We start from the raw sequence: 56,849 nt of genomic DNA on the forward strand, positions 1-56,849 counted from the left end.
CCAATAAAAACCAGATATCATTGATACCTGGCTCTTATTTACCTGACAATTAACATTCACCAACCTATCAGCTCCCAATAAAAAACCGGATATCATCGATACCCGGCTTTCATTTATATGCCTTTAAACTTACTTCACATTCACCAGTACCCTAATCTTCCCCTCATTAGCCCTGAACTCTTCCAATGCTTTCCCAATTGCCTGACCGGGCTTCAATTTATTTAAATCCGCTCTCATCGCATAACCCGGCTTACTCGCCGTAACCAGGATATCCCCACGTTTAATCTCTCCACCTTCATTGCATACTTTAGTCGGAATTACCCCTACAACCCCTAATGGTACCTGATGTGAGATGTCATCATCTATATCCGTTTCTGCCAGCAAAACTCCCGGTTTAGTAGCATATACTCCGGCAACTAATGATGAATAGGCCTCTTGTGATCTTTCAACAGTCCGATTGGCCGTAGTGGAAATAATCAAAACATCTCCAGCCTCATACTCACTTATATGGCCGGTTACATCAAATGCTTCGGCCAAATCTGCCCCTCCGGTTTGTGTGCCTCCGTTGAAAAAACCTTTACCAGCCGCATTTATTCTCGCAACATTTACAGTACCTGGATTACCGGATTTAAATATTGCTAAATTTCCATTACTATGTTGCTCCACTAATAGTACCTCCCGGGTATTTGTATTATTGTAGTTTACAAATCTGGCTGGCCGCCCACCTCCAAAATTCGGCACCCATCCGAATATCGCATTGCCTGTACCATCTACGGTCGACTCAACTCCATCTCCTCCGTTCGTAGCATTGGCTGTAATTCCATTACCATTACCATCTGCAATTGCTACCACGGCCGGACCATTCCCCGTTGGATTAGATGCATGGAATAACCCTGCAAAACCTCCGGTACCACTCGAAACGCCATAAATACCAGCTGTTCCAAAATTGGAGAATATTGAATTTACTTCTCCACGTACCGCCGGCGAGGTGCCCGTATGACGGTCAACGATGAAATTACCGGCAATACCATCACCTACTGTCTTTACCGTAATAGCATCACTTGTATTGTCGTCATTAAAATTCTCGAACCGGCCTGCTCTTCCCATTGCAAAACTTGGCACCCAACCATAAAAAGCATTACCTGCACCGTCAATATTGGCTTCTACTGCATTACCGTCTTTGCCGGCATTGGCTGATATTGCATTCCCGTTACCATCAGTAATAGCAACTAATGCAGGGCCGTTACCACTTACGTTAGATGCATGAAATAAACCACCAAATCCTCCGGTGCCGGAAGAAATACCAAACACTCCCGCTGCTCCAAAATTTCCAAATATAGTTGTTACTTCCGCCCGTACGCCAGCTGACACGCTGTTGTTATTAGTCACTAAAAACGAACCTGCATTGCCTTGTGTATTATCCGGAATATTTCCTAAGCTATTCGTTTCAACTTCAAAGGTATTCCCCTGAATATTCTTGGTATTATAATTCTGAAATCTGCCTGCTCTACCGGTACTAAGACTATACCCTACTTCTCCAAGTACACCTATTGCCGTTCCTGTTGCGTTGGTAGAAATAAATCCTCTAACTCCGGATCCTCCTCCGTCATTTCTTCCTACTACTGATCCGGATATATCACAACTGCTACGTCCAACAACAGCTTCTCCTTTTCCATTGTTATCACCTATTAGGCCCGCAGACGATATAGAACCTGTAATGCCGTGTACACCTGTTCCTACTGCAGCTGTACTCAATACTCCACCTCCATTTCCAGATGTCGATACATTTATTACATCTCCATTACCAACACTTGAAGCATTAAGTGCAACGTTACTATTAGAGTTATTATATATGGCAATTGTGGCAGCAATTCCATTAGTACTTGTAGCAGTAAGTCCGGTACCAGTACTACTGTTTGCATATACACCGAAACCTGCTCCAGAAGAATTACCATATACTCCGATACCTGTTGGCGTAACTCCATAAACTCCCCATCCACTACCGGCCTGAGAGCCCCAGACTCCAATTCCAAGTCCTCCTGTTCCATTATTAATCCCCCTTACGGCTGTGGCAAAACCGCCGGGAGAAGTAGTCGTTACAATTCCCTGAACAGCTGAAATAGAGTTAGAGGTCGTGGTATTCACTCCTTCAATAGAAGTTCCATTTCCATTATTGGTGATTGAAAATTGTGTTGCCGCATCATTTTCGGTGGCTGCATATGGTAAAGTAAAACCACCACCACCAAGCGTTACAGGTACCCACTCGCTTCCGTTATACCGTAATACCTGGTTGGCTGTTGGGGCTGTATTGCTCACAGATTTTCCCTGAATACCTACGACTGTTGGGCCGGGGTAGTTACCCGAAAGATCCCCCGAGGCTGCACCTGTACTCGGTCCAACCGGTCCTTGTGGCCCGATATCCCCTTTATCTCCTTTCGGCCCTGCGGCGCCAGTAGGTCCAATCGGCCCAACCGGTCCTGTAAGTCCGATATCTCCTTTGTCTCCTTTTGGCCCGGCATTACCTGTAGGTCCAATTGGCCCGGCAGGTCCAGTAGACCCGATATCTCCTTTGTCTCCTTTTAGCCCTGCGTTACCATTAGGTCCAATTGGCCCAACCGGTCCTGTAAGTCCGATATCTCCTTTGTCTCCTTTTGGCCCGGCATTACCTGTAGGTCCAATTGGCCCGGCAGGTCCAGTAGACCCGATATCTCCTTTGTCTCCTTTTAGCCCTGCGTTACCATTAGGTCCAATTGGCCCAACCGGTCCTGTAAGTCCGATATCTCCTTTGTCTCCTTTTGGCCCGGCATTACCTGTAGGTCCAATTGGCCCGGCAGGTCCAGTAGACCCGATATCTCCTTTGTCTCCTTTTAGCCCTGCGTTACCATTAGGTCCAATTGGCCCAACCGGTCCTGTAAGTCCGATATCTCCTTTGTCTCCTTTTGGCCCGGCATTACCTGTAGGCCCAATTGGCCCGGCAGGTCCTGTAGACCCGATATCCCCTTTGTCTCCTTTCAGTCCTGCGGCACCTGCAGGTCCAGTAATACCGATATCTCCTTTGTCTCCTTTCAGTCCTGCAGCACCTGCAGGTCCAGTAAGTCCGATATCCCCTTTATCTCCTTTCAGTCCTGCGGCACCTGCAGGTCCAGTAAGTCCAATATCCCCTTTATCTCCTTTTGGCCCGGCAACCCCAGCTGATCCAATCGGTCCTGTAACCCCTATGTCTCCTTTCTCTCCTTTAGGTCCAGATATTCCTGTAGGCCCCATCGGTCCGGTTGATCCTGTAATCCCGACATCGCCTTTCTCTCCCTTTTCCCCTTTCTCTCCTTTAGCTCCAACAAGGCCTGTTTCCCCCTTATCTCCTTTCAGACCTTGTGGCCCAGCCGGCCCAGGGCTGCTGTTGGCCGCATATAAAGCAAATGGAACACTGACTAGTTGACTAGCCCCCAATAATGAATAATTTCCCCCACCAACCGCTGCTTCTACCTGTACAAACTGATTTGCATCGGCCCAGGGAATAGCGGTAAAAGTGCCGGTAACCGGAGCTCCACCTCCAATAAATAAAGTGAATAAACCTAATTGATTAGTTGTTACATCATGGGTTTCCTGGTATTGTACCGGTCCATTTGCCCCACCTAAAATTGTAATCCTAATTTTAATAGCACTATTTGAAAGTATTGTACCATTTGTATTTCTGGCGATTGCCTGATAATTAATTTTTTGGAGACTGTTCTGCGCCGAAACTACCTGGACTGTCAACAAACCAAGTAGGATAACTAAGTTTCTAAATAGCATGACAATTGTTTTTAAGATTAGTTTTTCGTGGATGTACCCTGATCTGGAATGAAGATTTTGGTTGTAACACTATCCTTTCTTTTTTCTGTCGGTTTATCAGATGGAATAGTATTGGTTTTAGAAACCGGACGTATTGGGGTACCAGGTTTACCCGGTTGGTAGTTTTCAAAAATAATCTCACGTGATGGCTTCTTTGGAGGAATTTTCCTGTTATTGCCCGAAGCATTGGATTTTTGTTCTAATACCTGAATTTCCTTAAATCTGTTTACGAATGATTTTGTTTGCCTGATACTGGTGCCTTCCGGAACTGTTTGTGCATAAGCTGCACAGGCAAGCAGACAGAATAGCATTAATAAAATATTTGCTTTCATTTGGGGAAGTTGATTGATTAGTGATCTTGAATTATAATAAATATGACAGAACTACGTTGAAAACAGTACAATATTTCTTGAGCCGTAATGATGGAAAACTTGAATGGAGAATTGGTGATAAGTAATACAGAATGGTTAGGTAAATAACGTAGAGCTAAATCAATACAGAACAACTTAAAATAATCAGGAGCCGATCCATAAAATTGGTCGACTCCTGATGTAACACAATTATTTTACATTAACCATTACTTTGATTTTACCAGTTTCACCTGTAAATTCCTGTAATGCCTTTCCAATAATCTGTCCTGGTTTAATTTTCTCAGGATCTGCTTTCATGGCATAACCCGGACGACTAGCGGAAACCAATAAATCACCTCTGCGAATGTTTCCGTTTTCATTGCATACTTTGGTTGGTATCACCCCAACAACTCCTAATGGTATTTTATTGTCAAGATCATTAAGATCTTCTGCCATTAATGTTCCTGGTTTGGTTGCATAAACACCAATAACAGTTGTACTGTATGGAGTGGATGATTTTTTAACTGTTCTGTCAGTATTCTCATCAATTACCATTACATCACCCGGCTCATATTCGCTTGTAGATCCAGCAACATCAAATGCTTCGGCCATATCAGCGCCACCGGTTTGGGTACCACCATTGAAGTACCCTTTACCATTATTGCCAATCCTCGCTACATTAAATCCATTTTGTTGAAAAATTGCCAGATCACCGGTAGAGTTGCTATTGGCAAGAAATACAGTTCCAAGGTCATTTGTTGAAGCATAAAGGGTAATACCAAATCCTGTATTTTCTGTATGTTCAAAGTATCCTGCATATCCTCCGGTTCCGGAAGAAACGCCATAAATACCAGCAGCTCCACCGTTTCCAAATATGGTATTTACTTCTCCTCTGACAGCAGCTCCAACACTGGTAGTATTATTAAGAACAAAGTTCCCTACATTTCCCAGTGAATGATCTGAAATCACTCCCGGGCCTATTCCTCCAACTTCCATAACATTAGCAGTTGTGGTGGAAGTACTATTGGATATTCTTGCAGCACTGCCGGTAGAACCGGTAGAATTCTGATCAACAACCAATCCATCTCCCTGGCCCTGATTTATTACAAATAAAGCATTACCAAAGCCTGTTGTGTTGGAATGTTCAAAATAACCTCCATAACCTCCGGTTCCGGATGAAGTTCCATAAACCCCGGCAGCTCCATTATTCCCAAAAATGGTATTTACTTCTCCTCTCATTGCTGCCCCAACACTATTTGTATTATTTAAAAAGGAATTAATGTTATTGCCCTGTGTATGATCCGGAATGTCTCCAAGTCCTCCACCGTCAACCTCTAAAATATTGGCAGTAGACGTAGTATTAAGGTTAGTGATGAAGGCGGCATTACCTGTACTGGAATTTTGTTGTACTACCATACCATTACCCTGTCCTACATTTGTTACAAATAAAGCATTACCAAAACCTGTTGTATTGGAATGTTCAAAATAACCACCGTATCCCCCGGTTCCGGAGGCTGTTCCATATACTCCCGCTGTTCCATTGTTACCAAAAATGCTATTTACTTCCCCTCTTACTCCTGCACCAACTCCATTGGTGTTATTCATAAAGAAATTGCCGGCATTACCTTGGGAATGATCAGCAATAACACCAGGTCCGATAGATGTAACCTGTAAGGTATTTACCGTATTACTGGCATTAATGTTCTCAAAAAATCCTGCATACCCAGTGCTTGAACCAGCTCCTATTCTTCCCTGTACTCCAACTGCATTACCCGAATTATCTCCATTTATAAAACCATATACTCCATAACCCGGCCCATCATTTCTTCCTACCACTGCTCCGGTAGCGAGACCTGCACTGGTAGTTAAACCGGTAACAGCTTCTCCTCCCGCGGTATGATGCGCAAGTACGCCTCCTCCTGAGAGTACACTTGCAAATGCTTCTACTCCATTACTACCGGAACTCATGGCTGTAACTCCATTGCCACTACTGCCACTAGCCATTATTGCCGCTCCGCTTCCGGATGTAGTACTCGTAAGATTTACACTGGTATTTGCATTATTGGTATTTGTAAAATAACCTGCACCACCTGTGGAGGATGTTGAATACAACCCGATACCTGAATTACTTTGTGAATAAACACCATATCCACTACCGGTACTTTGCCCCATAACCCCAGATCCTGATGGTGTAACTCCAAAAACTCCCCAACCGCTACCGGCTTGTGATCCATAAACACCAATTCCTAATCCTCCGGTTCCATTATTGATACCTCGTAATCCACTCGAATAAGATCCTGGTGAGGTAGAAGATACTGTTCCGTCTACTGCAGATATATTAGCTGTAGTGCTATTTGATACACCATTTAATACAACTCCGTCTCCCTGGTTGGTAATTGAAAATACAGTTGTCGGTAAATTAACCGTATTGGCATATGGAAGTGTAAAGCCTGCGCCGGGGGTAGTTGGAGTCCAGTTAGTTCCATCATATATCAATGCCTGACCCAACAATGGAGCAGTTCCACTTAAAGGCACTCCTTTTATTTTCGCAACTCCTGGATTAGGGTAAGTTCCACTTAAATCACCTCCTGCTGGTCCACTAGGAGGTAAGGTCGTAGGAATAACTCCTGGAGCAATTTTAATCGCTGTTACTTTACCATTTCCAATAGTTGGATTAGGATAAGTTCCTGTTAAATCACCCCCTGCCGGACCTGTAAGAATTCCAGGAATACCCTGTGGACCCTGAGGCCCAGCCGGTCCTACTGGCCCAATCGGTCCAGCTACTCCGGTAGGCCCAGCCGGTCCTACTGGTCCAATCGGTCCGGTTGCTCCGGTAGGCCCAGCCGGTCCTACTGGCCCAATCGGTCCAGCTACTCCGGTAGGCCCAGCCGGTCCTACTGGCCCAATCGGTCCGGTTGCTCCGGTAGGCCCAGCCGGTCCTACTGGTCCAATCGGCCCAGCTGCTCCGGTAGGCCCTACAGGTCCTATCGGTCCGGTGGTTCCAGCAGGTCCAACAGGCCCGATAGCTCCCGTTGCACCAGGATCCCCTTTAGGCCCTTGTGGTCCAACTGCTCCTGTAGCTCCGGCAGGTCCAATTGGCCCAATAGCTCCCGTTGCACCAGGATCGCCTTTAGGTCCTTGTGGCCCGGCCGGTCCTGTAGCTCCAATCGGTCCTATTGGTCCCGTTGCACCAGGGTCGCCTTTAGGCCCTTGTGGTCCGGCTACTCCTGTAGCTCCGGTAGGTCCAATCGGCCCCGTTGCACCAGGGTCACCTTTCGGTCCTTGTGGCCCGGCCGGTCCTGTAGCTCCAATCGGTCCTATTGGTCCGGTGGCGCCAGGATCGCCTTTAGGTCCTTGTGGTCCTGTAGCTCCTGCCGGGCCAACTGGGCCAGGATCTCCTTTGGGCCCTGGAACGCCATTGGCTGAATAAAGCGCAAAAGGAACACTCATTAATTGGGCTGTTCCCAATTCTGAAAAATTGCTCCCGTTTATTGAAACTTCAACTTTTAAATATTGATTCGCTGCCGACCAGGGTACTCCGGCAAATGTACCAACAGTAGCATCTCCCTTTCCGATTTGTGCAGTGAAAAGCCCTAATGGGTTGGTAGTAAGATACTGTGTTTCCTGATACTGAACATTGCCAGAAGCACTGCCACCTAAAACTGAAAACCTGATTTTTAGTGCCTGGTTTGAAAGAATAGTTCCATTTGTATTTCTGGCTACTGCCTGATAGTTAATGCCAGTAAAGCTACTTTGAGCATGCAAATGGATTAGGGCTACAAAAAAGCCTAGAATTGTAAAGAGTATTTTTCTTTTCATAAATTGAATGAGTTTAATTTTTCTTTACTTGGCCGGATGCCTGACGATTAGTTGTTGGTTCAGATCCTTGTGTTGAAGGAGGCGTAACCTGAGGAAGTTGTGGGAGGGTAGCCGTTTGTGTTGTTTGAGAAGGTAATTTTTCATTTTGATATGAAATGGGTTTGGGGGTAGATGTTTGACCGCCAGACTTTATAGGCATTTTTGTGCTCTGAATTTGATGTGTAGCAGTTTGATCTCCTGTTTTTATTGGAGGAGTTTTAACCCGTACATAATCATGAGTTACAGGATCGGTTGTTCTGATGGGTACCTTGGTTTGGGCCTTTATGGTTATAACCAATAGTAAAAGAATTGTGGAGGATATAATTGCTTTCATTGGATATATTGTTGATTTGTGTATTAATAATTATTACTGTTGGATGTTCATATCTCTCTTTGCTCCCATATTATAGACGAGCGAAAATTGTAAGGAGCGTTTCTGAACCAGGGTAGGACCAGTAGGCAACAGATAGGTGATATCAAGAGCCAGATTGGCGACTCTTACTCCAATCCCTGCTGCAAAGTGTTGTCTGATTCCTTTATTCGGATGTTCATAGAAATATCCAGTTCGTACGAAGAATACCTGTCGGTATGCATATTCCAGTCCGGAGCCTATAGTAAACTCTCTTAATTCTTCCTGGAATCCTCCCGGAGCATCACCGAATGAACCAAATAAGGCACTGACAACTCCTCTATCAGGATCTTTACCCTTGATAATCTGATTGGTTTCAATTCCGTTTGAGTCTAATGCATACCTTGGTGGAGTAGGTACGAGCAGTTTATTGATATCTACACCCACTGTAAATTCGTGGTCAAGAGTATGTACGAATGTATAGCCTCCCCCGATCCGTAGATTCATTGGCAGGAAGGTCTTTCTGGTGTTGTCGTCTGTATATTGAAGTTTTGTTCCCAGATTTGTAATACTAACTCCTACACAATACCTGTTTCCGAAATCGAGGATGTCTTTAGAGTTCTGATAGTAAAAACTTATATCACCAGCTACGGCATTAGCAGGTTTCTGTTGAAGTCCGTTGAAATTCCCTTCTCCTAACTGGCTGCGTATATATCTGACAGATAGGGCCAGTGAGATTTTCTTACCTAACTTTCTGGCGTAAGCTGCATCTACTGCGAATTCTTTGGGGTTATAGTCTTGCAGCACAGTGCCATTATCATCTCTGAAGGTTACAGACCCGTAGTTGAAGTATTTTAAGGAAACACCTACACCTTCAACATCATTGAAATTTTTGTATCCTGCCACATATGCCATATTCGATTTACTATTATTCAGTTCCCACATCCAGGGCGAATAATTAGCGCTTACGCCCCAGTTTCCTGCAAAGGCAATTTTAGCAGCGTTGGAGAATAAAGCATTGGCATCCGGCGTCATTGCTGTAGTTGCATCTCCGGCAGCTGCGCTTCTTGCATCCGGGTTTATCAGTAGGAAACTGGCCCCAATGTTAGCCGGCTTCTGATAATATTTCTGAGCTTTTGCCTGAAATGAGGAATAGATTAACCCGGAAATTAAAACAAGTGTGAAACCATGTTTCATAAACAGTGTTGGTTAATAGTGAAGGGGTGAGAAGAGGTTTGGTTCAGGACTACTGAACGATAAGCTTTTCGAAGGTTATATACCCATTTACGTTAAACATAAGGGTATATATACCTGCTGCAAGATGATTTACAGGAATAACAATTGTATTTCTTCCCAGCGCCAGCTCAGATTGTTGCCTGTAAATAGTTTGCCCGGCAGTATTAATAAGCTCAATACCAACCGAGGCATTCGCTAACAGATCGAATTGGATTTTGGTAACAGAAACTGCTGGATTGGGGAAGAGTACATAACTTTTGACGGGATTTACTCCAGGCGGTAGCCTGGGAGAAATCTCCGGCTGCTGGAAACCTTGTGTAAGTAGCAACTTGCCGTCAGTAATTGGGGTAATTACTGGTTCTCCTATGGTATACTGAATTTGAATATTCTGAATGGTACCACTACCTCCACTACTGGCTACCACCTGCCGGTTTAGGACTACCTGCGCCTGAGATGCAGTGCAGAATGCCAGAAATAATGGAATGGAATAAGTGATTTTGGGTAGAAGTTTTCTCATAATGGATATTTAACAAAGATTAGTTTTGGTTTCCTATAGACGCACGGATACAAGCACAATGAGAGAGGCCCGCAAAATTTAGATCATAAATACTTTCGCTCAACTATAGATTATGGATGCTCTGAGGTTAAATGGCTGAGTCGCTCATTTCGCAGTTAGTAACAGCAGAGTTCATATTATTGTTTGAATCCTGATCGCATTGCTAGTTACTATTATTGCTACTTGTTTTTGAAATACAGTCCTAAACAGTCTGTTACGAAATTGTATGAAATCCGGTAAGCTGGAAAAGGATAATTAACGGGTGGTGGAATTTCTCTCAAAAATGGAAGAAAGTAGCGTAAAATTGGCTTAGATAAAAATAATTATATATGCTTATTATAATGTATTTAAGGCCAGTATTTAGTTAAAAAAGAAATAACAATTTGGAAAACACCACCATTTTATTTATTGTCAAAAATAAATTACCTTTGCCCCCCAAATTGCATTATTTAGTCATTTTAATATTATGGCAGACTTAAAATTTCAAAGGAACTTTGGTATTGCGGCGCACATCGATGCGGGTAAAACCACTACCACAGAACGTATCCTGTATTATACAGGTAAATCCCACAAAATTGGAGAAGTGCACGAGGGTGCTGCTACAATGGACTGGATGGCACAGGAGCAGGAGAGAGGTATTACCATTACATCCGCTGCTACCACTTGTTTTTGGAATTTTCCAACCTTACAAGGTAAGCCAGTAACAGATACCAAACAATATAAATTTAACATCATCGATACTCCAGGCCACGTGGACTTTACCGTAGAGGTAGAGCGTTCTTTGCGTGTATTGGATGGACTGGTAGCTTTGTTCTGCGCAGTATCTGGTGTTGAGCCTCAATCTGAAACCGTTTGGCGCCAGGCTAACCGTTACCGTGTACCACGTATCGGTTTCGTAAACAAAATGGACCGTTCAGGTGCCGACTTCTTAAACGTAGTTAAGCAAGTTAAAGAAATGCTGGGTGCTAACCCTGTTCCTTTGACCCTGCCTATCGGTGCTGAAGATACTTTCAAAGGAGTAGTTGACCTGATCACTATGAAAGGTATCATCTGGGACGAAGAAGGTAAAGGTGCTACTTACCAGGAAATCGAAATTCCTGCTGATATGAAAGAAGAAGCAGAAGAATGGAGAGCTAAACTGGTAGAAGCTGTTGCTGAATACGACGATACTCTGATGGAAAAATTCTTCGAAGATCCTAACTCTATCTCCGAAGCTGAAATTCACGAAGCTATCCGTAAAGCTACTATCGATATCGCTATCATCCCTATGATGTGCGGTTCTTCTTTCAAAAACAAAGGTGTTCAGAAAATGCTGGATGCGGTTTGCCGCTACCTGCCTTCACCAATGGATATCGAAGCAGTAAAAGGTACTAACCCTGATACTGGCGATGAAATTGAACGTAAACCAGATGCTAAAGAACCTTTCGCTGCACTGGCGTTCAAAATCATGACCGATCCTTTCGTTGGTCGTCTGGCGTTCTTCCGCGCTTACTCTGGTCACCTGGATGCAGGTTCTTACGTTCTCAATACCCGTACCGGTAAAAACGAGCGTATCTCCCGTATCATGCAAATGCACGCTAACAAACAAAACCCTATCGATTTCATCGAAGCTGGTGATATCGGTGCGGCTGTTGGTTTTAAAGATATCAAAACCGGAGACACCCTGTGTGATGAAGACAATCCAATTGTCCTCGAATCTATGACCTTCCCTGAACCGGTTATCAGTATCGCAATTGAGCCTAAAACTCAGGCAGATGTTGATAAAATGGGTATGGCCCTCGCTAAACTGGTAGAAGAAGATCCTACCCTGAAAGCGAAAACCGACGAAGAAACTGGTCAAACAGTTCTTTCCGGGATGGGTGAACTTCACCTCGAAATCATCGTTGACCGTATGCGTCGCGAATTTAAAGTAGAAGTTAACCAAGGTGCTCCTCAAGTTGCTTACAAAGAAGCATTGACTACAAAAATTGAACACCGCGAAACATTTAAGAAACAAACCGGTGGTAAAGGTAAGTTCGCTGATATTCAGGTTGAAATCGGACCTGCTGATGCCGAATGGATGAAAGAAAATGACGGTAAATACTTCCAGTTCATTAATGACATCTTCGGAGGTTCCATCCCTAAAGAATTCATCCCTGCTGTTCAGAAAGGTTTCGAAGCCTCTATGAGCCAAGGTGTGTTGGCTAACTTCCCACTTGTAAACCTGAAAGTTCGTCTGTTCGATGGTTCTTACCACAACGTTGACTCTGACGCTATGTCTTTCGAACTTTGTGCTAAGCAAGCCTTCCGTGAAGCTGCCCGTAAAGCAAAACCAGTATTACTGGAGCCAATCATGAAAGTAGAAGTTCAGACCCCAGACCAATACATGGGTGATGTTACAGGTGACCTTAACCGTCGTCGTGGTATGCTTGAAGGTATGGATTCCAGAAATGGTGTTCAGGTTATCAAAGCTAAAGTTCCATTGAGCGAAATGTTCGGTTATGTAACTCAACTGCGTTCCCTGTCTTCAGGTCGTGCAACTTCTATCATGGAGTTCTCTCACTACTCTCCTGCTCCAAATAACGTAGCAGAAGAAGTAATCGCTAAAGTAAAAGGCAAAGTAAACGCTTAATTACTAGCTTCTTAATATGGAAAGAGGATGTCTCAAAAAGACATCCTCTTTTTGCATTTTAGGAAAGCCACCTAAGATATCTGCCCAGGTTCTTACATGAAGGTGCTATTGCCATAACAGGAATATTCAATAACTTATCCTTGATAACCTACAACTGAAATTTTACTTTTTGCTAACTGCCGTAAGGTCTCTACCCAGTAGAGACCTTTTTTTATTTTCTTGATAGAGGGAGGAGCTGCTTTTGACGTCATTCAATAGGAATATGTCATCCGTCTCATCTGTAGCTTTAGAATTATGTCAATTGAGTTATTACAGGCACCTCCTACAACTGTGGTATATACTTCGGGAGAAATAGGTCAACTAACTTCCGGCCTTGATTTGATTCTACCCTGCTGGAACCCTTCAGGTTCCTGGGTAGAATCACTCATAGGACATTATTATGAGATCATTCATCTAATGAAGGATACACCAGTACAGTTGATATTAGTTAATGATGGGTCAACAAGAGGGTTTGAACAGGCAAAAATCGAATATTTGAAGTCTGCAATTCCTGATATCCAGATAGTTAGCTATAAACAGAATAGAGGTAAGGGTTACGCAGTAAGAGAAGGTGTAAAAAATTCAAAGTATGCTTTCCAGGTTTGTACAGATCTGGATTTCCCTTTTGGAGTACACGCTGTTAAGGGAGTTTATGAGAGATTGTTGATGGGTGTTGATATTGTAGCCGGAGAAAGAGGCGAAGCTTATCTCAACAAACTTCCTCCTAAAAGGAAGCGAATCACTCAAATAAGCAGATTCCTTAATAAAATGGTGTTGCAGCTAAAAGTAGAAGATGCACAGGCTGGTCTAAAAGGTTTTAATGTCTATGGCAGAAATGTAATGTTGGAAACCAACATTAATGGATTCCTGTATGACAGCGAATTTATGTATAACGCAGGCAAACGCTCTCATTTAAAGATAGGAGCTGTGTCTGTGGCTTGCAGATCAGATATCCAGTTTTCTACCTTTAGAACCAAATTACTATTGAAAGAAATGATGAATTATTGCAAACTGGTTTGGGGAGCATATGTAGCTTAGTAATTTATGAAAGAAAAGAGGATATTAATAAGTGTCGATGTTGAAGAATTTGATATTCCGGAAGAATTCGGACAACAAGTTTCGTTGCAAGACAAACTGGAAGTATCAAAGAAAGGATTGCAGGCAACGCTTGCACTGTTTGAAAAATATGAAGTTAGAGCCACATTTTTTATCACTGCATATTGGGCTCAGCATTACCCCGAATTAATTAAACAAATAGCTGCACAGCATGAGATCGCTTCTCATGCATATTATCATAGCTCATTTACTGATGCCGATTTGGAAGGTTCCCGTTTAGCATTACAGGAAATCAGTGGACAGATGGTTCATGGCTTCAGAATGCCTCGTCTAAAGGCTGTTAACAAAGAAGTCCTAAAAGGTGCAGGATATGAATACGACGCTTCGATAAACCCAACCTGGCTACCAGGTCGTTATAATAATTGGCATTTACCCCGTACACTATACAAAGAGGAAGATGTCTGGATTATTCCTTCCTCCGTTTCCCCACTGTTAAGATATCCGATTTTTTGGCTGAGTGTTAAAAATATGCCTCTTTGGGTAACCAAACATTTCACTAGTCTGATTCTGAAAAAAGACGACTATTTATCCTTTTACTTCCATCCCTGGGAACTTGCAGATATTAGTCAGTACACCTTACCTACCTATATTAAGAAAGTATCAGGAATAAATATGCAGAAGAAAATGGAAGCATATTTAAAATTTCTGAAAGAAAAAGGAACCTTCACTACCCATATAGAATGGTTGAATGCTAGGTAATTAGCTGAAAATTTTATTGGAGACAACTTATTTAAGTGGCAGAAAATCAGTGTTTGTTGAAACAACATTCGATTTTTGCTGTTATTGCTTTAGTACTAAGATTAAATGAATATGTTTTTATTATGCGATAAATTTTTTTTTGCATATTGAACACATATTACATTCATATTCAGTAGTTTTGCGGAAAGAATAATTGACGTTATGTGAAGCCTGTTTGTTGTGTGAAGGAAACCTCCGCCCCATTATCCCCCTGCCTTTTTAATTTTCAAGACCATTTAATTTAACGTATAAATAATTGATTTATACTCATGTACTTATTCATTCAACATGTTAATTGTTAATACTAAAAATTAGACTATGAAAAGAATGCGACATTTAGCCCTTACATTATCAATCGTCTTATGCGGAATGATAGCAAATGCCCAAATTCAAAAAGGTAATATTATGGTAGGAGGGGATTTGGCAAACTTTGGGATAAACTTTCAGAAACACAGTACCCAGTTTAGTATGGATATTGATCCTAAAGCAGCTTGGTTTATCGACGACGGCTTTGCACTGGGAGGATATGTTAATTTTGGATTATCGACAGACAATCCTGGCACCGATATACACTACGGAGTAGGTGCGCTGGCTCGTTATTTTGTGGAAGATAAACACATCAGAAAATTGGAATTCTCAAAACGGGCACGCTTCTTCGCTGAAGGAACTGTAGGTGTTGCGGGTTTCAATCCTAGCAATGGCGCTTCTACAAATGGCTTGAACATTGGCATCGGCCCGGGAGTGGCTTATTTTATTACGCCAAATGTTGGCCTGGAAGGATTATTGAAATATGATCTTACAGTAGGTTTTGGTAATTCAACTACCTCCAACCGGATTAATCTTGGACTTGGATTTCAAATCTATTTACCATCAGCAAAAGCTAAGCAGATATATAAGAGCGAAACAGGGAAGTAGTTAATTTTAAATGTTAGTATCCCTTATTATAAATGAATATAATGAATGGAGCTAAATTAAAATGAATTAACTGAATGAAGGGTTTTAAGTGATAACCATTTACTTTAGCAAAATGCCTGTGTATGCTGGCGTTGGGGATTGCTGAAAACCCTGAACAGAGTAAGCGTAACAACGTATTAATTCGTTCCTGTTTTATGTTAAATACCATTTTTCAGGCTATAGTTAAGTTTTTAAACACTGTAACTGGTGCTCTGTAGGAGCAAGCTGCTACCAAAGAATATTTTAGCTAATGGGATTGCCGAAAACCATGCAAAAGAGTAGGCAGAATTGAAATTAAATCAGCTTATGATCCTCGATGCATTAAACACATTTCTGAAAGGATTGCTGGCGATATTGACACAGGCATTAAGTGGTCTATAGTCAATAATGTAAATTATTGAGATCCATAAGTAGGATGCTCTCCGATTTTATCAACTTGTTCCTGGCCTCTACTGATTAGTAGAGGCCTTTTTTGTGAATATACCAGAGGGTTGAACAAAATTTAGGAAGGATAGCGAACTGAATAAAATGAACGATTGTATTTAAAAATATTGATAATAATTTCGGCAAGCCTTTAAAGGAATAGGCATTGGGATTGCCGAAAACCAATTAAAAGAGTAGGTATCACCCGTAGTAAATACTATCTTATGGCTTTACTTAGTCAACTGCTGGCAACTATCGTTGCATTACTGCAATCTTTACTGGGAGGTCTGTAAGGATTTCCACACAGTAAGGGAATAGTGCTGTATGCAAAGTAATATTTTCCCTTACAAAAAATTTCTTAGAGGTTTTCTATATATAGAAAACCTCTTTTCGTTTATGCATTATAGTTATATTATATAATCAATAGAAAATAGACTGAACAAGATGATGACGATTGGTGATAATGAATAAAATGAACGATTGTTGAATGAGTGATAGCTTTTATTTTTAGGCCCGTTAATGAATAACAAACTGGGAATGCCGAAAACCAGGTAATAGAGTAGGCAGTATCTTATTTAAAACCTCTCCAATGGATTTACTTAATCAACTTCTGTCATTGATCTTAGGCTTAGTGAAATCATTATTAGGCGGATTAGGTGGTAATTTACCTCTTTAATCGCTTTGGGCTATGCCCCGGTACTCATCAGCTTTTTTAAAGGGTTGTTCCGATGGAGCAACCCTTTTTATTTTAGAGATTTCGTGTAATACTAATTGGCAACTAATACAAAATGATAATGTAAAGCTGATTTCAATAGGTTAGGTGAACTTGCTATAAGGAGATTGGTCGGGTTACACCCTGTGCTGTTATAATCAATAATTAAAATGTGGGAACAGGAGGCAGTTTATACAGAAGAGCCTGATAATTTTCAGGGATAAAGAGAGGTATTTAGTCTTATGAATTTCAATTTTTTAAGAAATCCTACTTTTTTTGGTTTTGAAATTTGTTTTCCTATATTTGTCAAAACTACATGTGAAATTACCTTAAGGCTTAACACACACACAATGAACTAATTCCGAAGCCTTATTGCCAATTTTCCTTCCTATAAATCTTCATTCAGATATGCCATAGCTCGGCTACTGGCAAGTTTCTTTTATTTTTTTCCTGAGAATTATTTGTCAAATAGAAAAAACGGGTTACCTTTGCCCTCCCAAATTGTATTGGGAAAAAACAAGAAGAAGTTCATTGCATTATGTCTCAGAGAATAAGAATCAAGCTGAAGTCCTACGATCATAATTTGGTAGACAAGTCTGCTGAGAAGATCGTTAAAACCGTGAGAAACACGGGTGCCGTGGTAACTGGTCCAATTCCATTACCTACCGAGAAGAAAATATTTACAGTATTGCGTTCTCCGCACGTAAACAAGAAAGCGCGCGAGCAGTTCCAACTGTGTACTCACAAACGTTTACTGGATATTTACACCTCTTCTTCCAGAACTGTAGATGCGCTTAGTAAGCTGGATTTACCATCTGGGGTAGAAGTTGAAATTAAAGCATAAGGACAACAGCAAGGCAGGCAAAAGGCCGGCCTTTATTGATTTTATGTTTATCCGTTGATTATCAACGGATAACTGATTTTAACAAGTAACATCGGTCGCGCCTTCTGGGCGGCCAACCAATAAATGTATTTAACCGCCCATCCTGGGGATAGCCAGATCACCCCCAGGCGCTGGGTATAATCATATAAACATGAAAGGTATTATTGGCAAAAAGATTGGTATGACCAGTATCTTCGAAGCTAATGGTAAGCAAACTGCTTGCACCATTATCGAGGCTGGTCCCAACGTTGTAACACAGGTAAAAAGCCTGGAATCAGATGGTTACAACGCTATTCAGGTTTCTTTCGGCGATAAGAAAGAAAAACACACCACTAAAGCAGAAAGTAATCACTTCGCGAAAGCAAGCACTTCTCCAAAACGTTACGTTAAAGAATTCCGTAACCCAGACGTTCAAAAAGCCCTCGGTGAATCCATCACTTGCGAAATCTTCGCAGAAGGCGAATCTATTGACGTTGTAGGCACTTCCAAAGGTAAAGGTTTCCAAGGTGTTGTAAAACGCCACGGTTTTAGCGGGGTGGGTGAAGCTACCCACGGTCAGCACGATAGAAGCAGAGCTCCTGGTTCTGTTGGTGGATCATCTTATCCTTCTCGCGTTTTCAAGGGTATGCGTATGGCTGGTCAGACAGGTAATGAAAGAGTGAAAGTGAAAGGTCTGAAGATCCTGAAAATATTCCCTGAAAAGAATTATATCCTGGTAAGTGGTTCCGTTCCCGGCCACAATGGTTCAATCGTTTTAATCCAGAAGTAACATGCAAGTAGATATTTTAAATATAGAAGGTAAGAAAACCGGAAGATCCATCGAACTCCCTGAGGAGATTTTCGGTGTGGAACCTAACAACCACGTAGTTTACCTGGCTGTTAAACAATACCTCGCTGCTCAACGTCAAGGTACTCACAAAGTGAAAACCAGAGCAGAAGTAAAAGGTGCTTCCCGTAAATTACACAAGCAAAAAGGTACTGGTGGTGCCCGTAAAGGTAACATCCGTAACCCTCTTTATAAAGGTGGTGGTACCATCTTCGGACCAAAACCTCACGGATGGGGCATTAAACTGAACAGAAAAGTAAAAGATCTCGCTAAGATCTCTGCTCTTTCTATTAAAGCTAAAGAAAACAACATCATCATCGTTGAAGATCTGCAGCTGAACGCTCCTAAAACCAAACAATTCGTTGGTATCCTGAAGAACCTGAACATTAACGTTGAAGGAAGAAAAACTATGTTTATCACTCCTGAATACAACGATAATGTTTATCTGTCTTTAAGAAACATCCCAACTGTAGACGGTGCTGTACTGAGCGATATCAATACCTATGATATCATGAACAGCAACTACATCGTGTTTACTGAAAGCGCAGCAAGAATCTTCACTGAAGAGCCTGCTGAAGCATAGGATGCTGATAACCAATTAAATAACAAGCTAAAGCTCTAAGCTAAAAGCGATAAGCGATAAAGAGATGAAACTTTCAGACGTTTTAATCAAACCGGTGGTTTCCGAAAAGGTGAATAAAGCTACCGATAAGTTCAACCGCTACTACTTCATTGTTGACAAAAAAGCCAACAAACTGGAGATTAAAAAAGCAGTGGAAGAATTCTATGGCGTAACTGTAGCTGATGTTAATACAGCTGTTATGCCTGGTAAAGCTAAATTCCGCTTTACTAAAGCCGGTTTTATTGCTGGTAAAAAACCTTCCTACAAGAAGGCTATCGTTACCATTGCAACTGGTGAAACTATAGATCTGTATGCTAACATGTAGTGCCGTTCTGGCCTAAAGCCAGAATGTGGATGTATATACAGACGACAATCATAATTTAATCAACAACATTTAACTTTTTAGGAAGTAATGGCACTGAAGAAGTACAAACCAATGACGGCCGGTACCCGCTGGAAAATTGGCAACGCATATGCCGAATTAACAGCTGATACCCCTGAAAAAAGCCTGCTGGAACCAGCTAAAAGATCCGGCGGTAGAAACGCGCAAGGTAGAATGTCTATGCGCTATATCGGTGGTGGCCACAAAAAACAATACCGTGTTATAGATTTTAAACGCGAAAAGGAAAATATTCCTGCTACCGTTAAAACTATTGAATACGATCCAAACCGTAGTGCTTTCATCGCACTCGTAAGCTACGCTGATGGTGAAAAACGTTACATCATCGCTCCTCAGGGCCTACAAGTAGGTGGCACCGTAATCAGTGGCGCTGAAGTTGCTCCTGAAGTGGGTAACGCACTGCCGCTGAAAAATATGCCTCTCGGTACTGTAGTTCACAACATCGAATTACAACCAGGTAAAGGCGGCGCTATCGCTAGAAGCGCTGGTGCTTACGCTCAATTATCCAACAAGGAAGAAAAATACGCTGTGCTGAAAATGCCTTCTGGTGAGCTGCGTAAAGTATTAAATACTTGTAAAGCTACCGTTGGTACTGTTTCTAACTCAGATCACGCACTGCAATCTATCGGTAAAGCTGGTGCTAACCGTTGGAGAGGTATCCGCCCTCGTAACCGTGGTGTGGCTATGAACCCAGTAGATCACCCAATGGGTGGTGGTGAAGGTAAATCTTCAGGAGGCCATCCTAGATCCAGAACAGGTAAATATGCGAAAGGTCTGAAAACCAGAAAACCGCATAAGAGTTCTGATAAACTGATCATCAGCAGAAAAAACGGTAAAAAATTATAATTTCTGAATCCGGCCTCCGCTAGTAATATCGGAGCCCGGGTTTGAAAAATCATAAATCAGTAAAGACATGGCTCGTTCCATAAAAAAAGGTCCTTACGTAGACCAAAAATTAGAAACTAAGGTTGAAAAAATGAATGCTGGCACCAAACGTACAGTTATTAAAACTTGGAGCCGTCGTTCTACTATCACCCCTGATTTCGTTGGTCACACCTTCGCAGTTCACAATGGCAACAAATTTATTCCTGTTTATGTAACAGAATTCATGGTTGGTCATAAACTGGGTGAATTTGCACCTACACGTAACTTCAGAGGACACGTAAACAAGAAAATGTAATTATAGTCTGAGGTAGAAGGTTTGAAGTAAGGTTTCAAACCAATACTCAACCTTCAGACAACAGACACTAAATAATAAAAGAAATTAATAACAATGGAAGCAGTAGCTAAGCTGAATAATAATCCTACATCTCCCCGCAAAATGCGTTTGCTGGCAGACTTAATTCGTGGTCTGGATGTAGAAAAGGCTTTGAATATTTTGAAATTCCATCCAAAGCACCCAAGCGTACCTTTAGAAAAACTGCTGGTATCTGCTATCGCTAACTGGAAAGTGAAGAATGAAGGTGCTAGGGTAGAAGATGCTAACCTGATCGTAAAAACTATCTTCGTAGACGGTGGCCGCACCCTGAAAAGAATGCGCCCTGCTCCTCAAGGTAGAGGTTACAGAATCCGTAAGAGAAGTAACCACGTAACGATTGTTGTTGACAGTAAAGCTCAATAATCTTAACGTAAACGAAACAGAAACAAAACTATTAAACTAATAGACAAATAACCAGAACATGGGTCAGAAAACAAATCCTATTGGTAACAGGTTAGGTATCATCAGAGGATGGGACTCTAATTGGTATGGCAGCAAAAAAGATTTTGCTACCAAACTGATCGAAGATAACAAGATCAGAACTTATCTGAATGCCCGTATCAATAAAGGTGGCATTTCTAGAGTTGTGATCGAAAGAACTTTAGGTAAGTTAATCATCACTGTTCATACTTCTAAGCCTGGTATCATTATCGGTAAAGGCGGTAACGAGGTTGATCGCATCAAGGAAGAGCTGAAGAAATTGACAGGGAAAGAAGATGTTCAGATCAATATCCTGGAGATCCGTCGCCCTGAAATGGATGCCAATATCGTTGCTGAAACAATCGCTAAACAAATTGAAAGCCGTATCAACTACAAACGCGCAATCAAAATGGCGATCGCTACAGCTCTGAGAATGGGTGCTGAAGGTATCAAGGTTAAAATCAGCGGCCGTTTAGGTGGTGCTGAAATTGCCCGCTCAGAAGAAATGAAACAAGGTCGCGTGCCTTTACATACTTTCCGTATGGATATCGACTACGCTTCCCTGTTCGCTTTAACCGTTTACGGTAAAATCGGTATCAAAGTATGGATCTGTAAAGGTGAAGTACTCGGTAAACGCGATTTAAATCCTAACGTATTAACCGGTAAGGAAAGCGAAAACCGCGGCGGTGGCGATAGAAGAGAACATCATGGCGAACGCAGAGAAGGTGGTCGCGGTGGCGATAGAAGAGGTGGTGATAACCGTGGTGGTGGCCGCAGATAAGCATTAGCGGAAACTTGATATTAACAATTACTATTAACATTAACAACATAGAAGATGTTACAGCCAAAAAGAGTGAAACACAGGAAGATGCACAAAGGTCGCATCAAAGGGAACGCTAAAAGAGGCGCTACCCTTTCCTTTGGTACTTTCGGCCTTAAAGCATTAGAACCTAAGTGGATCACAGACAGGCAGATCGAAGCTGCTCGTGTTGCTTTAACAAGGCACATGAAACGTGAAGGTAACGTTTGGATTCGCATATTCCCTGATAAACCAATCACTGCTAAGCCTTTGGAAGTGAGAATGGGTAAAGGTAAAGGTGCTCCCGACCATTGGGCAGCAGTAGTAAAACCTGGTAGAATTTTATTTGAAGCTGATGGTGTGCCTTTACAGGTAGCTAAAGAAGCTATGGAACTCGCAGCTCAAAAACTGCCGATCAAAGTAAAATTCGTAACCAGCCGTGACTACGTTGCGTAATCATTAGGCAATAACTCAAATTCCGGTCCCTAAGACCGTATCAAACTCAATACAATGGCAAAAGAAAAGCTGGATCTGAAAGGACTGAGCGATCAAGATCTTAAAGAGAAAATCTCTGCTGAGAAACTCCGCTTGAAGAAAATGACCTTTGGTCATGCAATTACGCCAATCGAAAATCCAATGAGCATCCGCGGCGTTAGACGCGATATCGCTCGTATGAGCACCGAGCTGCGTAAAAGAGAGTTGGGCTTCTAGATCTTCAGTTCCTCACCGAACTGCTGAAAAGCATTAGTATAACAAATTATGTCCTCCCCCAGGAGGGTTAAATACTTTCAACAATGACGACCGAAAGAAAATTAAGAAAAACCAGGATTGGTGTGGTGTCCAGTAACAAAATGGATAAATCCATCACTGTGAAAGTGGAGCGTAAAGTAAAGCACCCGATCTATGGTAAATTCCTGAAAAAAACTACCAAATTCCTTGCACACGATGAAAACAACGAGTGCAGCATTGGTGATACTGTGAGAATCGCAGAAACTCGCCCTCTCAGCAAAAATAAATGCTGGAGATTGGTAGAAGTAATCGAAAAAGTAAAATAATTTATCATTTGTTTCAAGCTGCTGCCAGCTTCCCTGGTGCCAGCCGCTGACTAAACAACAAATCTCATTTCGATGATACAACAAGAATCAAGACTGAGCGTAGCTGATAATAGCGGTGCTAAAGAAGTACTCTGCATCCGCGTATTAGGAAACTCAGGTCAGGACTACGCTAAAGTAGGTGATAAGATTGTAGTGACTGTTAAGGATGCAATTCCTGGCGGTGGTGTGAAAAAAGGTATGGTTACTAAAGCGGTAATCGTTAGAACTAAGAACAAATTACGTCGTAGAGACGGTTCTTATATCCGTTTCGATGATAACGCGGTTGTACTGCTGAATAACTCAGACGAACCTCGTGGTACCCGTATTTTCGGTCCGGTTGCCCGTGAACTGAGAGATAAAGGTTACATGAAAATTATCTCTCTCGCTCCTGAGGTATTATAAAATATTAAGATTTTGAGATTTTGTTCCTGCTGCTGATTTTTTCAGCAATTTGGCAAAATCTCAAAATCACGAAATATTTCTTATCTTTGCAGCCCGTTTGCAAGAACGAGAAAAACATTAATCAAGCGAAACTATGGTTTCGCTTGGCGTTTATAAATAAATCAAAGTAATGAAAACTAGATTTAAGCCTAAATTCAACATTAAAAAAGGCGACCTGGTTGCGGTTATTGCCGGCGATGACAAGGACAGAACTAAGCCACGTAAAGTGCTTGAAGTACAACCTGACAAAGCCCGCGTTATTGTAGAAGGCGTTAATATTATTACCAAGCACACTAAGCCTACTGCTCAAAATACCAAAGGTGGTATCGTTAAGCAGGAAGCGCCTATCGCTATCTCTAACGTTTTGCTGTGGGATGCTAAAGCTGGTCAACCTACCAGAGTTAACAGACAAAGAGAAAACGGTAAATTAATTCGTATCGCTAAAAAATCAGGGGAGGTAATTAAGTAATGTCAAACGCAAAATATACTCCAAGACTGCAGACCAAATATCAGGAAGAAGTTAAAGCGACCCTGATGAAGAAATTCAATTACAAAACTGTAATGCAAGTTCCTCGTCTGCAAAAAATCTGCCTGAACCAAGGTATCAATGGTGCTGTAGGTGATAAAAAATTAGTAGATATCGCAGTAGATGAAATGTCTCGCATCGCCGGACAAAAAGCTATCGCTACTCTTTCTAAGAAAGATATCTCTAACTTCAAACTCAGAAAGAACATGCCTATCGGTGCCCGCGTAACTTTACGTGGTACTAATATGTACGACTTCCTGGATCGTTTGATCGCTGTATCATTACCTCGCGTACGTGACTTTAAAGGTATCAATGATAAAGCTTTCGATGGCCGCGGTAACTATACCCTGGGTATCACTGAGCAAATCATTTTCCCTGAAATCGACATCGATAAAGTAACTAAGATCTCCGGTATGGATATCACTTTCGTTACTACTGCTCAAACCAACGAAGAAGCTTACGAGCTGCTGAAAGAAATGGGCATGCCGTTCAGGAACATTAAAAAAGATAATCAGTAAATCGAAACGATAATTTAATTATGGCAAAAGAATCCGTAAAAGCCAGACAAAGAAAAAGAGAAGCTATGGTAGCTAAGTTTGCTGAAAAGCGCGCTACCCTGAAAGCTGCTGGTGACTATACTGCACTGGATCAGCTTCCTAAAAACGCGTCTCCTGTTCGTCTGAAAAACAGATGCCAACTGACCGGTCGTCCTAAAGGATACATGCGTCACTTCGGTATTTGCAGGAACATGTTCCGCGACCTGGCTCTCGCTGGTAAAATCCCTGGCGTAAGAAAAGCCAGCTGGTAAGCAATAAGATACTGTACAGATTCCCTCTGTCCGGTAATCTTTTTCGCTTTTTAATCTAGTTATTTGATTCCCATCTAATTACGATTGGATATCGCATTGTAAAACATCTATCAAAACTATTTAACAATGGTTACTGATCCAATAGCAGACTTCCTGACCCGTATCCGGAACGCGCAAATGGCCACCCACAGGATTGTGGAAATTCCAGCCTCTAAGCTGAAAAAACGTATTACCGAAATTTTGTATGACAAAGGTTATATCCTGAAATACAAATTCGAAGAAGATAACAAACAAGGCGTGATTAAAATCGCGTTGAAGTATGACCCAATCTCCAAAGTTCCTGCTATCCAGGAATTACAACGTGTTAGCCGTCCAGGTCTGCGTCAATACTCTAAACCTGAAGATTTCAAACGCGTTAAAAATGGTTTGGGCATCGCTATCATCTCTACTTCTAAAGGTGTAATGACCGATAAAGAAGCAAAAGCTCAAAACGTAGGTGGCGAAGTAGTTTGCTACATCTATTAATATATTGACCGGCTAGACGTTGTCGTCTGGTCTGTCTTTTCGTGTTATCTGACAATTAAGCTTTCTATACGGCGCTGAACACAGATAACGGGGTAAAACAACTTATCAACAACTTTAAATTAAAGTTATGTCACGTATAGGTAAAAGTCCTATTAAATTGGCTAGCGGCGTTACAGTTACTGTTTCTCCTGCCAATGAAGTAACCGTAAAAGGTCCTAAAGGTGAACTGAAAAAGGTAATTGATAGAGATATCAAAGTGGAAGTGAAAGACGGCGTGTTAAACGTAGTTCGTCCTACCGATCAGATCCGTCACAAAGCATTACACGGTTTATACCGCGCTTTGCTGGCTAACATGGTTGAAGGCGTAACCGAAGGATTCAAAAAACAACTTGAACTGGTGGGTGTGGGTTATAAAGCCGCTAACTCTGGTCAATTGCTGGATCTTTCTTTAGGTTATTCTCACAATATCGTTTTCGAAATTCCAAAAGAACTGAAGGTAGCTACCTTAACTGAAAAAGGTCAGAACCCTAAGATCATGTTGGAAGGTATCGATAACCAATTACTGGGTCAGGTTGCTGCTAAAATCCGTAGCCTGCGTAAACCAGAGCCTTACAAAGGTAAAGGTGTTCGCTACAGTGATGAAGTGGTTCGCAAAAAAGCTGGTAAATCAGCTGGTAAATAATATTATTAATTGGCTAATCAGTCTTTCCGACTGGTTAGCCGGTTTTAACAGCTATCCCGGCAGCATCGGGATAATAAAATAAAAACTCAAAATGAGCACAAAAGTTAACAGGAGACAGAAAATCCGCTATCGCATCCGTAAGAAAATCTCCGGTACTGCTAAGCAACCAAGATTATCTGTATTTCGCAGCAATAGCGATATTTATGTGCAATTGATAGATGATACCAATGGCACTACCCTGGCAGCAGCTTCTTCCCGTGATAAGGATATCAAAGCTCAGCAAGGTACTAAAAGCGAAAAATCAGTATTGGTTGGAAAAGCCTTAGCTGCTAAAGCTATCGCTTTGGGCGTTACTACTTGTGTTTTCGACAGAAGTGGTTATTTATATCATGGCCGCGTGAAAAGCGTTGCTGATGGTGCAAGAGAAGGCGGTCTTCAGTTTTAATCACGAAGTCCGAATTTTAATTCTGAACAAGTAATTCTTATAAAATAAAATGGCAAAGAATTCATTCAATAAAGTAAAGGCTGGTGATCTTGAGCTGAAAGAAAAAGTTGTGGCGATCAACCGTGTTACTAAAACCACCAAAGGCGGTCGTACTTTTAGTTTCTCCGCTCTGGTTGTTGTAGGTAACGAAAACGGCGTGGTAGGTCACGGTCTTGGTAAAGCTAAAGAAGTACAGCAGGCTATCACTAAAGGTATAGATGATGCTAAAAAGAACCTGATTAAGGTTCCTGTAATGCATGGTACCATTCCTCACGACCAACTTGCAAAAGAAGGTGCTGCTAAAGTATTGATTAAACCAGCTGCTCATGGTACTGGTGTAATCGCGGGAGGTTCTATGCGTGCTGTATTGGAAAGTGCTGGTGTAACCGACGTATTGGCTAAATCTTTAGGTTCTGCTAACCCACACAACGTGGTAAAAGCTACCTTCAAAGCTTTAGGCTTACTGCGCGAACCAATTAGCGTATCTAAAACCAGAGGCGTTGCCCTGAAGAAAGTTTTCAACGGATAATTCTTGCTTCCGGGAAAATTTTTGAAAATATATCATTAACAATTAAATTACTCCGCCTACGCGGATAGGGATTTATGGCAAAGATTAAGATCACTCAAGTGAAAAGTGGTATTGACCGCCCAGAAAGGCAAAAACTGACCTTGAAGGCACTGGGGCTGACTAAAATGCACGCTACTGTAGAAGTAGAAGCAACTCCTCAGATCCTGGGTATGGTGCGCAAAGTGAATCACCTTGTATTGGTAGAAACAGTTAACGCTTAATTGAAGTAACACTGCTGTGGGATTGTCTTACGATAATCTTACCTTTACATTTGTGACTTTACCATTTTTATTTTAAAATAAAGCGAGCGGTTGATTTCCGCGCAAGTAAAAACAATTAACTAACATGAACTTACATTCATTACAGCCAGCACAAGGCGCTGTACATAAAGAAAAACGTCTCGGACGTGGTGAGGCTTCCGGTAAAGGTGGTACCTCTACAAAAGGTAACAAAGGTATTCAACAACGCGCTGGTTATGCTAGCAAAAGAGGCTTCGAAGGTGGCCAGATGCCAATTCAGCGTCGTATGCCTAAACGTGGCTTCAAAAACAATAACCGCGAAGAATATACAATCTTCAACCTGGGCCAGCTTGATCAATTAGTTGAAAAATATGGTCTCCAGGAGTTTAATCTGGATACTCTGTATATGAATGGTCTGATTAACAGTACCGCTAAAGTTAAAATCCTCGCTAACGGCGAACTTAAAACTAAAGTGACTGTTAAAGTAAACGCAATCAGCGAAAAAGCTAAACAGGCCATCGAATCTGCAGGTGGATCAGTAGAACTGGTATAAGACTTTACGACTGAGGAGACGCCTACGGAGTAGTGCGTCTTTTCATATTTAATAGCGCTATTAAACCTTTATCTTCCTGTGAAGAAATTTATCGAAACGATTAAGAATATCTGGAGTATTGAGGACCTGCGTAATCGCATTCTGACCACCCTGCTCCTGGTCCTCATTTACCGTGTAGGATCCTATATCGCTTTGCCTGGCATCGACGCTAATGCATTAGCTAATTTTGAGAAATCATCTAACCAGGGTATCCTTGGTCTGGTAAATATGTTTGCCGGTGGATCCTTCTCAAGAGCATCTATTTTCGCATTAGGTATCATGCCCTACATCTCTGCTTCTATCGCTATTCAGTTATTAACAATAGCGGTTCCTAGTTTCCAGAAGATGCAGAAAGAAGGTGAAAGTGGGCGTAAAAAGATCAACCAATATACCCGTTATCTCACAGTAATAGTAACAGGTTTACAGGCTAGTGCTTACGTAGCTTACTTACGTAATAACTCCGGTAACGCTATTATCGCTGAATATGGTACCTTCTTCTTCTGGCTTTCCACTACCGTAATATTAACAGCTGGTACGCTGTTCGTAATGTGGTTAGGTGAAAAGATCACTGATAAAGGAATTGGTAATGGTACTTCTATCATTATCATGATGGGTATATTAGCCCGTTTACCGCAGGCGCTCGTGCAAGAGTTCTCCAGTAAAGTGGCAGGTGAAGGGGGTGGCCCGATCCTGTTCCTTATTGAAATTGCGATCTTTATTTTAATTACAATAGGTCTGATTCTGCTGGTACAAGGTACCCGTAAAATCCCTGTAAACTACGCTAAACGTATCGTTGGTAATAAACAATATGGTGGTGTACGCCAGTTCATTCCGCTGAAAGTGAATGCTGCCGGTGTTATGCCTATCATCTTTGCTCAGGCAATCATGTTTATTCCTGCTACCGTTGTTGGTTTCGCTACCAACTCTGAAAGCGCTTCAGGATTTATCCGCATCTTCAGCGATCACACCAATGGTTACTACAACCTGATCTTTGGATTGCTGGTAATTATCTTTACCTACTTCTATACTGCGTTGATCTTCAACCCAACTCAGATGGCAGATGAAATGAAACGTAACAACGGTTTCATTCCAGGTGTTAAACCAGGTAAGGCAACTGCCGATTATATCGGTGCCGTAATGGATCGTATCACTTTACCAGGCGCTTTCTTCCTGGCTTTAGTGGGCGTACTCCCTGGTCTGGCTGCTGCATTCAAAATCAACAGTAACTTTGCTACGTTCTTCGGTGGTACTTCCCTCCTGATCATGGTAGGTGTTATCCTGGATACCCTGCAACAGATCGAAAGCCAGTTGCTCATGCGCCATTACGATGGTCTGATGAGCACCGGCCGTATCAAAGGCAGAACTGCCCCGGCTAATGCATAAAGTAATTGAGCGCGCAAGCGCTTCATGCACAATAAAATAGCCACAGAAGCATCAAAGCTTTAGTGGCTATATTATTTTTTGATAGGGTAAGCTTTTACCCGCAGAAACAAGGATTGTTATGATTCACTATAAGACGAAGGAAGAAATAGAGCTGATACGTAAGAGTGCACATATCCTAAGTAATGCCCTGGCTGAAGTGGCCAGTAAGCTGAAACCCGGTATGACCACTCTCGAAGTAGATGCAATTGCTGATAAGTATATCGTTGACAATGGTGGAACTCCTTCTTTCAAAAACTATAAAGGCTTTCCAAATGCCTGCTGTATTTCTGTAAATGAAGCAGTAGTTCACGGAATCCCTAATGACTATGTTTTGAAAGATGGCGATATTATTACAGTGGATGTAGGGGTGTATATGAATGGATTTCATTCAGACAGTGCCTATACTTTCGCAATCGGTAATGTGCCTGAAAATGTGCTTCGTTTAATGGGAGCTACCAAAGCAGCACTTTACAAAGGCATTGAAAAAGCAGTAGCCGGAAACCGCGTTGGAGATATTTCCTACGCAGTTCAGGAATATACAGAGAAGGACAGAGGATACGGTGTAGTGAGAGAATTAGTTGGTCATGGCCTTGGCCGCCATCTGCATGAAGATCCGCAGGTTCCTAACTATGGAAAGAGAGGAAGCGGACCTATTATGAAGGAAGGACTGGTAATTGCCATAGAACCAATGATTAACCTGCGATCTAAGGATGTTGAGTATATGGAGGATGGATGGACCGTGGTAACCCGCGATGGAAGTCCTTCCGTTCATTTCGAACATACAGTGGCTGTAGGAAAGGGGAAAGCTGATATTTTATCTTCTTTCACCGAAATTGAAAAAGCAGAGAAAAATAACCCTGCTTTGAATACAAATTACTAGTCATTTATTAAGGATTTGTTTAATATCAGATAGGATTTTTTGAGTAATTAGACAGGATTCGGTAAAAAAACTGGCAATAATAATAATAATCGAGGTAATTTTTTCTATTTCAAAAGATAAATGCTATCTTTGCAGTCCTAAAAATTTTTATGGCAAAACAGGCACTCATTAAACAGGATGGAATTATTTTAGAAGCCTTATCGAACGCTATGTTCCGTGTAAAACTGGAAAACGGGCATGAGATCCTGGCCACCATTTCTGGAAAAATGAGAATGCACTATATACGCATTCTGCCCGGAGATAAGGTGGGCGTTGAGATGAGCCCATACGACCTGTCAAGAGGCCGTATTATTTTCAGATACAAATAAGGCATTTGTTGAGATTGAGGAGATAGGAAAGAAATTAATTAAATATCATAACCTTTTATAAAGTAATAATCATGAAGGTAAGAGCTGCAATCAAAAAAAGAAGTGCGGATTGTAAAATAGTTCGTAGAAAAGGTGTTCTGTTGGTAATCAACAAAAAGAACCCTCGCTTCAAACAACGTCAGGGATAATTTCAGACTTGACGGAATTTGATTTTTTAATCAGAATCATATAAAATCTAAAATAGAAATATGGCACGTATAGCCGGTATAGATCTTCCTAAAAATAAAAGAGGAGAAATTGGTCTCACCTATATTTTCGGTATAGGCCGTTCTTCCGCCCAATATATCCTGAACAAGGCGGAAATTGATGTAAATAAAAAAGTGAAGGATTGGAATGACGATGATCAAGCTGCCATCCGTAACATTATCAACGGCGAGTTTAAGGTAGAGGGTCAACTGCGTTCTGAAGTACAGATGAATATCAAGCGTTTGCTGGATATCGCTTGCTACCGCGGTCTGCGTCACAGGAAAGGCTTACCGGTTAGAGGTCAGCGCACACGTACTAACAGCCGTACTCGTAAGGGTAAACGTAAGACAGTGGCTGGTAAGAAAAAAGCAACTAAGAAATAATAAATAAAATCCCAGATTGAAATCCCAGTCCGAATCAGCGGGGTTTCAATGACAGTGAGTCAGGAATTTGGGATGTGGAATTTCATATTTGGAATTTAAATCATTATGGCAAAAGCAAATAATACAAAAACTGCTCCTAGCAAGAAAAGAGTAGTAAAAGTAGATATCTACGGAGATGTACACATCTCTGCTAGCTTTAACAACATCATCGTCAGCATCACCAACAAGCATGGTCAGGTTATCTCCTGGTCTTCTGCTGGTAAAATGGGCTTCAGAGGTTCTAAAAAGAACACTCCATATGCTGCTCAATTAGCTGCTCAAGATGCTGCTAAAGTAGCTATGGACTCTGGTTTGAAAAGAGCTGATGTTTTTGTAAAAGGCCCTGGAGCTGGTCGTGAAAGCGCTATCCGTGCAATCGCAAATTCCGGTATCGAAGTGAACATGATTAAGGATGTAACTCCTCTGCCTCACAACGGTTGCCGTCCTCCTAAGAAAAGAAGAGTATAGGAATATATATACACAATATCCAAATACCAAGCTTCTCACGATGCTTGGTATTTGGACGTTGTGGTTTATTCATAACTGGATGCATGATCAGGTTTTAGATTTTTTGAAGAGCATGCATCATTAACTAAAAAATCTAAAGTATATTTAAACATGGCAAGGTACACTGGACCAAAAACCAAAATTTCAAGAATCTTTGGTGAACCCATTCTCGGTAATGGTAAGTATTTAGGTAAAAACAGCAACCCTCCGGGTCAGCATGGTGCAAACCGTAAACGCAAACAATTAGGCGAATACGCACTGCAATTGAGAGAAAAGCAAAAAGCGAAATATACTTACGGTCTGTTAGAGCGCCAGTTCCGTAACCTGTTCGACGAAGCTACTCGTAGAAAAGGTGTTGCGGGTGAGGTATTGATCAAATTGCTCGAAGCCCGTCTGGATAACACTGTTTTCCGCCTGGGTATCGCTCCTTCTCGTCCTGCTGCTCGTCAGCTCGTGTCTCACAAACACATTACCGTTAACGGCATCGTTGTTAACACTCCTTCTTATCAATTGAAACCAGGTGATGTTATCAGTCTGAAAAATAAGACTGCAAACAATTCTGCATTAACCAGCGTTATTCGTGGAAAAAATCCTAAATTCAGCTGGCTGGATTACAATGAGAAAGAAATGAAAGGTGTATTCATTGCTTATCCTGAGAGAGAGAGCGTTCCTGAAAATATCAAGGAACAACTGATCGTAGAATTGTACTCTAAGTAATAATAATTAGTCCATGACCTCCCAGGTCATGGACTAGCCTTATATTAACAAATAAATTTATCATATCAATGGCAATTTTAAATTTCCAGAAACCTGATAAGATCGTATTGCAAAAGTCAACCGACTTTGAAGCTCAATTCGAATTCCGTCCATTAGAACCAGGTTATGGTGTGACTGTCGGTAATGCGTTACGTCGCGTACTGTTGTCTTCTTTGGAGGGCTATGCCATTGTGGGTATCAAAATTGAAGGCGCTGATCATGAATTCGCTACACTGAAAGGTGTGACCGAAGACGTAACTGAGATTATCCTCAACCTGAAACAAGTTCGTTTCAAAAGGATTTCTGAGAACGACGTGACCAATGAGAAAATCACGCTTTCAATTAAGGGTAAAACCGAATTCCGTGCAGACATGATCGAAAAAGCTACCAGCTCTTTCCAAATCATGAACCCGGATTTGCTGATTTGCACCCTTGATCCTTCTGCAAAGATGGACATCGAGCTTACTATCGGTAAAGGTCGTGGTTACGTTCCTGCAGAGGAAAACAAACCCAAAGATGCTGTATTTGGCTACATCGCAATTGACTCTATCTTTACTCCTATCAAGAATGTAAAGTATAGCATAGAAAATACCCGTGTGGAACAAAAAACTGACTATGAGAAACTCGTAATGGAGGTTGTCACTGACGGTACTATCCACCCGGAAGAAGCAGTAAAACAAGCTTCCCGCATCCTCATTCAACACCTTATGATCATCACTGATGAAAACATCAGCTTTGATACTAAAGACACTGAAAAAGAAGATGTAGTGGATGAACAAACACTGCAATTGCGTAAGATTTTGAAAACACCTCTCGAAGACCTGGATCTGAGCGTTCGTGCTTTCAACTGTCTGAAAGCAGCAAAAATCAACTCCCTGAGCGAACTCGTTCAATACGAACAAGAAGAACTGATGAAATTCAGAAACTTCGGTCAAAAATCCCTCAGTGAAATTGAACAGGTATTAGGTGAAAGAGGTCTCCACTTCGGTATGGATCTTTCTAAACTGAAACTGGAAGAAGAATAGTTTATCATACGTAATGAATTCATTACGTTCTCATTAAAAGTACCTTACAATTCCTGACACGGTGTAAGGGTTAAATCAAAAATGTCATGCGTCACGGAGTTAAATTAAACAAATTAAGCAGAACTGCTTCCCACCGCAAAGCCCTGATGTCTAATCTGGCTTGCGAACTGATCAGCCACAAACGTATCACCACTACTCTTGCTAAAGCAAAAGCATTGCGTGTTTATGTTGAACCAATCCTGACAAGAAGCAAAACCGATTCTACTCACAACCGCAGAATCGTGTTTAGCTACCTGCAAGATAAAGAAGCTATCAAGGAACTGTTCGGCACTATCAGTGAGAAAATCGCTACCCGCCCAGGTGGTTATACCCGTATCATTAAACTGGGTAAACGAGTTGGGGATAACGCTGAAGTAGCATTGATCGAACTGGTTGACTTCAACGAAGTTTACGGTAAAACAACTGAAAAAGCTCCTGCTAAGAAAACTCGCCGCGCTGGTGGTGCTAAGAAGAAAGCAGACGAAGCTACAGCAACTGAAGCAACTGAAACTCCAGCAGCTGAATAGTTTTTTGCTAAACAATAGTCGAAAAAAGACAAAGCCCTGCTTTGTCTTTTTTTATTCCTAAATAAATAGAAAAATTTCGTAATATTACTTTGTATATACGATCTACTCCTATGAAGTACCTGCGCTGTGACAACTGTGGGCATCCGAATCCACTTAAATCTGAATATCTTACCTTTTGCGATATCTGTAGCAAGAAATTGCAACCTACTTTTGCCGATTGGCGGGCTCAGCATCCGCTGACTTCATTTAGTGAATATGTTCGTATGGTGGGAATAACCATTGAATCTAAAGAGCCCAATGCCATTGGCACCTGGCTAAAAAGAGTATTTCAACCTGCCAATAAAGGGAAACTCATACTTTTCTTTTCAGTCTTTTTCGTACTACTGGCTGTTACAGGAAGCCTGTTCGGCAAGAAAGCCGTTATATCCTTCTTCTACAGTAAAGTTCCATCTTCCTATTTATATAGCTCCTGGCATACTGCTACAATAGGCCGGCAAGCCCTCGAAATTAGCAGTCCTGTTAAATTATGGATTCATGACCAGCCGCTGGAAACAGAAATGGCTAAAACCATAGAATATGCAAAGAGTTATAGTAATGAAGAGGAGGGAGGCTTGAGGATTACTGTAAACATGCATAGTTATCAGCCTAATGTTTCAAATACGCTTGAAGATGCTATGGCAGCCTCCCATTTGAGCCTGCAAATGAAGGAAACAGCTACCGATATTACTTGCAAATCGGTTCCTGTACTGATTTCTGGAGTGCCCGGAGTATTGGAAGAGGGTAATTATATGTATAAGGGAGCGCTACGGTTATCCTTTTCAAATCTGATAATGATTAAAGGAAGTAACCGCTGGCAAATCCTTATAAACTATAGAGACGATGACCAAATTGGGCAACAAGTAGCCCAAAGAATACTGAAATCTGTAAAAATTAAGTAACATATTATAATTGAGGCAAAAAAAATCTGTATTTAACTGTTGCTTTTCATAACTTTGCACGGTTTTTTATCCGAACCTTCAGGGCCACAAACACCCTTGAAGGTTTTTTTTAAAATATAAAACAGACAGATACCACAAATGCCTCAGACACGAACCATCCAACCTGCCATACTGCTGTTAGACGACGGTACGGTTTTTCAGGGAAAAGCTTTTGGGAAAATTGGCACAGCTGCCGGTGAATTAGCTTTCAATACCGGTATGACGGGTTACCAGGAAGTGTTTACAGACCCTTCTTACAAAGGACAGGTACTTATCATGAACAACTGCTATATTGGTAACTATGGTACCAAACAAGAAGATGTTGAAAGTAGCAGTGTTAAAATCAGTGGTTTGATTGCTAAGAATATTTCCTACAACTATTCCAGGAAAATGGCAGACGAATCATTGGAAAAGTTCCTGACCGATAATGGATTGGTAGCTATTTATGATGTAGATACCCGTGCTTTGGTATCTCATATCAGAAGCAAAGGAGCAATGAACTGTATTATCTCATCTGAAACGCTGGATGTTGAACAGTTGAAAGCAGAATTGGCTAAAGTGCCTTCAATGGAAGGTTTAGCACTTTGCCAGGAAGTAACTACAAAAGAGGCATATAACGTAGGTGAACCAACTGCAGAAATTCGTATTGCAGTTCTGGATAATGGAGTGAAAAGAAATATGCTGAAATGTCTTTCTGAAAAAGGAGCATATTTACAGGTATTTCCAACAGATACTCCATTTGAGGTTTGTGAAGAGTTTAAACCAGATGCATACTTTATTTCAAACGGTCCTGGTGATCCGGCTCCTTTGAAATATGCTGTAGACACTGTGAAAAAGATTCTTGCAGCAGAAAAACCTATGTTTGGTATTTGTTTAGGTCATCAGCTCCTGGCTTTGGCTAATGATATACCAACTTACAAAATGCACCATGGCCACCGTGGATTAAATCATCCGGTTAAGAACCTCCAAACAGGTGTTTGCGAAATCACTACACAGAACCACGGATTTGCAGTAGATGCTAAAGCAATTGCAGCTAGTGAGAATGTTGAAGTAACACACGTAAACCTCAATGATGGTACAGTAGAAGGAATCAAGATTAAAAATAAACCAGCATTTAGCGTGCAATATCACCCTGAATCAACTCCTGGGCCTTTTGACAGCCGTTATTTGTTTGATGACTTCTTCACAATGATCCGTAAGCATAAAGCATAATTTTTTCTCGTTTTCTCGTTTTCTCGCAAAGGAGTAAAAGTTTGTTTTAAGTTATATAAAGAATTAAAAGAGCGAAGCTGAGGTTTAATTACTTCAGCTTTGCTCTTTTTTATTTAGAACTTATGGAAATCAGGTATGTTGAAGATTTAAGTCTCTTATTTACACCAGGGAAACCATCTATCTCAGATTGTTTTAAGAATTAAGGAGAAAAGTATTGGTTTAATACACCTATTTAGAACATGGAAATCACATAGGCTCTTATTCCATGTTAAGAAATATGAAGATGAACATAGGTTTAAGCCGCTTATTTCGGCCACGGAAACCATATAGGCCAGGTTTTAGTTTTAAGAATTAAGGAGAGAAGTATAGGCTCAAGTCTCCTGTTTAAACAATGGAAACCATATAGGCACCAGGTTGAGAAAAATATAGGTTTAAGTCACTTCTTTAGGCCATACTACCATGAGGTTACAGAAAAAGAGAATCAAACAGAAAAATCTTAATTCAACTTAAGTTGCTTTGCGAGAAAAAGAGACGGTCCCGAAGAATCGGGACCGATGCATTTTAAAATTCCACGTTATGAAAACAAACGAAATAACTATCAGGTTATTCGCCCGTTTTATTACATAACAATATTATAGAAAAAAGGTAAACTGGAAGTCGAATATTTTCGGAATTATTTCTAAAATGATAGATTTACGGGTAATTTTTGGCAAAAAATGGGGTATTCGGGGGAGATATGGACAAAAAAATACGGCTCTGCGATCAGAGCCGTTTGCCTTTATAAATTCCACGTTATGAAAAACTGATACAAAAATACGATATTTTGCTAAAACGTTTTAGTCATTCTTTGAGTTTTACAGAAAGTTGATAATTCTTTCTATAAAGTTGATAGGTCAAAGGTCGGACCAAATACACTTACTAAGAAAAAAAGCAGGTTAAATTTTTCTTAAACAAGTTTAGATTTTGCAGTCCATCGTATATGTAAATAATTTATATTTTGAAAATTTTTGTCGTTATTGTTATTTATACATCAAATATACAAAATAAAACATCAAAATTCCAAGCACATCACCTAAAAAAATCTATTTTTTGTGCTAAAATATAAATATAGAATTATTTTTAATATATGTCGCTGCTCTATAACATCGTTTTGTTTTGCTTTCGGAGCAAAAATTATTTGGAAGTATTACCAGGATATACTTTTAAAGCCTCTGCCAAACAGACCATAGCATGACGAATATCGTCCTGATTCAGCACATATGCCAGTCTAACTTCGTCTTTTCCTAGTCCGGGAGTGGCATAAAAGCCAGTTCCAGGTGCCATCATGACGGTTTGCCCTTCGAAACTGAAAGATTCCAGTATCCACTGGCAGAATTTGTCAGCATCATCAATAGGTAATTTAGCCATTGCATAAAAAGCACCACCAGGATTCGGAGAATAAACCCCTGGAATCTCATTCAGCATCTGTACGAGGATATCACGACGGCTTTGATATTCAGCCTTAATACTATCGAAATAATCCAACGGCAGATCTACTGCTGCTTCAGCTGCAATCTGAGCGAAAGAAGGAGGACTTAATCTGGCTTGTGCCAATTTCATTGCTGCATTAAGAACAGCCTGATTTTTAGTTACAAATGCTCCAAGTCTGGCACCACATGCACTGTATCGCTTAGAAATAGTATCCATCAGGATAACATTTTCTTCCAGACCTTCCAGGTTCATTGCACTGAAATGAGTTCCGCTGTAGCAGAATTCTCTGTACGCCTCGTCAGAAAAGAGAAACAGGTTATATTTTAAGCATAGTTCTTTCAATACCTCCATTTCTTCCTTGCTGTATAGGTATCCCGTTGGGTTATTCGGGTTACAAATCAGGAGAGCCTTGGTTTTGGGAGTAATGGCTTTTTCGAAATCAGCCATTGCAGGAAGTGCAAATCCTGTATCGATGCTTGAAGTAATTGTTTTAATCTTTACTTCTGCTTCAATTGCAAATCCATTGTAATTAGCGTAAAAAGGTTCAGGTACAATAATTTCATCTCCTGGATCAAGGCAGGCCATAAAACCGAATACTATAGCCTCAGAACCACCAGTTGTAACAATAATCTGTTCGTGGGTTACCGAAATATTAAAGCGGTTGTAATATTCGACCAATTTACGACGATAACTTTCATTTCCTGCGCTGTGGCTATATTCCAGGATTTTAAAATCGGAATGGCGAACAGCATCCAGCATTTGTTTTGGTGTTTCAATATCGGGTTGCCCGATGTTCAGGTGATAGACCTTTGTTCCTTTCTTCTTAGCGGCTTCCGCATATGGAACCAGCTTTCTGATAGGAGAAGGAGGCATTTGCTCTCCCCTCTGACTAATGGTAGGCATAAAATTGTTTTGATTCTTTACATTGCAAAGATAGGATACTATAGGCAACAAAAAGACCTTACAGCTTGTGCTGCAAGGTCTTAGTTAATTATTTAAGTGTAGTTAGTGCTTACTTGTTGTTAGTACCACCTACAGTACCTGTCAGGTGTAACTCTTTATCCATATCTACACCTCTGAATTTAACCCAGATGGTTTTGTTCTGCTGACCCACACCGTTAGCGCTGTAGCTCGCGGTTACCTTACCTTTCTTTCCAGGTCCAACTGGCTCTTGTGTCCATTTTGGAGTAGTACATCCGCAACTTGCGCGAGCAGTTTCGATGATAACTGGTTCCTTAGATATATTGGTAAATTCAAATTCTACGGTAACAGGTTTGTTCAAATCAGTTTTTCCAAAATCGATAGTTTCTTTAGCGAATTTTACTTTGCTGTCTGCAGGATTTGGAGCCGGGGTTGCCGCTTGAGCCCAAAGTGCGGTTGTAAACAGTAAACTTGCAAACAGGGATAAGATGAATTTTTTCATTTTCATATGATGCTTTTAATGCGACGGTTAAAAATTATTGATATCTTTCTTGCTATGAACAAATTTACAGCCAAAAAGTATTACTTAGATTACAATTTATTAAATTCTTATTAAAAAAAATCAGATTATTTTAAATGAAAGATTTCCAGCATTTTTGAACTGTGTAATTAACGTTACTTTTGTACTTTAACCATGAGGCATGATAGAAAATAACGAACTAGCTATGAAAATAGAAAGCCGGTTGTCATTCGAAGAATTCCGTAAGGAAGTATTAAATGACTACAGCCTGGCTTGCGAAAGCAGGGAAGTGAGTTTGCTTGCCCGTAAGGAAGTGCTTACAGGCAAGGCTAAGTTTGGAATATTTGGAGATGGAAAAGAAGTGGCGCAGATTGCTATGTCCAAGTATTTTAAACAAGGCGACTTTCGTTCCGGTTATTATCGCGACCAGACTGTTGCGTTTGCCACAGGTATTGCCACGCCTGAGCAATTTTTCTCGCAATTATACGCAGATCCAGACGTCCAGCACGACCCGTTTTCGGGTGGGCGACAGATGAATTCACATTTTGCGACGCCAAATATTGACAATGACGGTAATTGGTATAATCTGGTAGATATGAAAAATTCTGCCGCCGATATGGCTCCAACTGCCGGTCAGATGCCAAGATCCTTAGGATTAGCCTATGCCTCCAAGTTATTTCGTACAGTTCCATCTTTGCAGGAGTTTTCGGGCTTATCCAATAATGGTAATGAAATATGCTTTACTACCATAGGTGATGCCTCTACTTCAGAAGGCCATTTCTGGGAAACTATAAATGCCGCCGGTGTTTTACAGGTACCAATGGCTGTGTTTGTATGGGATGATGGTTACGGTATTTCGGTTCCCCGTAAATTTCAAACTACAAAAGGTTCAATCAGTGCTGCATTGGAAGGTTTCCGCAAAACGAAAGATTCCAATGGCTTTGATATATATAACGTGAAGGGATGGGATTATGCAGGTATGTGCGAGGTTTTCGAAGCCGCCATACAGAAAATCCGCGACACTCACGTTCCTGCTCTTTTCCATGTGGAAGAGATCACTCAACCCCAGGGCCACTCAACCAGCGGATCTCATGAACGCTATAAGAGCAAGGAGCGCCTGGCATGGGAGCGCGAATTTGATTGTAATATAAAGATGCGTTCCTGGATACTTGAAAATGCACTGGCAGATGAGGAAACACTTGTTGCTCTTGAAGCCGAAGCTAAATCCAGAGCACAGGAAGCACGGAGGTCGGCCTGGGAAAAATATCTTGTTCCAATTAAGGAGCATGTTCAGTCATTTGCTGCTTTAGCAACTCCAATCGCTAATTTAGAAGGTGCTGATGCAACCCTGATCAACGTAACAATCCGTGATCTTCAAAACAACAGAGAACCACAACGCAGAGATATTCTTAAAAACTGTGCTGCTATTTTATTGCGTCACAGAGCTTTAAAAAATAACCCTCTGGTTCAGGGATTACAACATTGGTATGATAACTATCTTCAAACAGAAAGAGAAAGCTATAATAGCTTCCTCTATGCTTCAGGAGTAAATTCAGCCATGAATGTACCTGAAGTACCGGCAAACTACGATAGCGAAAGCATTATGGTGAACGGCTACGAAATATTGAACAAGTATTTTGATCAGTTATTTACCCATAATCCCAAAGTATTTGCTTTTGGAGAAGATGTTGGTAAAATCGGAGACGTTAACCAGGGATTTGCTGGCCTTCAGCAAAAGCATGGTAAAGACCGTATCTCAGATACCGGTATCCGTGAACTCACTATCATGGGGCAGGGTATTGGTATGGCCCTGAGAGGACTCAGACCCATTGCAGAAATTCAATACCTCGATTACTTATTATATGGTTTGCAGCCACTGAGCGATGATGTGGCTTCATTACAATACCGCACTAAAGGGTTAATGCATTGCCCACTGATTGTACGTACCCGTGGCCACCGCCTGGAAGGCATCTGGCATAGCGGATCTCCAATGGGAATGATTATTAATTCACTCAGAGGAATGAGAGTATGCGTTCCAAGAAACATGGTGCAGGCAGCCGGTATGTACAATACTTTATTACAGGCAAATGAACCGGCAATTGTGATTGAATCACTAAATGGCTACCGTCTGAAAGAAAAGTTGCCTAGCAATCTGGAAACATTCACTGTACCACTGGGTATACCTGAAGTATTGAAAGAAGGTAGCGATATCACAATTGTTACTTACGGCTCTACTACCCGGATCGTAGAAGAAGCTATTGTTGCATTGGAAGAAGCTGGGGTATCTTGCGAACTGATAGATGTACAAACACTGTTACCATTCGATATTCATCAAAGCATTGTAGCTTCTCTGAAGAAGACCAATCGTATTCTTTTTGTTGATGAAGATGTACCTGGAGGTGGCACTGCCTATATGTTCCAGGAAGTGATTGAAAAACAAAATGGATATCGTTGGCTGGATGTTGCTCCTCGTACTTTAAGCGCTCAGGCACACCGCCCGGCATATGGTTCTGATGGTGATTACTTCTCTAAACCTAATGTTGAAGATGTAATCAGCGTGGTAATGGATATGATGCAGGAATAATCAATTGATTTGAATTTATATAGAAAGAGGGTGTCTCAAAAAGACACCCTCTTTTAATTGGCGAAGCCGCTAAACAGCATCAAATCTGCGGTATAGCGGCTTCTAAAACTAAAAGTTAAGCAGTTGTAAGGCTTAGTATATTATTTCCCATTATGGCAGCACAAATGTCTGTTGTTTTGGTAAACTTGAAAAGCCCGGCAACAGGAGTTAATAATTATTTCACTTTATACTACGTATATTCTTCACTGTTAGAATTATTCCACATCCCCTATATTTCTGTCTATTACATCCTGTAACTTTTCTTTAATTTGATTCTCAAATTCGGTGCAGCAGCATGGAGACAGGTAGAAAGCCATTTTTTTGTTACCCAGACCCAGGTATTCCATTTCAATTGTGACATCGCTATCCGGGTGTTCTGAACATTTGATCTTATAATAGTATTTATTCAGCATACTTACTAACTTGTCGAGCGTACTGCTGCTGAGCTTGTGGTCGAGGTTATCGATGAATTCGCCTATTGTTTTGGAATCCAGCAGGGATGTAGATTTCTTTGCTATAAAATGGAGCATAGGATATTTTTTCAGTCTAAAAATAAATGAAAGTAAGATATGAAGCGAATAGTAGTATTAGATGGATATACATTGAATCCGGGAGATCTCGACTGGGCTGCGCTGAAAGAGTTGGGGGAAGTCACTATTTATGACAGAACACCTGTTTCACAGGTAGTAGAGCGGGCTAAGGATGCAAATATTGTTTTGACCAATAAAGCAATCGTTAATAGCCAGGCAATCCAGGAGTTGAAATCGCTTGAGTATATAGGAGTGATGGCTACAGGTTACAATATTGTGGATGTTCAGGCAGCTAAAGAAAGAGGGATTACAGTAACCAATGTACCGGCATATAGTACAGATGCTGTTGCCCAGCTGACATTTGCACTGATTCTTGAATTATGCAATCAGGTGGGGGAACATGCAGCAAGTGTGAGGGCAGGAGATTGGAGCAGAAGTCAGGATTTTAGTTATTGGAAAACAACATTGAGAGAGCTGGCCGGTAATACACTTGGAATAATAGGGTTGGGTCAAATTGGCCGGTCGGTGGCTAAAATTGCTTTGGCATTTAATATGAAAGTAATAGCCAGTCACAAGCATCCGGAAAGAGATGCGATGGAAGGGGTTGAATTTACGGATCAGGCAACTTGTTTCAGGAAAGCAGATATTGTGTCGCTGCACTGTCCGTTGACGGCTGAGAATAAGGAATTTGTGAATCTCGCTTTATTACGGACTATGAAGCCTTCGGCCTTTTTGATTAATACCAGCCGTGGGCCATTAATTCAGGAGCAGGATTTAGCACAGGCTTTAAGGGAAGGTATTATTGCCGGGGCAGCGTTGGATGTATTGAGTGTGGAGCCACCGGGGGGAGAAAACCCATTGCCAGGGGCACCGAATACGATCATCACTCCTCATATTGCCTGGGCTACTTTGGCGGCGAGGGAGCGATTGATGAATGGGGTAGTGGGAAATCTGAAGTCATATTTGGGAGAACACCCGACGAATGTGGTAAAATAAATTTTAAGAAAATTCATTGGGGAATACCCCGGCCGATTTTTTTTCCTGTTTTTATTATAGAGAGTTTAATTAACAGGAAAATTTATCGGTCGGGGTATTTCTATTTGGAGAATGATTGAAATGAATGTTTGAGGCGAAAAGTGAACGAGGATGGATAATCTCCATTCTGATTTTCTTGTTTACTTTTGAATAAACGTACCTTTTACACCTAATATGTTTGGAGGTGCTACAACTAAAATCTGTATTCGCTTATCAAAAAACCAACGTTACAACATGCAGCCAAGCATTCTATTAGTAGAAGATGATATTTTTTTCGGCAAAGTGGTGAAAAGGCAATTGGAAAAAGCTGGATATAATGTAAACCTATGTGAGAATGGAGAAGAGGGATGGGAAAGGTTTCAGTCACATATTGTTGACCTTTGTTTGTTAGATGTAGTGATGCCTAAGAAGGATGGATTTGCATTAGCGGCCGACATTCGTTCAATGGATGTAAATGTACCAATAATATTTACTTCCTCCCGGTATTTGGAGCAGGATAAATTACAGGGCTTTGAAGCAGGAGCAGATGATTATGTGACTAAGCCATTTAATATGCAGGAATTACTCTGCAGAATTGATGTATACCTGAAGCGCAGTCGTTTACTAATGAGTGAGAGAAGAGTGGTATACACCATTAGCAACTTGATTTTCGATTACTCTCAATATCACATCAGACACAAAGATGCTGATACCCATGTTCGTATGGCCCCAAAAGAAGCGGAGTTGCTTCGCTTTCTATGCGAAAATTCAAACAAAAAGCTGAAAAAGGATGACATCCTTTCCTGTATCTGGGGAAATGATGATTTCCTGGCATCCCGAGTGATGGACGTTTATCTGACCCGATTGCGCAAGCATATTGCAAAGGACCCGTCAATTAAACTGGAGACCTATCATGGCAAAGGACTTAAGTTTATTACTAACTCCTTGCACCGGTCTCATACCATCGCAAAAGTTTAGCTGTTTTTGGTTTAGGAAGTTAACCTTAATTACAAAGCGTCTACCACCCGGTAGGCGCTTTTGTATTGTTGGGGAAGAAAGCTTTCATGATTTGTCGTGCAGCTATCAGAATTGCAACTCCAATCTATTAGCCCTCTCGCGAATGATTCGCTTATATTCTTCTTTATCAGTCTCGGTTAGAAAACTTTGATCAATGAAATCAAATGCCTTAGGAATAAACCGACTAACTTTATTATAGATATTTATACCTTGCTTTTCTTCTATTTTAATTGTTTTAAAGGCTGCATCGAAATCTTTTCTCCTAATTTTTTTCTTTTTAGCATTTAAAGTTAATGCCAGATCTTCTTCATCACTTGGCATCACAAGTGCAGTAGAAACCATGTCATAAGCAGGAGATAGTATGCTTCCTCTGTACCCTAGATACTACTACAATTTCTTTATCATCATTCACAGCATTGAGGTTTTCTGCCAAATGACTGCGAAATTCAGAATAGTTAACTACCCTCATTTTTGTTTGTTTTTAAATACGTACTAAAATACGTACTAAAATACGTACTAAAATACGTACTAAAATACGTACTAAAATACGTACTTAATTCCTCTAACAACACCTGATGAGTTCAAATGATTGCCCAGCTTTTTAAAAGGCTGTTGCTTGTTAAGTGAGATATAAATGGAGGATTAAGCTAAGGCATATCTTAAAATTCGTTAACAAGACCTACTGACTCTTAATCAGTAAATCCTCAAGGTGTAACAAACAAAAAACGGTGTCTCCTTGGAGACACCGTTTTCAATATTATTTCAGGTTGTAGAATACCTGTTGAACGTCATCATCCTGTTCTAATCTGTCTACCAGTTCCAGCACTTCTTTAGCTTGTTCTTCATTCAAATCTACTGTAGTAGAAGGAATACGCTTCAATTCTGCGCTGATTACTTCAAACCCTTTATCTTCAAGGGCTTTTGACATATTTCCGAACTCAGTGAATGTAGCGCGGATAATGATATTTCCTTCGCTGTCTTCTCCTACTTCTTCCAAGCCAAAATCAATCAATTCCAATTCCAGTTCTTCCAGATCCTGGCCGGCATTTTTTACTTTAAACTCGCCAACGCGATTGAAAAGGAAACCTACGGAACCACTGTTACCAAGACTTCCACCACCTTTGGTGAAGTGCATACGTAAATTGGCAACCGTACGGGTAGTGTTATCGGTAGCAGTATCGATGATTACTGCAACACCGTGTGGAGCATAACCTTCATATACAACTTCCTCATAATCAGTTTTATCTTTACCCATTGCGCGTTTGATAGCAGCATCAACGCGATCTTTAGGCATGTTTACACCCTTAGCGTTCTGAATACAGCGGCGAAGGGCAGGGTTATTATCAGGTTCAGGGCCACCAGCTTTAACAGCAATCGCAATCTCTTTACCGATTCTTGAAAATGCTTTCGCCATCTTGTCCCAACGGGCAAACATGGTCGATTTTCTTACTTCAAATATTCTTCCCATTTGAGTGGTATCTATATTAGTTACTTGTAAAAATTAGAACGCAAAAATAATGTTTTTTGGCTAGAGGAAAGGGCCTTTTTACGTTAAAGAAAAAAGAAAAACCGGACAGTTTTTGTCCGGTTTTACCTAAAATATTATAATATTTAATTACATCATTTTCCTTGCCTTACTGTGTTTTACACTGTAACCAAAGTAAATAAAGAAGCCAATTAATAACCAAACTATCAATCTCGACCAGTTTTCAATCCCCAAACTGATAATCATCAGTAAGCAGAAAGCAGCTCCTAAAATTGGCACAAAAGGTACCAAAGGAGTTTTAAATGATCTCGGAACATCCGGATTACTCTTACGCATCACAATTACTCCGATACATACCAGTACAAATGCAAACAAAGTTCCGATACTGGTCATATCACCTACTACGCTATCGGGAACGAAAGCAGCAAATAAGGAAACAAAACCAAAGAACATCCACTGAGAACGGTAAGGTGTACGGTATTTAGGATGCAGTTTTGCAAATACTGAAGGAATCAATCCATCATTACTCATAGAGTAGAATACTCTGGTCTGACCTAATAACATTACGAGAATTACTGAGGAGAAGCCTGCAAGAATAGCTACCGTAATGAAAGTAGATAACCAACCATAACCAGGCATATAAGTATCAATTGCATAAGCAACAGAGGCCTCACCACCTGACTTCAGAAAGTCGGAGTACGGAGCAATACCGGTTAATGTATAAGAGAAGAGAATATAAAGCAGCGTACAAATAGCCAGGGAAACCAGGATACCTATAGGCATGTTTTTCTTTGGATTTTTAGTCTCCTGAGCAGCTGTGGATACGGCATCAAAACCAATAAAGGCGAAGAATACCACACCAGCTCCCCGAAGAACCCCGGCCCATCCGTGATTCCAGAAATTGGAATAATCTACGATCTGGCCATTATGCATTTTAACGGTACCAGCATCCGGTGAAATAGTGAATGGAGTGTGGTTAGCCGGATTGATAAACTGCCATCCCAGGAAGATGAACAGCAATACAATGGCTACTTTCGCGATTACTATAATATTATTAACAATAGCAGAACCCTGTATACCTCTTACAAGTAACATGGTAAGAGCTAAAAGAATAAACAAGGAAGGAACGTTCATAATACCCTGAACACCAGCATCTGATGTTTCAAATGGACTATGGCACCATTGGTAAGGAATTGTTACCCCAAAAACATTGGTCAATAGCTTGTTGAGATATTGCGACCAGCCAATAGCAACGGTTGCAGCACCTAATGCATATTCAAGTACCAGATCCCATCCGATGATCCAGGCAATAAATTCTCCTAAAGTGGCGTAAGAATAAGTATAGGCACTACCAGCAATCGGGATCATCGATGCAAATTCGGCGTAACATAGTCCGGCCAGGGCACATCCTATAGCGGCGATAATAAATGATACGGTAACGGCAGGACCGGCAAATTGGCCGGCAGCAGCAGCGGTTCTTACGAAAAGACCAGCACCAATAATGGCACCAATACCAAGGGCAATCAAAGATCCTGCACCTAATGTCCTTCTTAATCCTTTTTCCGAATCTGATGCTTCGGCTAATAAAACTGAGAGTTGTTTTTTAGCAAAAAGTTTGCTCATACGCAGTCGTATTGTGGTTGATGTTTTAAGGTAGTTTAGTTCTGTTGTTTTTTGTTGTAATCGTCAAATATAATATCTAAAATCAAAAACCGGCGTTTTATTTTACCCTATAAATGCTGGTTTAGCCGGGTAAACCTTATTTTTGGGAAATTTCTGGTTACAACGTATAATAACTAAAGTAAACTTTTAGGCTGCATGAAGAAATCATCGAATCGTCTCACCTTGTATATATTCCTTGCCATGGTGGTGGGCATTGGCACTGGTTATGCCGTTTATCTCTCCTATGAAAAAGCCAGTACTACTCCGCAGACTTTCGCTGATAATGTAGCAATATTTACAGATATCTTCCTGCGCCTTGTGAAGATGATCATTGCCCCACTGGTATTTTCTACCCTGGTGGTGGGAGTGGCAAAACTGGGAGATATCAAAGCCGTTGGCCGTATTGGCGGTAAAACCATGCTGTGGTTTATCAGTGCAACCTTTGTATCATTGTTTCTTGGTTTGGTGCTGGTAAACATTATGAAACCAGGAGTTTCCTTGCAGCTACCATTACCCGATGCACATGCATCTACCGGTATTTCCAAGGCAAATATGACCCTAAAAGGGTTCTTCCAACACCTGGTTCCGGATAGTGTCATAAATGCAATGGCACACAATGAAATATTGCAGATTGTTGTTTTTGCTATATTCTTTGGCGTGGCTGCTGCTGCAATTGGTGAAAAGGCTAATCCGGTTGTAAAATTATTAGATAGTGTTGCACATATAATGCTTAAGGTGACTGGTTTTGTGATGAATTTTGCCCCATTTGCAGTTTTTGGCGCAATGGCTGGTATAATCGCAGTTAAAGGACCTGTTGTATTAGTTACCTATGGTAAATTTATTTTACAATTCTATGCCGGTTTGCTTTGCTTATGGATAGTTATAGCACTTGTAGGCTATTCAATTTTGGGTAAATCTGTCTTCCGTTTATTAATCGGAATTAAAGATCCGCTGTTACTGGCTTTCGGCACAGCCAGCAGTGAAGCGGCCTACCCACGTACTATGGAAGAATTGGAGCGTTTTGGATGTGATAACCGTATTGTAAGTTTTGTGTTGCCCCTGGGTTATTCCTTCAACCTCGATGGCTCTATGATGTATATGACATTTGCCAGCTTATTTATTGCGCAGGCTTATGGTATTCCATTAACAATCGATCAGCAGATTACTATGTTACTGGTATTAATGGTAACCAGTAAAGGAATTGCTGGCGTTCCCCGTGCTTCCCTGGTTGTAATTGCAGGAACCCTGTCAATGTTCAACATTCCGGAAGCAGGATTAATATTATTATTAGGAGTAGATCACCTTTTAGACATGGGGCGTTCTGCTACCAACGTAATTGGAAACGCTATGGCAACAGCGGTTGTTTCGAAGTGGGAAAACAAATTAGTTACAGAAAATAATACTATACAAGAGTAACTTAACAAATGTCTAACAGATTAATACGTATTTTACCGATTCTGAAATAGAAATAGCTTTTTGAATGGACCAGATTATTGAGTTTTTTAAACACCTCATTAATCCTTCATGGATTATTGAACATGGTGGATTATATCTATTGTTAGCAATTATTTTTGCTGAAACTGGCCTGTTTATAGGCTTTTTCCTGCCTGGGGATTCCCTTCTTTTTGTAGCCGGAATTTATAGTCACTTATTAAGTGAAAGTTTTTTCCACCTGCCATTTTTGGTGATCATGACATTGGTTGCGCTATGTGGGGTTTTAGGAAATATGGTAGGATTTTGGTTTGGGAAGAAATCCGGCCCATTATTGTTTAGAAAGAAAGATACTTTCTTCTTTAGACAAAAGCATTTACACCAGGCGCACGAATTCTTTGTAAAATACGGAGGTGGTGCAATCTTTTTTGCACGTTTCCTTCCTATTATCCGCACTTTCGCACCGATAGTAGCCGGTGTGGTTGGTATGGAAACAAAGAAATTCATGTTCTTTAATATTATCGGATCCTTTGCCTGGGTATTTTCTATGATGTTGGCAGGCCATTATCTGGATAAAATATTCCCTAACCTGAAAGAACATCTTGAACTGATTATTCTTATAATCATTTTAATCACCACACTTCCTGTTATTATTAAATTGGTAACCGGAAAAGCAAAACCTAAAGAAGAGGTCCTGACCAATAATACAGAGGACTCTGATCCTTCCTTATAAAAACTTTCTTTAAAAAGGGCTCACTAGGAGCCCTTTTTTATTTTAAATTCCCGTTTTATTATCAACCAACAAGAATGAAAACCGAGAATCGTTCCGTTTCAATTTTCAACATTGCGGTGATTGTTGCATCGCTGGGCTATTTTGTAGATATCTATGATCTACTTCTATTTACCATCGTCAGAGTACCTAGTTTAAAATCATTAGGCCTATCACAGGAAGACATTGATAGTGGTGCAGGGCTACTATTGATCAACGTACAAATGGTTGGTCTGCTTATCGGCGGCATTGTATGGGGCATTATCGGCGATAAAAAAGGCCGGTTAAGTGTTTTATTTGGCTCAATCCTGATTTACTCAGTAGCCAATATTGCCAATGGGTTCGTACATGGGATCAATGGTTACCTGTTATGGCGATTTATTGCTGGATTTGGACTGGCGGGAGAATTAGGAGCAGGTATAACCCTGGTTTCAGAGATTTTACCAAAGGAAAAAAGAGGTTATGGAACTATGATTGTTGCAACAGTGGGGGTATCTGGTGCTGTAGCGGCAAACATGATAGCCAAGCTGGTTGGAGATTGGAGAATCTGTTATTTTATCGGAGGAGGATTAGGATTGTGTTTGCTGATCCTTCGGGTGAGCGTAATGGAATCTCATTTATTCAATGAAGTAAAAGCTTCTGCCACTACTAAGGGTAGTTTTATTGCCTTATTTACCAACAAAGACAGATTCTTAAGATATCTGAAATGCATGTTGCTTGGTACTCCAACCTGGTTTGTAGTAGGAATTCTGGTGGCTTTTTCCAATAAGTTTGCTTCTCAGATGCAGATTCAGGGAGCCATAAACCCGGGTGATGCCATTGCCTTTTGTTATGCGGGTCTGGTATTGGGAGATTTTTCCAGTGGCCTGATCAGCCAGTTATGGCGAAGCCGCAGGAAAGTAATGTTGCTTTTCCTGGCTTTTACAGCTATTATGGTAGGCATTTATCTGAATCTGCATGGTGCTGCTGTTTGGGTATTTTATGCAGTATGTTTTGTATTAGGCTTTAGTGTAGGTTTCTGGGCGATATTTGTTACAATCGCCGCTGAAAGCTTTGGAACAAATCTTAGGGCTACAGTAGCAACTACGGTTCCTAACTTTGCAAGGGGGATGCTGCCATTAATTTCTATCTTATTTGTACAGGTACAGAAATCCTTTACCTACTTACAGAGTGGAGCAATAGTAGCAGCCGTATGTATAGGAATCGCTTTTATTGCGGCCTGGAATATAGAGGAAACTTTTGGTAAGGATTTGAACTATGTTGAAGAGTTATAGTTTATTATAGCTTGCCAGCATTTTGTCGAGCAACTTATTTAATTGAGATATTTCTTCTTCATCTAAAGAAGCAAAAGCATTATCTAACTTATTAAGGTCTGAATCAATTTCGTTGAGAAGTTGCAGACCTTTTTCGTTGATGCGTACTTCTACTGCGCGTCTGTCCATTTCGCTGCTTTTACGATCCAGCAGTTCAGCTTTTCTCAAACGTTCTACCAGGCGGGAAACATCGCTCATTTTATCCAGCATTCGTTCTTTCAGTACATTGATGTTTGCTGATTCGGGGTGTTGTCCGCGGAGGATACGAAGTATATTGAATTGTTGCATGGTAATACCATACGGTTTGAAGAATTGCTGATGGCGGGATGTAATCCAATTGCCGACGAAGATCAGGCTTACCAGACCTCGTTGATGATCATTCTGAAAATTTTTTTGAGAAATTAACTTTTCCAGATTAGACATACATTCAGAGTTAAACACATTTTGATGAAATGAAAGGCTGATATTTCATAATTATCGCATTTTCGCGCGATAGTTGGGGCAAAATTACAATAATTTAGGGATTTAAGGATGCGTTCTCTATTTCGCATACTCAAATCCCTAAATCAATTAACAAGGAATATTTTATACAGCAGCCGACTGCATATTGTCCAGAACGTCCATTACTTCTTTGACGTGTTTAGCTGAATTGAGCAGCAATTCCTTTTCGTCGGCATTTAATTGGAGTTCTATAATTTTTTCGATTCCATTTTTACCCAAAACCACAGGCACACCCAGGTAGATATCATTCAGGCCATATTCGCCGGTCAGCCATGCGCAAACGGGGAAGATGCGTTTTTCGTCTTTAAGAATCGCTTCAACCATTTGAGCAGCGGCAGCTCCAGGGCCATACCAGGCAGAAGTTCCCAGCAGGTTAACGATTTCCCCTCCACCTACTTTGGTGCGTTGAATAATTGCTTCCAGTTTATCGGGAGCTACTAATTCGGTAACCGGAATACCACTAACAGTAGTATAACGAGGTAAGGGAACCATGGTATCTCCATGTCCGCCCATCAGGATAGCCTGAATATCCTTAGGGGAGCAATGAATTTCGTCGGCCAGGAATGCGCGATATCTGGCAGTATCTAAGATACCTGCCATTCCAAATACCTTGTTGCTATCTTTTTTAGCGGCGAGGTAGCTGCAATACGTCATTACATCGAGCGGGTTGCTGACGATGATAATGATAGTGTCTGGTGAATATTTAATGATGTTTTCGGTGACAGATCTGACGATATTGGCATTTGTAGAGATGAGGTCATCTCTGCTCATGCCGGGTTTTCGTGGTAGCCCCGATGTGATTACTACAACATCGCTATTGGCGGTTTTCGTGTAGTCGTTTGTGACGCCAATGGTTTTGGTACTGTAATAATCGATAGGGGCCTGCTGCCATGTGTCGAGTGCCTTGCCTTCAGCCGTTCCTTCTTTGATATCCAATAAAACCACCTCCCTCAGAAAATCTTTGTGGGCCAGTACGTTAGCACAAGTTGCGCCCACATTGCCGGCTCCTACTACGGTAACTTTCATTTTGTAAGAGTTTTAAGTGAAGAATGAATGTGAATAAAACAAATGTAGTAATTCGGCCTTACAATAAGTGATGGGGGAATGGGTATTTCAACACTTATTACTTATTCAGATAGGATAAGAGGGTATCAACTTTTACGTCGCCTTCGAGGCCTTTAACGAGTTGGTGTTTCTTGTCGTAAATGAATAAACCGGGGAAGTAATGTAAATCGTAAAAATACATGATCTGGCGGGTGGGTTCACTAGCCATTATGATATTCGGATAGTCTTTGATTTTATATTGTTCATAATATTCTTTCATTTGGTCTACTTTAAAAGGAGTGACCATTAAAACCTGAGTATTTTTAAACTTATCTATATTTTGAAGCATTTCTTCAGTCAGGTGTTTGCAATGGTCGCAATCGACACTAAACACAAATACTAATGTTTTAACATTCTTTTTAAGATCGTTTTTGGTGATTACATGACCATCCGGAAGAGTCATCGGGAAGGCTGGAATAATCGGGTACTGTAAATAAGCTGGTTTTGTGGTGGATGAGGCGGGTGAAGTTTGAGCCTGGGAAAAGATCGATAAACAGCAAAAAATGACTAAAAACACGTGACGTAATCTCATAATAAATTCTTGATTTAGGTTTAAATTTACCGTATAAATGTCATTTTTTGCATTAAAAAGACGAAAATTGAGGTAAAAAGTAACTATTCCGTCTAAATTTGGGTAGCAGATGCTTGTTCATATTCGAAAATTTTTACTTTTGCAGTCCGTATAAAATTTTTAACTTAAAATCAGTAACCAATTTATGGCTACAACTGCAGATATCAGAACAGGATTAATTATCAAACTGGATAACAGTTTGTATTCTGTTGTAGAGTTTGGTCAAAACAAAACCGCCCGTGCAGCCGCGAAGGTTTGGGCTAAATTGAAGGGCGTTGATAATAGCCGTTCTATTGAGCATACCTGGAACTCAGGAGATACTATATTCCCGGTTCGTATCGAGAAGAAACCTTTCCAGTTTTTATATAAAGATGACACTGGCTATAATTTCATGGATAATGAAACGTTTGAACAAATAGCAATGCCAGAAGCAGCCATCGATGCTCCACAGTTTCTGAAGGAAGGCCAGGAAGTAAGTGTACAGATCAATACTGAAACAGATCAGTATATGGCTGTTGAATTACCAGATAAAATTGTAATGACCATCACTTATTCTGAGCCAGGTGTAAAAGGTGATACGGCTACCCGTACCCTTAAACCAGCTACTGTTGAAACAGGTGCAACTGTTATGGTACCTTTGTTCGTGGAAGAAGGAGAGCAAATCCGTGTGAACACCAAAACAGGTGAGTACATCGAGAGAGTAAAAGGATAATCTATCTATTTTTTTAAAGGGGAGAATTTTAACAACGGGGATATAATCGGACTGCCGGCTGCATTAGGCTGGCGCTCGGATTTAAGAGTCTGTCGATAAAACAACCTTCATATTCTATATTTCTAAACCAAAAACTGTCTACATGGACTTTAAACAGATTCAGGAACTGGTAAAAATGGTAAACAAATCCAATATCAGTGAACTGAGCATTGAACAGGACAAGTTTAAGATTACAATAAAGCAGAAAGATAACGAGACACCGCAGGTAATCACTGTTCCTGCAGCCATGGCACCCGTGCAAACAGTAGCGGCTGTAGCTCCTGCAGCAGCTCCGGCACCAGCAGCACAAGCACAAGCAGCGCCCGCTGCACCAGCTGCGCCAAAAGCTGACAACCTGGTAACCATTAAATCACCAATGATTGGTACTTTCTACCGCAGCGCAGGCCCGGATAAAGCTCCTTTCGCTGGTGTTGGCGATGAAGTTGCTCCAGGTAAAGTTGTATGTATCATCGAGGCAATGAAGTTATTCAACGAGATTGAGAGTGAAGTGAGTGGCAAGATTGTGAAAGTACTGGTAGATGATGCATCTCCGGTAGAATACGATCAGCCTTTGTTTTTAGTTGAACCATAATTATATCAAATTAGCTTTTAGCGCTTAGCCTTTAGCTCCTGTAACCAATCGGTAATTCGGACCTAAAGGCTATCTGTTAAAAGCTATATTGCTATATATAGCTTTTATTAACTTATAAGGAAAACAATGTTCAAGAAAATATTGATTGCCAACCGTGGCGAAATTGCCCTCAGAATCATCCGTACCTGTAAGGAAATGGGTATCAAAACGGTAGCAGTTTATTCAACAGCAGATAAAGACAGCCTGCATGTAAAGTTTGCTGATGAAGCTGTGTGCATCGGTAAACCACAGAGCACCGAATCTTATCTGAATATCCCTCACCTGATGGCCGCTGCTGAAATCACCAACGCGGATGCTATTCACCCAGGATATGGATTCCTGGCTGAAAATGCACGCTTCGCTGAAATCTGTGGTGAACATGGTATCAAGTTTATTGGCCCAACTCCTGATATGATCAGAAAGATGGGTGATAAAATGACTGCTAAAGAAACCATGATAGCTGCTGGCGTTCCTGTTATTCCAGGTTCCGAAGGCTTGTTACAAAGCGTAGAGGAAGCCAAAACTATAGCTAAAGGAATGGGCCTCCCGGTGATTATTAAAGCTACTGCAGGTGGTGGTGGTAAAGGTATGCGTGTTGTTTGGGAAGAAAGTGAAATTGAAAATGCCTACACCATGGCTAAAAACGAAGCTCGCGCATCTTTCAGCAACGACGGTATCTACATGGAGAAATTCGTGGAAGAACCCCGACATATCGAAATTCAGGTGGCTGGTGATCAGTACGGAAAAGTATGTCACTTAAGTGAAAGAGATTGCTCTATCCAGCGTCGTCACCAAAAGTTAGTGGAAGAATCTCCTTCTCCTTTCATGACTCCTGAACTGCGTGAAAAAATGGGTGAAGCAGCTATCAAAGCCGCTGCAGCTATTAATTACGAAAGTGTTGGTACTATCGAATTCCTGGTAGATAAACACCGCAACTTCTACTTCATGGAAATGAATACCCGTATCCAGGTAGAACATGGCGTTACTGAAGAAGTTATCAACTTCGACCTGATTAAAGAACAAATCAAGATCGCTGCTGGTATTCCTATCTCCGGAAAAAACTACACTCCGCAAATGCACGCGATCGAGTGCCGTATCAATGCCGAAGATCCATACAACGATTTCCGTCCTTCTCCTGGTAAGATTACTACTTTGCATATCCCTGGCGGACATGGTGTTCGTGTAGATTCTCATATCTATGCAGGATACGTTATTCCTCCATACTACGATTCAATGGTAGCAAAAATCATTACCATGGCTCAAACCCGTGAAGAAGCCATTAATACAATGGAACGCGCGCTAAGTGAGTTTGTAATCGAAGGGGTTAAAACAACTATTCCTTTCCATCAGCAATTAATGCGTGACGAAAACTTCCGTAAAGGAAACTTTACTACCAAGTTTACTGAAACATTTAAGCTGGTTTAGGAATTAAATAATATTTAAAAAGCAGGGCTGATCAGATGATCAGCCCTGCTTTTTAATGCCTACTCGTATATAAGCTCATTATAATTCCCTGCTAGTTTCAGGAACTGAAATTTATTCATACTTAATGTCCAGTCGGTATAATCCATTAATACTGGCAATCCCTGTTTATTATAACTATCTACTTTCACACAGTTATTTCTGTTGTAATCATAGTCAATCAATTGCCATGCAGCATGCAGCCTATGTGGATTTATCTTAGTATCGTAAACAGGATACCGGTCTGTAGATGAGTTCCCCTGGGAAGGAGAAGTTATTGCCGTAGTAATTTTAGATACATTGCCACTGCTATTGTATGTATACGTAATGGTAGAGTAACCATCATATGTAAAAACATATGGCGTTTGAACAATTTTGACGATTCGCTGCTGATTATCGAATGTTAGTTTATTCTCAAACGCAAGTGGTATATGGGTAGAGATTACTTCAAAAGTAACAGGATCGAAATCTCCGAAATAACGTACGCTGTCTGTAATCAACTTTTTGCCTTCATCATATTTGTAATTATGAGATTCGTAGAATCCATTACCTGTATAGGCATAGATTACAGCTTTTATTCTTCTCTGGTTATCGTATCCAATTACAATTCTGGGGGTACCTGTAGAAATTGCATCTGGTCTTACTTCCACAGGGTCTCCGTATGAATTGTAGGTTAATCTGAAAGTATCATATTCCATTACTTTTCCTTCGTAGATTGATTTAACATTCAATTGACTAAGGCGTAACTGATGC

At 40.9% G+C, this 56,849-nt stretch carries 62 protein-coding genes (1 of these 62 running past the window's edge); 45 read left to right on the forward strand and 17 right to left on the reverse strand.

Annotated features, from left to right (window positions below; genetic code table 11):
* Positions 1-129 precede the first annotated feature (129 nt).
* The 6 genes from DVR12_RS28070 to DVR12_RS16280 all read right to left on the reverse strand — a co-directional run bounded on the left by DVR12_RS28070 (position 130) and on the right by DVR12_RS16280 (position 10,141).
* The gene (locus DVR12_RS28070) at positions 130-3,792 is read right to left on the reverse strand and encodes a collagen-like protein (RefSeq protein ID WP_199417131.1); all 3,663 of its coding nucleotides are present in this window, start codon (positions 3,790-3,792) and stop codon (positions 130-132) included.
* A gap of 17 nt (positions 3,793-3,809) precedes the next feature.
* Positions 3,810-4,163: a hypothetical protein gene (locus tag DVR12_RS16260; RefSeq protein WP_116976864.1), complete on the reverse strand. Its 354-nt coding sequence runs from the start codon at positions 4,161-4,163 to the stop codon at positions 3,810-3,812.
* A 228-nt stretch (positions 4,164-4,391) separates the two neighbouring features.
* Positions 4,392-8,000, reverse strand: a complete 3,609-nt coding sequence (locus DVR12_RS28075) for a hypothetical protein (RefSeq protein WP_317126760.1) — start codon at positions 7,998-8,000, stop codon at positions 4,392-4,394.
* Between the two features lie 13 nt (positions 8,001-8,013).
* Positions 8,014-8,373: a hypothetical protein gene (locus DVR12_RS16270; RefSeq protein WP_116976865.1), complete on the reverse strand. Its 360-nt coding sequence runs from the start codon at positions 8,371-8,373 to the stop codon at positions 8,014-8,016.
* 33 nt (positions 8,374-8,406) lie between these two features.
* Positions 8,407-9,585 carry a type IX secretion system outer membrane channel protein PorV gene (porV, locus tag DVR12_RS16275; protein ID WP_116976866.1) on the reverse strand — a complete coding sequence of 393 codons (1,179 nt, stop codon included), beginning with the start codon at positions 9,583-9,585 and terminating at the stop codon, positions 8,407-8,409.
* A gap of 49 nt (positions 9,586-9,634) precedes the next feature.
* Positions 9,635-10,141 (reverse strand): T9SS type A sorting domain-containing protein, encoded by a 507-nt coding sequence (locus DVR12_RS16280; protein WP_116976867.1) that lies wholly within the window; start codon positions 10,139-10,141, stop codon positions 9,635-9,637.
* 505 nt (positions 10,142-10,646) lie between these two features.
* Between DVR12_RS16280 and fusA the strand changes: the two genes are divergently transcribed.
* The 36 genes from fusA (at position 10,647) to carA (ending at position 36,321) form a co-directional block, all read left to right on the forward strand.
* On the forward strand, positions 10,647-12,791 hold the full coding sequence (gene fusA, locus DVR12_RS16285; RefSeq protein ID WP_199417132.1) for an elongation factor G: 2,145 nt from the start codon (positions 10,647-10,649) through the stop codon (positions 12,789-12,791).
* Between the two features lie 294 nt (positions 12,792-13,085).
* Positions 13,086-13,868: a glycosyltransferase gene (locus tag DVR12_RS16290; protein ID WP_116976869.1), complete on the forward strand. Its 783-nt coding sequence runs from the start codon at positions 13,086-13,088 to the stop codon at positions 13,866-13,868.
* A 6-nt stretch (positions 13,869-13,874) separates the two neighbouring features.
* Positions 13,875-14,645 (forward strand): polysaccharide deacetylase family protein, encoded by a 771-nt coding sequence (locus DVR12_RS16295; protein ID WP_116976870.1) that lies wholly within the window; start codon positions 13,875-13,877, stop codon positions 14,643-14,645.
* A 357-nt stretch (positions 14,646-15,002) separates the two neighbouring features.
* Positions 15,003-15,599: a transporter gene (locus tag DVR12_RS16300; RefSeq protein ID WP_233522413.1), complete on the forward strand. Its 597-nt coding sequence runs from the start codon at positions 15,003-15,005 to the stop codon at positions 15,597-15,599.
* A 1,712-nt stretch (positions 15,600-17,311) separates the two neighbouring features.
* Positions 17,312-17,617, forward strand: a complete 306-nt coding sequence (gene rpsJ / locus DVR12_RS16305; protein ID WP_012789286.1) for a 30S ribosomal protein S10 — start codon at positions 17,312-17,314, stop codon at positions 17,615-17,617.
* Positions 17,618-17,807: 190 nt separating this feature from the next.
* Positions 17,808-18,425 (forward strand): 50S ribosomal protein L3, encoded by a 618-nt coding sequence (gene rplC, locus DVR12_RS16310; protein WP_116976871.1) that lies wholly within the window; start codon positions 17,808-17,810, stop codon positions 18,423-18,425.
* Between the two features lies 1 nt (position 18,426).
* The gene (gene rplD / locus DVR12_RS16315; protein ID WP_116976872.1) at positions 18,427-19,065 is read left to right on the forward strand and encodes a 50S ribosomal protein L4; all 639 of its coding nucleotides are present in this window, start codon (positions 18,427-18,429) and stop codon (positions 19,063-19,065) included.
* Between the two features lie 64 nt (positions 19,066-19,129).
* Complete coding sequence (gene rplW / locus DVR12_RS16320; RefSeq protein ID WP_116976873.1) at positions 19,130-19,429, forward strand: 50S ribosomal protein L23; 300 nt, start codon at positions 19,130-19,132, stop codon at positions 19,427-19,429.
* 87 nt (positions 19,430-19,516) lie between these two features.
* The gene (gene rplB, locus DVR12_RS16325; protein ID WP_116976874.1) at positions 19,517-20,350 is read left to right on the forward strand and encodes a 50S ribosomal protein L2; all 834 of its coding nucleotides are present in this window, start codon (positions 19,517-19,519) and stop codon (positions 20,348-20,350) included.
* Between the two features lie 67 nt (positions 20,351-20,417).
* Positions 20,418-20,684 carry a 30S ribosomal protein S19 gene (gene rpsS, locus DVR12_RS16330; RefSeq protein ID WP_116976875.1) on the forward strand — a complete coding sequence of 89 codons (267 nt, stop codon included), beginning with the start codon at positions 20,418-20,420 and terminating at the stop codon, positions 20,682-20,684.
* A 93-nt stretch (positions 20,685-20,777) separates the two neighbouring features.
* Complete coding sequence (rplV, locus tag DVR12_RS16335; protein WP_089760310.1) at positions 20,778-21,125, forward strand: 50S ribosomal protein L22; 348 nt, start codon at positions 20,778-20,780, stop codon at positions 21,123-21,125.
* Positions 21,126-21,183: 58 nt separating this feature from the next.
* On the forward strand, positions 21,184-21,963 hold the full coding sequence (gene rpsC / locus DVR12_RS16340; RefSeq protein WP_089760308.1) for a 30S ribosomal protein S3: 780 nt from the start codon (positions 21,184-21,186) through the stop codon (positions 21,961-21,963).
* A 54-nt stretch (positions 21,964-22,017) separates the two neighbouring features.
* The gene (gene rplP / locus DVR12_RS16345) at positions 22,018-22,437 is read left to right on the forward strand and encodes a 50S ribosomal protein L16 (protein ID WP_078666981.1); all 420 of its coding nucleotides are present in this window, start codon (positions 22,018-22,020) and stop codon (positions 22,435-22,437) included.
* Positions 22,438-22,491: 54 nt separating this feature from the next.
* Positions 22,492-22,692, forward strand: coding sequence for a 50S ribosomal protein L29 (gene rpmC / locus DVR12_RS16350; RefSeq protein WP_116976876.1), 201 nt, complete (start codon positions 22,492-22,494; stop codon positions 22,690-22,692).
* Positions 22,693-22,775: 83 nt separating this feature from the next.
* Entirely contained in the window at positions 22,776-23,036 is a 261-nt protein-coding gene (gene rpsQ / locus DVR12_RS16355) for a 30S ribosomal protein S17 (RefSeq protein ID WP_116976877.1), read from the forward strand.
* A gap of 72 nt (positions 23,037-23,108) precedes the next feature.
* On the forward strand, positions 23,109-23,477 hold the full coding sequence (gene rplN / locus DVR12_RS16360) for a 50S ribosomal protein L14 (RefSeq protein ID WP_116976878.1): 369 nt from the start codon (positions 23,109-23,111) through the stop codon (positions 23,475-23,477).
* A gap of 169 nt (positions 23,478-23,646) precedes the next feature.
* Positions 23,647-23,985: a 50S ribosomal protein L24 gene (gene rplX / locus DVR12_RS16365; protein WP_116976879.1), complete on the forward strand. Its 339-nt coding sequence runs from the start codon at positions 23,647-23,649 to the stop codon at positions 23,983-23,985.
* Positions 23,985-24,560 carry a 50S ribosomal protein L5 gene (rplE, locus tag DVR12_RS16370; protein ID WP_116976880.1) on the forward strand — a complete coding sequence of 192 codons (576 nt, stop codon included), beginning with the start codon at positions 23,985-23,987 and terminating at the stop codon, positions 24,558-24,560. Before rplX ends, rplE begins: the two co-directional genes overlap by 1 nt.
* Before the next feature lie 20 nt (positions 24,561-24,580).
* Positions 24,581-24,850 (forward strand): 30S ribosomal protein S14, encoded by a 270-nt coding sequence (rpsN, locus tag DVR12_RS16375; protein ID WP_116976881.1) that lies wholly within the window; start codon positions 24,581-24,583, stop codon positions 24,848-24,850.
* Between the two features lie 126 nt (positions 24,851-24,976).
* On the forward strand, positions 24,977-25,375 hold the full coding sequence (gene rpsH / locus DVR12_RS16380) for a 30S ribosomal protein S8 (protein WP_116976882.1): 399 nt from the start codon (positions 24,977-24,979) through the stop codon (positions 25,373-25,375).
* A gap of 127 nt (positions 25,376-25,502) precedes the next feature.
* Entirely contained in the window at positions 25,503-26,057 is a 555-nt protein-coding gene (gene rplF, locus DVR12_RS16385) for a 50S ribosomal protein L6 (RefSeq protein WP_116976883.1), read from the forward strand.
* A gap of 91 nt (positions 26,058-26,148) precedes the next feature.
* On the forward strand, positions 26,149-26,502 hold the full coding sequence (gene rplR / locus DVR12_RS16390; protein WP_116976884.1) for a 50S ribosomal protein L18: 354 nt from the start codon (positions 26,149-26,151) through the stop codon (positions 26,500-26,502).
* 49 nt (positions 26,503-26,551) lie between these two features.
* Entirely contained in the window at positions 26,552-27,070 is a 519-nt protein-coding gene (rpsE, locus tag DVR12_RS16395) for a 30S ribosomal protein S5 (RefSeq protein WP_116976885.1), read from the forward strand.
* 74 nt (positions 27,071-27,144) lie between these two features.
* Positions 27,145-27,330, forward strand: a complete 186-nt coding sequence (gene rpmD / locus DVR12_RS16400; protein ID WP_116976886.1) for a 50S ribosomal protein L30 — start codon at positions 27,145-27,147, stop codon at positions 27,328-27,330.
* A gap of 124 nt (positions 27,331-27,454) precedes the next feature.
* Positions 27,455-27,901, forward strand: coding sequence for a 50S ribosomal protein L15 (rplO, locus tag DVR12_RS16405; protein WP_116976887.1), 447 nt, complete (start codon positions 27,455-27,457; stop codon positions 27,899-27,901).
* A 78-nt stretch (positions 27,902-27,979) separates the two neighbouring features.
* Positions 27,980-29,323, forward strand: a complete 1,344-nt coding sequence (gene secY, locus DVR12_RS16410; protein ID WP_116976888.1) for a preprotein translocase subunit SecY — start codon at positions 27,980-27,982, stop codon at positions 29,321-29,323.
* Between the two features lie 118 nt (positions 29,324-29,441).
* A complete protein-coding gene (map, locus tag DVR12_RS16415) occupies positions 29,442-30,242 on the forward strand; it encodes a type I methionyl aminopeptidase (RefSeq protein WP_116976889.1) in 801 nt (266 codons plus the stop codon).
* A gap of 149 nt (positions 30,243-30,391) precedes the next feature.
* Entirely contained in the window at positions 30,392-30,610 is a 219-nt protein-coding gene (gene infA / locus DVR12_RS16420; protein ID WP_012789309.1) for a translation initiation factor IF-1, read from the forward strand.
* 71 nt (positions 30,611-30,681) lie between these two features.
* Complete coding sequence (gene rpmJ / locus DVR12_RS16425; protein ID WP_073083232.1) at positions 30,682-30,798, forward strand: 50S ribosomal protein L36; 117 nt, start codon at positions 30,682-30,684, stop codon at positions 30,796-30,798.
* A 60-nt stretch (positions 30,799-30,858) separates the two neighbouring features.
* Entirely contained in the window at positions 30,859-31,239 is a 381-nt protein-coding gene (gene rpsM / locus DVR12_RS16430) for a 30S ribosomal protein S13 (protein ID WP_116976890.1), read from the forward strand.
* Positions 31,240-31,344: 105 nt separating this feature from the next.
* On the forward strand, positions 31,345-31,746 hold the full coding sequence (rpsK, locus tag DVR12_RS16435) for a 30S ribosomal protein S11 (RefSeq protein ID WP_116976891.1): 402 nt from the start codon (positions 31,345-31,347) through the stop codon (positions 31,744-31,746).
* Between the two features lie 150 nt (positions 31,747-31,896).
* On the forward strand, positions 31,897-32,502 hold the full coding sequence (gene rpsD, locus DVR12_RS16440) for a 30S ribosomal protein S4 (RefSeq protein WP_116976892.1): 606 nt from the start codon (positions 31,897-31,899) through the stop codon (positions 32,500-32,502).
* Positions 32,503-32,570: 68 nt separating this feature from the next.
* A complete protein-coding gene (locus tag DVR12_RS16445) occupies positions 32,571-33,566 on the forward strand; it encodes a DNA-directed RNA polymerase subunit alpha (protein ID WP_089760275.1) in 996 nt (331 codons plus the stop codon).
* Between the two features lie 86 nt (positions 33,567-33,652).
* Entirely contained in the window at positions 33,653-34,132 is a 480-nt protein-coding gene (rplQ, locus tag DVR12_RS16450; protein ID WP_116976893.1) for a 50S ribosomal protein L17, read from the forward strand.
* A gap of 110 nt (positions 34,133-34,242) precedes the next feature.
* Positions 34,243-35,070, forward strand: coding sequence for a hypothetical protein (locus DVR12_RS16455; protein WP_116976894.1), 828 nt, complete (start codon positions 34,243-34,245; stop codon positions 35,068-35,070).
* 138 nt (positions 35,071-35,208) lie between these two features.
* On the forward strand, positions 35,209-36,321 hold the full coding sequence (gene carA / locus DVR12_RS16460) for a glutamine-hydrolyzing carbamoyl-phosphate synthase small subunit (protein ID WP_116976895.1): 1,113 nt from the start codon (positions 35,209-35,211) through the stop codon (positions 36,319-36,321).
* A 1,173-nt stretch (positions 36,322-37,494) separates the two neighbouring features.
* Here carA and DVR12_RS16465 read toward each other — a convergent pair.
* Together DVR12_RS16465 and DVR12_RS16470 are read right to left on the reverse strand one after the other, a co-directional pair.
* Entirely contained in the window at positions 37,495-38,694 is a 1,200-nt protein-coding gene (locus DVR12_RS16465; RefSeq protein ID WP_116976896.1) for a pyridoxal phosphate-dependent aminotransferase, read from the reverse strand.
* 109 nt (positions 38,695-38,803) lie between these two features.
* Entirely contained in the window at positions 38,804-39,214 is a 411-nt protein-coding gene (locus DVR12_RS16470) for a DUF1573 domain-containing protein (RefSeq protein ID WP_116977150.1), read from the reverse strand.
* A 199-nt stretch (positions 39,215-39,413) separates the two neighbouring features.
* Here DVR12_RS16470 and DVR12_RS16475 point away from each other — a divergent pair, with 199 nt between their 5' ends.
* Complete coding sequence (locus DVR12_RS16475) at positions 39,414-41,816, forward strand: alpha-ketoacid dehydrogenase subunit alpha/beta (RefSeq protein ID WP_116976897.1); 2,403 nt, start codon at positions 39,414-39,416, stop codon at positions 41,814-41,816.
* A gap of 254 nt (positions 41,817-42,070) precedes the next feature.
* Here DVR12_RS16475 and DVR12_RS16480 read toward each other — a convergent pair whose 3' ends face one another.
* Entirely contained in the window at positions 42,071-42,385 is a 315-nt protein-coding gene (locus DVR12_RS16480) for a hypothetical protein (RefSeq protein ID WP_116976898.1), read from the reverse strand.
* A gap of 39 nt (positions 42,386-42,424) precedes the next feature.
* On the opposite strand from DVR12_RS16480, the gene DVR12_RS16485 reads away from it, so the two are divergent.
* A complete protein-coding gene (locus tag DVR12_RS16485; RefSeq protein WP_116976899.1) occupies positions 42,425-43,381 on the forward strand; it encodes a D-2-hydroxyacid dehydrogenase in 957 nt (318 codons plus the stop codon).
* Positions 43,382-43,654: 273 nt separating this feature from the next.
* Positions 43,655-44,377, forward strand: a complete 723-nt coding sequence (locus DVR12_RS16490) for a response regulator transcription factor (protein ID WP_116977151.1) — start codon at positions 43,655-43,657, stop codon at positions 44,375-44,377.
* Positions 44,378-44,482: 105 nt separating this feature from the next.
* Here the strand turns inward: DVR12_RS16490 and DVR12_RS16495 are convergent, their stop codons facing one another.
* The 4 genes from DVR12_RS16495 to DVR12_RS16510 form a co-directional block, all read right to left on the reverse strand.
* Complete coding sequence (locus DVR12_RS16495; protein ID WP_116976900.1) at positions 44,483-44,758, reverse strand: HipA domain-containing protein; 276 nt, start codon at positions 44,756-44,758, stop codon at positions 44,483-44,485.
* Position 44,759: 1 nt separating this feature from the next.
* Complete coding sequence (locus tag DVR12_RS28145; protein ID WP_116976901.1) at positions 44,760-44,885, reverse strand: type II toxin-antitoxin system prevent-host-death family antitoxin; 126 nt, start codon at positions 44,883-44,885, stop codon at positions 44,760-44,762.
* Between the two features lie 288 nt (positions 44,886-45,173).
* Complete coding sequence (locus DVR12_RS16505; protein ID WP_116976902.1) at positions 45,174-45,884, reverse strand: YebC/PmpR family DNA-binding transcriptional regulator; 711 nt, start codon at positions 45,882-45,884, stop codon at positions 45,174-45,176.
* A gap of 147 nt (positions 45,885-46,031) precedes the next feature.
* Positions 46,032-47,525, reverse strand: a complete 1,494-nt coding sequence (locus tag DVR12_RS16510) for an amino acid permease (RefSeq protein WP_116976903.1) — start codon at positions 47,523-47,525, stop codon at positions 46,032-46,034.
* Positions 47,526-47,720: 195 nt separating this feature from the next.
* Between DVR12_RS16510 and DVR12_RS16515 the strand changes: the two genes are divergently transcribed.
* The 3 genes from DVR12_RS16515 (at position 47,721) to DVR12_RS16525 (ending at position 51,038) form a co-directional block, all read left to right on the forward strand.
* Positions 47,721-48,980: a dicarboxylate/amino acid:cation symporter gene (locus DVR12_RS16515; protein WP_116976904.1), complete on the forward strand. Its 1,260-nt coding sequence runs from the start codon at positions 47,721-47,723 to the stop codon at positions 48,978-48,980.
* 64 nt (positions 48,981-49,044) lie between these two features.
* On the forward strand, positions 49,045-49,728 hold the full coding sequence (locus DVR12_RS16520) for a DedA family protein (RefSeq protein WP_116976905.1): 684 nt from the start codon (positions 49,045-49,047) through the stop codon (positions 49,726-49,728).
* Between the two features lie 74 nt (positions 49,729-49,802).
* The gene (locus DVR12_RS16525; RefSeq protein WP_116976906.1) at positions 49,803-51,038 is read left to right on the forward strand and encodes an MFS transporter; all 1,236 of its coding nucleotides are present in this window, start codon (positions 49,803-49,805) and stop codon (positions 51,036-51,038) included.
* Here the strand turns inward: DVR12_RS16525 and DVR12_RS16530 are convergent.
* The 3 genes from DVR12_RS16530 to DVR12_RS16540 form a co-directional block, all read right to left on the reverse strand.
* Positions 51,033-51,500 (reverse strand): MarR family winged helix-turn-helix transcriptional regulator, encoded by a 468-nt coding sequence (locus DVR12_RS16530; RefSeq protein WP_116976907.1) that lies wholly within the window; start codon positions 51,498-51,500, stop codon positions 51,033-51,035. The genes DVR12_RS16525 and DVR12_RS16530 overlap by 6 nt on opposite strands.
* Positions 51,501-51,662: 162 nt before the next feature.
* Positions 51,663-52,604, reverse strand: a complete 942-nt coding sequence (mdh, locus tag DVR12_RS16535; RefSeq protein WP_116976908.1) for a malate dehydrogenase — start codon at positions 52,602-52,604, stop codon at positions 51,663-51,665.
* Positions 52,605-52,701: 97 nt separating this feature from the next.
* Complete coding sequence (locus DVR12_RS16540) at positions 52,702-53,214, reverse strand: peroxiredoxin family protein (protein WP_116976909.1); 513 nt, start codon at positions 53,212-53,214, stop codon at positions 52,702-52,704.
* Positions 53,215-53,398: 184 nt separating this feature from the next.
* Between DVR12_RS16540 and efp the strand changes: the two genes are divergently transcribed.
* From efp to accC, 3 genes are all read left to right on the forward strand, one after another.
* The gene (gene efp / locus DVR12_RS16545; protein WP_116976910.1) at positions 53,399-53,965 is read left to right on the forward strand and encodes an elongation factor P; all 567 of its coding nucleotides are present in this window, start codon (positions 53,399-53,401) and stop codon (positions 53,963-53,965) included.
* 142 nt (positions 53,966-54,107) lie between these two features.
* Positions 54,108-54,596, forward strand: a complete 489-nt coding sequence (gene accB / locus DVR12_RS16550) for an acetyl-CoA carboxylase biotin carboxyl carrier protein (RefSeq protein ID WP_116976911.1) — start codon at positions 54,108-54,110, stop codon at positions 54,594-54,596.
* Between the two features lie 126 nt (positions 54,597-54,722).
* Positions 54,723-56,060 (forward strand): acetyl-CoA carboxylase biotin carboxylase subunit, encoded by a 1,338-nt coding sequence (accC, locus tag DVR12_RS16555; protein ID WP_116976912.1) that lies wholly within the window; start codon positions 54,723-54,725, stop codon positions 56,058-56,060.
* A gap of 59 nt (positions 56,061-56,119) precedes the next feature.
* Here accC and DVR12_RS16560 read toward each other — a convergent pair whose 3' ends face one another.
* On the reverse strand, positions 56,120-56,849 hold the 3' portion of the coding sequence (locus DVR12_RS16560) for a hypothetical protein (RefSeq protein WP_116976913.1). Its footprint extends 86 nt past the window's final position; only the last 730 of its 816 coding nucleotides appear in the window; the start codon falls outside the window, past its right edge; it ends in the stop codon at positions 56,120-56,122.

This window comes from Chitinophaga silvatica, from assembly GCF_003419895.1.
GTDB classification, from domain to species: Bacteria; Bacteroidota; Bacteroidia; order Chitinophagales; family Chitinophagaceae; genus Chitinophaga; species Chitinophaga silvatica.

Excerpts from the sequence above, each read along its gene's own strand:
- DVR12_RS28070 (WP_199417131.1), bottom strand. The coding sequence starts at position 3,792 with ATGCTATTTAGAAACTTAGTTATCCTACTTGGTTTGTTGACAGTCCAG.
- DVR12_RS16260 (WP_116976864.1), bottom strand. The coding sequence starts at position 4,163 with ATGAAAGCAAATATTTTATTAATGCTATTCTGTCTGCTTGCCTGTGCA.
- DVR12_RS28075 (WP_317126760.1), bottom strand. The coding sequence starts at position 8,000 with ATGAAAAGAAAAATACTCTTTACAATTCTAGGCTTTTTTGTAGCCCTA.
- DVR12_RS16270 (WP_116976865.1), bottom strand. The coding sequence starts at position 8,373 with ATGAAAGCAATTATATCCTCCACAATTCTTTTACTATTGGTTATAACC.
- porV (WP_116976866.1), bottom strand. The coding sequence starts at position 9,585 with ATGAAACATGGTTTCACACTTGTTTTAATTTCCGGGTTAATCTATTCC.
- DVR12_RS16280 (WP_116976867.1), bottom strand. The coding sequence starts at position 10,141 with ATGAGAAAACTTCTACCCAAAATCACTTATTCCATTCCATTATTTCTG.
- fusA (WP_199417132.1), top strand. The coding sequence starts at position 10,647 with ATGGCAGACTTAAAATTTCAAAGGAACTTTGGTATTGCGGCGCACATC.
- DVR12_RS16290 (WP_116976869.1), top strand. The coding sequence starts at position 13,086 with ATGTCAATTGAGTTATTACAGGCACCTCCTACAACTGTGGTATATACT.
- DVR12_RS16295 (WP_116976870.1), top strand. The coding sequence starts at position 13,875 with ATGAAAGAAAAGAGGATATTAATAAGTGTCGATGTTGAAGAATTTGAT.
- DVR12_RS16300 (WP_233522413.1), top strand. The coding sequence starts at position 15,003 with ATGAAAAGAATGCGACATTTAGCCCTTACATTATCAATCGTCTTATGC.
- rpsJ (WP_012789286.1), top strand. The coding sequence starts at position 17,312 with ATGTCTCAGAGAATAAGAATCAAGCTGAAGTCCTACGATCATAATTTG.
- rplC (WP_116976871.1), top strand. The coding sequence starts at position 17,808 with ATGAAAGGTATTATTGGCAAAAAGATTGGTATGACCAGTATCTTCGAA.
- rplD (WP_116976872.1), top strand. The coding sequence starts at position 18,427 with ATGCAAGTAGATATTTTAAATATAGAAGGTAAGAAAACCGGAAGATCC.
- rplW (WP_116976873.1), top strand. The coding sequence starts at position 19,130 with ATGAAACTTTCAGACGTTTTAATCAAACCGGTGGTTTCCGAAAAGGTG.
- rplB (WP_116976874.1), top strand. The coding sequence starts at position 19,517 with ATGGCACTGAAGAAGTACAAACCAATGACGGCCGGTACCCGCTGGAAA.
- rpsS (WP_116976875.1), top strand. The coding sequence starts at position 20,418 with ATGGCTCGTTCCATAAAAAAAGGTCCTTACGTAGACCAAAAATTAGAA.
- rplV (WP_089760310.1), top strand. The coding sequence starts at position 20,778 with ATGGAAGCAGTAGCTAAGCTGAATAATAATCCTACATCTCCCCGCAAA.
- rpsC (WP_089760308.1), top strand. The coding sequence starts at position 21,184 with ATGGGTCAGAAAACAAATCCTATTGGTAACAGGTTAGGTATCATCAGA.
- rplP (WP_078666981.1), top strand. The coding sequence starts at position 22,018 with ATGTTACAGCCAAAAAGAGTGAAACACAGGAAGATGCACAAAGGTCGC.
- rpmC (WP_116976876.1), top strand. The coding sequence starts at position 22,492 with ATGGCAAAAGAAAAGCTGGATCTGAAAGGACTGAGCGATCAAGATCTT.
- rpsQ (WP_116976877.1), top strand. The coding sequence starts at position 22,776 with ATGACGACCGAAAGAAAATTAAGAAAAACCAGGATTGGTGTGGTGTCC.
- rplN (WP_116976878.1), top strand. The coding sequence starts at position 23,109 with ATGATACAACAAGAATCAAGACTGAGCGTAGCTGATAATAGCGGTGCT.
- rplX (WP_116976879.1), top strand. The coding sequence starts at position 23,647 with ATGAAAACTAGATTTAAGCCTAAATTCAACATTAAAAAAGGCGACCTG.
- rplE (WP_116976880.1), top strand. The coding sequence starts at position 23,985 with ATGTCAAACGCAAAATATACTCCAAGACTGCAGACCAAATATCAGGAA.
- rpsN (WP_116976881.1), top strand. The coding sequence starts at position 24,581 with ATGGCAAAAGAATCCGTAAAAGCCAGACAAAGAAAAAGAGAAGCTATG.
- rpsH (WP_116976882.1), top strand. The coding sequence starts at position 24,977 with ATGGTTACTGATCCAATAGCAGACTTCCTGACCCGTATCCGGAACGCG.
- rplF (WP_116976883.1), top strand. The coding sequence starts at position 25,503 with ATGTCACGTATAGGTAAAAGTCCTATTAAATTGGCTAGCGGCGTTACA.
- rplR (WP_116976884.1), top strand. The coding sequence starts at position 26,149 with ATGAGCACAAAAGTTAACAGGAGACAGAAAATCCGCTATCGCATCCGT.
- rpsE (WP_116976885.1), top strand. The coding sequence starts at position 26,552 with ATGGCAAAGAATTCATTCAATAAAGTAAAGGCTGGTGATCTTGAGCTG.
- rpmD (WP_116976886.1), top strand. The coding sequence starts at position 27,145 with ATGGCAAAGATTAAGATCACTCAAGTGAAAAGTGGTATTGACCGCCCA.
- rplO (WP_116976887.1), top strand. The coding sequence starts at position 27,455 with ATGAACTTACATTCATTACAGCCAGCACAAGGCGCTGTACATAAAGAA.
- map (WP_116976889.1), top strand. The coding sequence starts at position 29,442 with ATGATTCACTATAAGACGAAGGAAGAAATAGAGCTGATACGTAAGAGT.
- infA (WP_012789309.1), top strand. The coding sequence starts at position 30,392 with ATGGCAAAACAGGCACTCATTAAACAGGATGGAATTATTTTAGAAGCC.
- rpmJ (WP_073083232.1), top strand. The coding sequence starts at position 30,682 with ATGAAGGTAAGAGCTGCAATCAAAAAAAGAAGTGCGGATTGTAAAATA.
- rpsM (WP_116976890.1), top strand. The coding sequence starts at position 30,859 with ATGGCACGTATAGCCGGTATAGATCTTCCTAAAAATAAAAGAGGAGAA.
- rpsK (WP_116976891.1), top strand. The coding sequence starts at position 31,345 with ATGGCAAAAGCAAATAATACAAAAACTGCTCCTAGCAAGAAAAGAGTA.
- rpsD (WP_116976892.1), top strand. The coding sequence starts at position 31,897 with ATGGCAAGGTACACTGGACCAAAAACCAAAATTTCAAGAATCTTTGGT.
- DVR12_RS16445 (WP_089760275.1), top strand. The coding sequence starts at position 32,571 with ATGGCAATTTTAAATTTCCAGAAACCTGATAAGATCGTATTGCAAAAG.
- rplQ (WP_116976893.1), top strand. The coding sequence starts at position 33,653 with ATGCGTCACGGAGTTAAATTAAACAAATTAAGCAGAACTGCTTCCCAC.
- DVR12_RS16455 (WP_116976894.1), top strand. The coding sequence starts at position 34,243 with ATGAAGTACCTGCGCTGTGACAACTGTGGGCATCCGAATCCACTTAAA.
- carA (WP_116976895.1), top strand. The coding sequence starts at position 35,209 with ATGCCTCAGACACGAACCATCCAACCTGCCATACTGCTGTTAGACGAC.
- DVR12_RS16465 (WP_116976896.1), bottom strand. The coding sequence starts at position 38,694 with ATGCCTACCATTAGTCAGAGGGGAGAGCAAATGCCTCCTTCTCCTATC.
- DVR12_RS16470 (WP_116977150.1), bottom strand. The coding sequence starts at position 39,214 with ATGAAAAAATTCATCTTATCCCTGTTTGCAAGTTTACTGTTTACAACC.
- DVR12_RS16475 (WP_116976897.1), top strand. The coding sequence starts at position 39,414 with ATGATAGAAAATAACGAACTAGCTATGAAAATAGAAAGCCGGTTGTCA.
- DVR12_RS16480 (WP_116976898.1), bottom strand. The coding sequence starts at position 42,385 with ATGCTCCATTTTATAGCAAAGAAATCTACATCCCTGCTGGATTCCAAA.
- DVR12_RS16485 (WP_116976899.1), top strand. The coding sequence starts at position 42,425 with ATGAAGCGAATAGTAGTATTAGATGGATATACATTGAATCCGGGAGAT.
- DVR12_RS16490 (WP_116977151.1), top strand. The coding sequence starts at position 43,655 with ATGCAGCCAAGCATTCTATTAGTAGAAGATGATATTTTTTTCGGCAAA.
- DVR12_RS16495 (WP_116976900.1), bottom strand. The coding sequence starts at position 44,758 with ATGGTTTCTACTGCACTTGTGATGCCAAGTGATGAAGAAGATCTGGCA.
- DVR12_RS28145 (WP_116976901.1), bottom strand. The coding sequence starts at position 44,885 with ATGAGGGTAGTTAACTATTCTGAATTTCGCAGTCATTTGGCAGAAAAC.
- DVR12_RS16505 (WP_116976902.1), bottom strand. The coding sequence starts at position 45,884 with ATGGGAAGAATATTTGAAGTAAGAAAATCGACCATGTTTGCCCGTTGG.
- DVR12_RS16510 (WP_116976903.1), bottom strand. The coding sequence starts at position 47,525 with ATGAGCAAACTTTTTGCTAAAAAACAACTCTCAGTTTTATTAGCCGAA.
- DVR12_RS16515 (WP_116976904.1), top strand. The coding sequence starts at position 47,721 with ATGAAGAAATCATCGAATCGTCTCACCTTGTATATATTCCTTGCCATG.
- DVR12_RS16520 (WP_116976905.1), top strand. The coding sequence starts at position 49,045 with ATGGACCAGATTATTGAGTTTTTTAAACACCTCATTAATCCTTCATGG.
- DVR12_RS16525 (WP_116976906.1), top strand. The coding sequence starts at position 49,803 with ATGAAAACCGAGAATCGTTCCGTTTCAATTTTCAACATTGCGGTGATT.
- DVR12_RS16530 (WP_116976907.1), bottom strand. The coding sequence starts at position 51,500 with ATGTCTAATCTGGAAAAGTTAATTTCTCAAAAAAATTTTCAGAATGAT.
- mdh (WP_116976908.1), bottom strand. The coding sequence starts at position 52,604 with ATGAAAGTTACCGTAGTAGGAGCCGGCAATGTGGGCGCAACTTGTGCT.
- DVR12_RS16540 (WP_116976909.1), bottom strand. The coding sequence starts at position 53,214 with ATGAGATTACGTCACGTGTTTTTAGTCATTTTTTGCTGTTTATCGATC.
- efp (WP_116976910.1), top strand. The coding sequence starts at position 53,399 with ATGGCTACAACTGCAGATATCAGAACAGGATTAATTATCAAACTGGAT.
- accB (WP_116976911.1), top strand. The coding sequence starts at position 54,108 with ATGGACTTTAAACAGATTCAGGAACTGGTAAAAATGGTAAACAAATCC.
- accC (WP_116976912.1), top strand. The coding sequence starts at position 54,723 with ATGTTCAAGAAAATATTGATTGCCAACCGTGGCGAAATTGCCCTCAGA.